Annotated in this window: 44 protein-coding genes; 20 read left to right on the top strand and 24 right to left on the bottom strand. The window is 73.9% G+C overall.

The annotated features are described in order from the left end of the window. The 10 genes from A2U95_RS33680 to A2U95_RS01850 form a co-directional block, all read right to left on the bottom strand. The coding region (locus tag A2U95_RS33680; protein WP_166020489.1) for a UbiA family prenyltransferase at positions 1 to 313 on the bottom strand (313 nt) is incomplete at its 3' end. Beyond that, entirely contained in the window at positions 310 to 1,416 is a 1,107-nt protein-coding gene (locus tag A2U95_RS01810; protein WP_166020490.1) for an inositol-3-phosphate synthase, read from the bottom strand. The genes A2U95_RS33680 and A2U95_RS01810, both read right to left, overlap by 4 nt. 231 nt (positions 1,417 to 1,647) lie before the next feature. Then, positions 1,648 to 1,860, bottom strand: coding sequence for a hypothetical protein (locus tag A2U95_RS01815; RefSeq protein WP_166020137.1), 213 nt, complete (start codon positions 1,858 to 1,860; stop codon positions 1,648 to 1,650). 5 nt (positions 1,861 to 1,865) lie between these two features. Beyond that, positions 1,866 to 4,331, bottom strand: a complete 2,466-nt coding sequence (locus A2U95_RS01820) for a PQQ-dependent sugar dehydrogenase (RefSeq protein ID WP_240957160.1) — start codon at positions 4,329 to 4,331, stop codon at positions 1,866 to 1,868. Positions 4,332 to 4,407: 76 nt separating this feature from the next. Further along, positions 4,408 to 5,409, bottom strand: coding sequence for a sugar phosphate isomerase/epimerase family protein (locus tag A2U95_RS01825; protein WP_166020491.1), 1,002 nt, complete (start codon positions 5,407 to 5,409; stop codon positions 4,408 to 4,410). A 76-nt stretch (positions 5,410 to 5,485) separates the two neighbouring features. After that, entirely contained in the window at positions 5,486 to 6,679 is a 1,194-nt protein-coding gene (locus tag A2U95_RS01830; protein WP_206282794.1) for a Gfo/Idh/MocA family protein, read from the bottom strand. A gap of 178 nt (positions 6,680 to 6,857) precedes the next feature. Continuing rightward, the gene (locus tag A2U95_RS01835; RefSeq protein WP_166020493.1) at positions 6,858 to 7,898 is read right to left on the bottom strand and encodes a substrate-binding domain-containing protein; all 1,041 of its coding nucleotides are present in this window, start codon (positions 7,896 to 7,898) and stop codon (positions 6,858 to 6,860) included. A 30-nt stretch (positions 7,899 to 7,928) separates the two neighbouring features. Next, a complete protein-coding gene (locus A2U95_RS01840; protein WP_338104406.1) occupies positions 7,929 to 8,978 on the bottom strand; it encodes an ABC transporter permease in 1,050 nt (349 codons plus the stop codon). Continuing rightward, a complete protein-coding gene (locus A2U95_RS01845; RefSeq protein ID WP_166024686.1) occupies positions 8,975 to 10,483 on the bottom strand; it encodes a sugar ABC transporter ATP-binding protein in 1,509 nt (502 codons plus the stop codon). Before A2U95_RS01845 ends, A2U95_RS01840 begins: the two co-directional genes overlap by 4 nt. Positions 10,484 to 10,618: 135 nt before the next feature. After that, positions 10,619 to 11,800, bottom strand: coding sequence for an ROK family transcriptional regulator (locus A2U95_RS01850; RefSeq protein ID WP_166020494.1), 1,182 nt, complete (start codon positions 11,798 to 11,800; stop codon positions 10,619 to 10,621). Between the two features lie 338 nt (positions 11,801 to 12,138). Between A2U95_RS01850 and A2U95_RS01855 the strand changes: the two genes are divergently transcribed. Next, positions 12,139 to 12,564: an OsmC family protein gene (locus tag A2U95_RS01855; RefSeq protein WP_166020495.1), complete on the top strand. Its 426-nt coding sequence runs from the start codon at positions 12,139 to 12,141 to the stop codon at positions 12,562 to 12,564. A gap of 53 nt (positions 12,565 to 12,617) precedes the next feature. Here A2U95_RS01855 and A2U95_RS01860 read toward each other — a convergent pair whose 3' ends face one another. Beyond that, positions 12,618 to 13,484: a helix-turn-helix domain-containing protein gene (locus tag A2U95_RS01860; protein ID WP_166020496.1), complete on the bottom strand. Its 867-nt coding sequence runs from the start codon at positions 13,482 to 13,484 to the stop codon at positions 12,618 to 12,620. Between the two features lie 194 nt (positions 13,485 to 13,678). Here A2U95_RS01860 and A2U95_RS01865 point away from each other — a divergent pair, with 194 nt between their 5' ends. Continuing rightward, positions 13,679 to 13,984 carry a 4a-hydroxytetrahydrobiopterin dehydratase gene (locus A2U95_RS01865; protein ID WP_166020497.1) on the top strand — a complete coding sequence of 102 codons (306 nt, stop codon included), beginning with the start codon at positions 13,679 to 13,681 and terminating at the stop codon, positions 13,982 to 13,984. Between the two features lie 3 nt (positions 13,985 to 13,987). Here the strand turns inward: A2U95_RS01865 and A2U95_RS01870 are convergent, their stop codons facing one another. The 4 genes from A2U95_RS01870 to A2U95_RS01885 all read right to left on the bottom strand — a co-directional run bounded on the left by A2U95_RS01870 (position 13,988) and on the right by A2U95_RS01885 (position 18,783). Further along, complete coding sequence (locus A2U95_RS01870) at positions 13,988 to 14,731, bottom strand: glycoside hydrolase family 75 protein (RefSeq protein ID WP_166020498.1); 744 nt, start codon at positions 14,729 to 14,731, stop codon at positions 13,988 to 13,990. Between the two features lie 103 nt (positions 14,732 to 14,834). Next, positions 14,835 to 15,671, bottom strand: a complete 837-nt coding sequence (locus A2U95_RS01875) for an aldo/keto reductase (RefSeq protein ID WP_166020499.1) — start codon at positions 15,669 to 15,671, stop codon at positions 14,835 to 14,837. Positions 15,672 to 15,799: 128 nt separating this feature from the next. Next, complete coding sequence (locus A2U95_RS01880) at positions 15,800 to 17,626, bottom strand: AMP-dependent synthetase/ligase (protein ID WP_166024688.1); 1,827 nt, start codon at positions 17,624 to 17,626, stop codon at positions 15,800 to 15,802. A 287-nt stretch (positions 17,627 to 17,913) separates the two neighbouring features. After that, on the bottom strand, positions 17,914 to 18,783 hold the full coding sequence (locus tag A2U95_RS01885) for a LysR substrate-binding domain-containing protein (protein WP_166020500.1): 870 nt from the start codon (positions 18,781 to 18,783) through the stop codon (positions 17,914 to 17,916). Between the two features lie 172 nt (positions 18,784 to 18,955). Here A2U95_RS01885 and A2U95_RS01890 point away from each other — a divergent pair, with 172 nt between their 5' ends. Further along, positions 18,956 to 19,978 carry a bile acid:sodium symporter family protein gene (locus A2U95_RS01890; RefSeq protein ID WP_166020501.1) on the top strand — a complete coding sequence of 341 codons (1,023 nt, stop codon included), beginning with the start codon at positions 18,956 to 18,958 and terminating at the stop codon, positions 19,976 to 19,978. Between the two features lie 119 nt (positions 19,979 to 20,097). On the opposite strand, the gene fdhD is transcribed toward A2U95_RS01890, so the two are convergent. Continuing rightward, entirely contained in the window at positions 20,098 to 20,952 is an 855-nt protein-coding gene (gene fdhD, locus A2U95_RS01895; RefSeq protein WP_166020502.1) for a formate dehydrogenase accessory sulfurtransferase FdhD, read from the bottom strand. Between the two features lie 424 nt (positions 20,953 to 21,376). On the opposite strand from fdhD, the gene A2U95_RS01900 reads away from it, so the two are divergent. Both A2U95_RS01900 and A2U95_RS33315 read left to right on the top strand, forming a co-directional pair. Further along, entirely contained in the window at positions 21,377 to 22,696 is a 1,320-nt protein-coding gene (locus A2U95_RS01900) for an OFA family MFS transporter (protein ID WP_166020503.1), read from the top strand. Beyond that, positions 22,677 to 22,808 carry an MFS transporter small subunit gene (locus A2U95_RS33315; RefSeq protein WP_277350859.1) on the top strand — a complete coding sequence of 44 codons (132 nt, stop codon included), beginning with the start codon at positions 22,677 to 22,679 and terminating at the stop codon, positions 22,806 to 22,808. Before A2U95_RS01900 ends, A2U95_RS33315 begins: the two co-directional genes overlap by 20 nt. A 77-nt stretch (positions 22,809 to 22,885) precedes the next feature. Here A2U95_RS33315 and A2U95_RS01905 read toward each other — a convergent pair whose 3' ends face one another. Continuing rightward, positions 22,886 to 24,880 (bottom strand): phage holin family protein, encoded by a 1,995-nt coding sequence (locus A2U95_RS01905; protein WP_277350929.1) that lies wholly within the window; start codon positions 24,878 to 24,880, stop codon positions 22,886 to 22,888. A gap of 215 nt (positions 24,881 to 25,095) precedes the next feature. Here A2U95_RS01905 and A2U95_RS01910 point away from each other — a divergent pair, with 215 nt between their 5' ends. Both A2U95_RS01910 and A2U95_RS01915 read left to right on the top strand, forming a co-directional pair. After that, positions 25,096 to 25,878 (top strand): MBL fold metallo-hydrolase, encoded by a 783-nt coding sequence (locus A2U95_RS01910; RefSeq protein ID WP_166020505.1) that lies wholly within the window; start codon positions 25,096 to 25,098, stop codon positions 25,876 to 25,878. A gap of 26 nt (positions 25,879 to 25,904) precedes the next feature. After that, entirely contained in the window at positions 25,905 to 26,456 is a 552-nt protein-coding gene (locus A2U95_RS01915; RefSeq protein ID WP_166024690.1) for a DedA family protein, read from the top strand. Positions 26,457 to 26,543: 87 nt separating this feature from the next. Here the strand turns inward: A2U95_RS01915 and A2U95_RS01920 are convergent, their stop codons facing one another. The 3 genes from A2U95_RS01920 to A2U95_RS01930 form a co-directional block, all read right to left on the bottom strand. After that, complete coding sequence (locus tag A2U95_RS01920) at positions 26,544 to 27,665, bottom strand: MBL fold metallo-hydrolase (protein WP_166020506.1); 1,122 nt, start codon at positions 27,663 to 27,665, stop codon at positions 26,544 to 26,546. Beyond that, positions 27,662 to 28,948: an aminotransferase class I/II-fold pyridoxal phosphate-dependent enzyme gene (locus A2U95_RS01925; protein ID WP_166020507.1), complete on the bottom strand. Its 1,287-nt coding sequence runs from the start codon at positions 28,946 to 28,948 to the stop codon at positions 27,662 to 27,664. The genes A2U95_RS01920 and A2U95_RS01925 overlap by 4 nt, the downstream gene beginning before the upstream one ends. A 115-nt stretch (positions 28,949 to 29,063) precedes the next feature. Then, the gene (locus A2U95_RS01930) at positions 29,064 to 29,219 is read right to left on the bottom strand and encodes a hypothetical protein (RefSeq protein ID WP_166020139.1); all 156 of its coding nucleotides are present in this window, start codon (positions 29,217 to 29,219) and stop codon (positions 29,064 to 29,066) included. Positions 29,220 to 29,553: 334 nt separating this feature from the next. Between A2U95_RS01930 and A2U95_RS01935 the strand changes: the two genes are divergently transcribed. Together A2U95_RS01935 and A2U95_RS01940 are read left to right on the top strand one after the other, a co-directional pair. Then, on the top strand, positions 29,554 to 30,768 hold the full coding sequence (locus A2U95_RS01935) for a glycosyltransferase (protein ID WP_166020508.1): 1,215 nt from the start codon (positions 29,554 to 29,556) through the stop codon (positions 30,766 to 30,768). Positions 30,769 to 30,929: 161 nt separating this feature from the next. Next, the gene (locus tag A2U95_RS01940; RefSeq protein WP_166020509.1) at positions 30,930 to 31,754 is read left to right on the top strand and encodes an alpha/beta fold hydrolase; all 825 of its coding nucleotides are present in this window, start codon (positions 30,930 to 30,932) and stop codon (positions 31,752 to 31,754) included. 126 nt (positions 31,755 to 31,880) lie between these two features. Here A2U95_RS01940 and A2U95_RS01945 read toward each other — a convergent pair whose 3' ends face one another. After that, entirely contained in the window at positions 31,881 to 32,348 is a 468-nt protein-coding gene (locus A2U95_RS01945) for a MarR family winged helix-turn-helix transcriptional regulator (RefSeq protein WP_166020510.1), read from the bottom strand. A gap of 30 nt (positions 32,349 to 32,378) precedes the next feature. Between A2U95_RS01945 and A2U95_RS01950 the strand changes: the two genes are divergently transcribed. From A2U95_RS01950 to A2U95_RS01960, 3 genes are all read left to right on the top strand, one after another. After that, a complete protein-coding gene (locus tag A2U95_RS01950) occupies positions 32,379 to 33,455 on the top strand; it encodes a bifunctional NAD(P)H-dependent oxidoreductase/GNAT family N-acetyltransferase (RefSeq protein ID WP_166020511.1) in 1,077 nt (358 codons plus the stop codon). Between the two features lie 118 nt (positions 33,456 to 33,573). Further along, positions 33,574 to 34,107, top strand: coding sequence for a hypothetical protein (locus tag A2U95_RS01955; protein WP_166020512.1), 534 nt, complete (start codon positions 33,574 to 33,576; stop codon positions 34,105 to 34,107). A gap of 144 nt (positions 34,108 to 34,251) precedes the next feature. Then, entirely contained in the window at positions 34,252 to 35,550 is a 1,299-nt protein-coding gene (locus A2U95_RS01960) for a vanadium-dependent haloperoxidase (protein ID WP_240957161.1), read from the top strand. Between the two features lie 389 nt (positions 35,551 to 35,939). Here A2U95_RS01960 and A2U95_RS01965 read toward each other — a convergent pair whose 3' ends face one another. Next, the gene (locus A2U95_RS01965) at positions 35,940 to 36,359 is read right to left on the bottom strand and encodes a nuclear transport factor 2 family protein (RefSeq protein WP_166020513.1); all 420 of its coding nucleotides are present in this window, start codon (positions 36,357 to 36,359) and stop codon (positions 35,940 to 35,942) included. Between the two features lie 103 nt (positions 36,360 to 36,462). Between A2U95_RS01965 and A2U95_RS01970 the strand changes: the two genes are divergently transcribed. From A2U95_RS01970 to A2U95_RS01995, 6 genes are all read left to right on the top strand, one after another. Continuing rightward, positions 36,463 to 37,032: a PadR family transcriptional regulator gene (locus A2U95_RS01970; RefSeq protein WP_166020514.1), complete on the top strand. Its 570-nt coding sequence runs from the start codon at positions 36,463 to 36,465 to the stop codon at positions 37,030 to 37,032. A gap of 130 nt (positions 37,033 to 37,162) precedes the next feature. Continuing rightward, positions 37,163 to 38,101, top strand: a complete 939-nt coding sequence (locus A2U95_RS01975) for an aldo/keto reductase (protein WP_166020515.1) — start codon at positions 37,163 to 37,165, stop codon at positions 38,099 to 38,101. Positions 38,102 to 38,133: 32 nt separating this feature from the next. Beyond that, positions 38,134 to 38,481, top strand: coding sequence for a MerR family transcriptional regulator (locus tag A2U95_RS01980; RefSeq protein ID WP_166020516.1), 348 nt, complete (start codon positions 38,134 to 38,136; stop codon positions 38,479 to 38,481). 102 nt (positions 38,482 to 38,583) lie between these two features. Beyond that, the gene (locus tag A2U95_RS01985) at positions 38,584 to 39,501 is read left to right on the top strand and encodes an aminoglycoside phosphotransferase family protein (protein ID WP_240957162.1); all 918 of its coding nucleotides are present in this window, start codon (positions 38,584 to 38,586) and stop codon (positions 39,499 to 39,501) included. Positions 39,502 to 39,798: 297 nt separating this feature from the next. After that, positions 39,799 to 40,002: a hypothetical protein gene (locus A2U95_RS01990; protein WP_166020141.1), complete on the top strand. Its 204-nt coding sequence runs from the start codon at positions 39,799 to 39,801 to the stop codon at positions 40,000 to 40,002. Beyond that, positions 39,999 to 40,916 (top strand): aminoglycoside phosphotransferase family protein, encoded by a 918-nt coding sequence (locus tag A2U95_RS01995; RefSeq protein WP_240957163.1) that lies wholly within the window; start codon positions 39,999 to 40,001, stop codon positions 40,914 to 40,916. The genes A2U95_RS01990 and A2U95_RS01995 overlap by 4 nt, the downstream gene beginning before the upstream one ends. A 62-nt stretch (positions 40,917 to 40,978) precedes the next feature. Here A2U95_RS01995 and A2U95_RS02000 read toward each other — a convergent pair whose 3' ends face one another. Next, positions 40,979 to 41,176 carry a hypothetical protein gene (locus A2U95_RS02000; RefSeq protein WP_166020518.1) on the bottom strand — a complete coding sequence of 66 codons (198 nt, stop codon included), beginning with the start codon at positions 41,174 to 41,176 and terminating at the stop codon, positions 40,979 to 40,981. A 248-nt stretch (positions 41,177 to 41,424) separates the two neighbouring features. Between A2U95_RS02000 and A2U95_RS02005 the strand changes: the two genes are divergently transcribed. Continuing rightward, on the top strand, positions 41,425 to 42,336 hold the full coding sequence (locus A2U95_RS02005; protein ID WP_166020519.1) for an NAD-dependent protein deacetylase: 912 nt from the start codon (positions 41,425 to 41,427) through the stop codon (positions 42,334 to 42,336). A 132-nt stretch (positions 42,337 to 42,468) separates the two neighbouring features. Here the strand turns inward: A2U95_RS02005 and A2U95_RS02010 are convergent, their stop codons facing one another. After that, positions 42,469 to 44,217, bottom strand: coding sequence for a glycoside hydrolase family 6 protein (locus A2U95_RS02010; protein ID WP_166020520.1), 1,749 nt, complete (start codon positions 44,215 to 44,217; stop codon positions 42,469 to 42,471). A 444-nt stretch (positions 44,218 to 44,661) separates the two neighbouring features. On the opposite strand from A2U95_RS02010, the gene A2U95_RS02015 reads away from it, so the two are divergent. Next, positions 44,662 to 45,755: GH12 family glycosyl hydrolase domain-containing protein (locus A2U95_RS02015; RefSeq protein WP_166024697.1), on the top strand; the 1,094-nt coding region annotated here is incomplete at its 3' end.

The raw sequence follows: 45,755 nt of genomic DNA on the forward strand, positions 1-45,755 counted from the left end.
CGCGGCGTCCGGCCAGCGCGGCGCAGCCGAGCCCGGCCGCGGTGAGGGTTCCGGCGGCGGCCAGCGCGGCGCCGGGCCCCACCCGCCCGGACGGCAGCGGCCGCCCGGGGCGTTCGCGGGCGTCCTCCTCCCGGTCGGCCCAGTCGTTGAGCGCCATCCCCGCCGAGTACAGGCACAGGGAGGCGGCGACCGCGCCGAGGGTGCGCACTCCGGGGCGTCCGCCGCCCGCCGCCGCTCCGGCCAGCGCGTCGCCCGGCACCGTGAACAGGGCTGACACCCGCAGCAGTTCGGCCCAGTCGCCGGCCGCGCTCATCGGGTCCGTCCCAGCCGGCGGGCGAACTCCAGCAGTCGCGCGTACTGTTCGCCGAGCGCGACCGGCCCCTCCCCCACCGGGTCCTTGAAGTAGAAACCGAGCTCCGCCACCGGGCCGGACAGGCCCAGTTCCCCCGCCCGGGCCATGAGCCGGGCCAGGTCCAGCACCAGGGGCGCGGCCAGCGCGGAGTCGCAGCCCTGCCAGGTGGTCTGCAGGACCATCCGGGCGCCGAGGAAGCCCTCGAAGGCGATGTGGTCCCAGGCCGTCTTCCAGTCCCCGAGCGCGGGCACGTCGTCGATGTGCGTCTCGCCCTCCGGCACGGTGCCGAGCGCGTCGGCGAGCACCCGTGCCTTGCCGGCGTTCTTGGCCGCGGCGGCGGCCGGGTCGGCCAGCGAGGCCCCGTCCCCGCCGCCCAGCAGGTTGGTGCCGGACCAGGCCCGCACCTCCAAGGCCCGCTGGGCGAACATCGGCGCCAGCACGGCCCGTAGCAGGGTCTGTCCGGTCTTGCCGTCGCGCCCGGCGTGGGGCAGCCCGCTCTCCTCGGCCTGCGGCACGAGTTCCGGGTGCTGCATCCCGGCGGAGGGGGTGAAGTTGACGTATGGGCAGCCGGCCCGCAGCGCGGCCGCCGCGTACAGCGAACTCGCCGGCAGACCGGGCCCGCCGGCCACCGGCTCGGTGGAGGCGACGTTGACCACCACCACCCGGGCGAGCCCGCGCCGCTGCGCGAAGTCCCGTATGTCGTCGGCCAGCCGGTCGGCCTCGGGCCATCCGCCCTCGCGCGCTCCCGGCCTGATCTCCCGGTCCACCGCGGCCAGTTCGGCCCGCACCGCGTCCGGCAGCCCGTGCGGCAGCACTCCCGCTCCGGCGAGCGCCTCGGCCCGCTTGGGCAGCGGGCACTCGGCGATGTCGTGACCGCCGAACTCCAGCAAGGAGAGCGCGGGCAGACCGCTGTGCGCGAACGGGGGCGTCTCGGTGAGCATGCCGGTGGCCGGACGCAGTCCCGCGGTCAGGGCCGCGCAGCCGGCGACGGCGGTGGTGGCGACGGACCCCCGGGCCCCGATCATCCAGACGCCCACCCGGGGCGGTGAGTCGAACGCGGACATGATTGCTGCCTCCTCGGTACGCACGGTGAGCGGGAGCGGGAGCGGGAACGGGAACGGGAACCGGAACCGGGTCAGGGGCGAGCCGGCCGGGTCGTGGACCGTGCGGAGAATCAAGGTGGTCCAACCGTGCCGGAGACACAAGACGGCACCGTCGGGACGGACGGGGCGCCAAAGGCGTGGGGGAGACGGCGGGCGGAGGTCCGGCGTCCTCCGCCCGCCGCCGTCGTGCGCCTACGCGGCGGGCCGCGCGGGCAGTTCCTCGATCCGGACGTCCCGGAAGGACGTCCGGTCACCGGCCCCGTGGTTCCGGGGGCCGGTGTGGCCGTCCCGCAGGCTGCGGGACGGGTCGGTGGTGCGGTCCGGGCCGCCGGCCGGGAGGGCGGCCGCGGCGACCGCCGTCCGGGCCCGCGCCGGGGCGCCTGACGAGGTGCGCGTGCCGCTCACCCCGGTCAGCCGGTGGTGAAGGTGAAGTCGTCCAGGTCGTAGAGCGCGCCGTCCCCCTCGCCCTGGAAGACCAGGTAGAGCGTGGTGGCGCCGTCCGGCGCCCCGGAGATGTCCGCGCTCACGTCCTCGAACGTCTCCCAGCCGCCGGTGACCGGCACGGTGGCGCTGCCCAGCAGGGTCCCGGTGGGCGAGCCGGCGCGGAACTCCAGCGTGCCGCCGGTGCCGCCGGAGGAGACCCGGGCGGTCACCGAGGTGACGTCGGAGAGGTCGTACGGGGTGAAGGAGATCCAGTCGCCGGCGTTGACGTCGCCGACGGTCCGGCCGCCGTGCGCCGTCTCCTTGGAGATCTTCGTGACGCCGGAGGAGGTCCCGTAGTGCTCGGCCTGGCGGTTCTCCGGCTGGAGCACGACCTGGTCGTGGGCGGTCAGCGGGTCCTGGCCGCCGCCTCCGCCGTCGGTGTACTGCGCGTCGACCACGCCGAACACGTTGGCGCTGGCGTCGTGGCCGCCGTCGGCGGTGGTCTGCAGGGTGCCGGTGCAGCCGTTGGCCGAGGTGAGCGGGTGACCGTGGCTGTCGTGGCCGAGGACGAAGGTGACGGTGACCTTGGAGCAGTCGATCCGCCTGCCGTCCTCACGGTCGGTGACCTTCACCTTGAACGGGATGGCGTCGCCGAAGGAGAACAGCCCGCCGTCGCCCGGCGTCACCAGTTCCACCTTGGGGGCGGTGTTGCCCACGACCACCCGGACGGTGGCCTTGGCGGTGCGGCCGGTGGGGTCGGTGACGGTCAGCTTGGCGGTGTAGGTGCCGTTCTTCCGGTAGGTGTGCCGCGGGTTCTGCGCGGTGGAGGAGGTGCCGTCGCCGAACTCCCACCGGTAGGCGAGTTCGTCGCCGTCGGGGTCGCCGGTGCCCGCGGAGGAGAAGGAGACCCTCAGCGGCGCCTTGCCGGAGGTGACCGACGCCGTGGCCTCGGCGATCGGGGAGCGGCCGTCGGTGGCGTTCTCGATGCGGTACAGGGCGGAGTTCTCGTCACCGGCGAACCACTGGACGCCGTAGTCCAGGACGTAGAGCGCGCCGTCCGGGCCGAACTCCATGTCGGTGATCTGGGTGCCGCTCCACGGGAAGTCGTTGATCGCCTGCACCGTGCCGTCGGCGTCGGCGGTCACCCGCTTGATCCACCTGCGGCCGAACTCGGACAGGAAGACGTCGCCGTCGTACGCCTCGGGGAACTTGACCGGGGAGTCCAGTTCGGGGTCGTAGTGGTAGACCGGTGCGCCCATCGGGGACTCCGAGCCGGTGCCGAACTCCGGGACGCTGCCGCCGTCGTAGGGGATCCAGGCGGGCTGCGAAGGGGGCAGCTCGCGCAGGCCTGTGTTGTGCCGGGAGTCGTTGACCGGGGCCGCGCAGTCGAAGGACTCGCCGGAGGTCCTGGTGGCGAAATCGTAGTCGACGTAGGCGTCGTTGTCGCCGGTGCAGAAGGGCCAGCCGAAGTTGCCGGGCCCGGTGACCCGGGCGAACTCGACCTGGCCGGCCGGTCCGCGCGCCGGGTCGGCGGCTCCGGCGTCGGGGCCGTAGTCGCCGACGTACAGGATCCCGGTCTCCCTGTCGACGTTGAACCGGTACGGGTTGCGGAGGCCCATGGCGTAGATCTCGGGCCGGGTGCCCTCGGTGCCGGGGGCGAACAGGTTGCCCTCCGGGACCGAGTAGGAGCCGTCCGCGTTCACCTTGATCCGCAGGATCTTGCCCCGCAGGTCGTTGGTGTTGCCGGAGGTGCGGCGGGCGTCGAAGGCCGGGTTGCGGTTCTCCCGGTCGTCCAGCGGCGAGTAGCCGTCCGACTGGAACGGGTTGGAGTCGTCGCCGGTCGACAGGTACAGGTTGCCCTGCGCGTCGAAGTCGATGTCACCGCCGACGTGGCAGCAGATCCCCCGGGTGGTCTCCACCTCGAGGATCTCCGCCTCGCTGGCCAGGTCGAGCGTGCCGTCCTCCTCCAGGACGAAGCGGGAGAGCCGGTTGACGCCCTCGAACGGCTCGAAGTCCGCCGCCGTGCCGGTCTCCGGCGCGTCACCCTCGGGGGTGTCCAGACGGGGCGCGTAGTACAGGTAGACGAATCGATTCTGCGCGAAGTCCGGGTCGACGGCGACGCCCTGCAGCCCTTCCTCGTCGTGCGTGTACACGTCGAGGCGGGCGGAGAGCCGGGTGTCCCCGGCGTCGTCGGTCAGGTAGAGCGCGCCGTCGCGGGAGGTGGTGAGCACCGAGCGGTCGGGCAGCACCGCCAGCGACATCGGTTCGCCGATCATCTCCACGCCCTTGGCGAGGGTGACCTGCTGGAACTGGGCCTCCTCGGCGGCGGCCCCGGGGGCGGCGCCGGCCGGGCCGGTGGCCAGGGTGAGCGAGGTGCAGGCCAGCAGGGCACCAGTGAGGAGTGCCAGGGCCTTTCGGAAGGTGTTCTGCCGGTTCCTTCTGTTCGAGCGCACGGAAATAGCCTCCGTCGGCTGGTGAACGTGTGGGGGTGACACCGGGATGCGCCGGCAGCCCGGAGAGTCTGTGCGGTCAGTTGCCGCCGAAGGCGGCGTCGAAGGACGCGGCCGGCGGATCGAAGTCGAACGCCTTGAGCCGCCGCAGCGCCTCGGGGGCTCCCTGCAGCCGGTCCATCCCGGCGTCCTCCCATTCGACCGAGACCGGGCCGGCGTAGTCGATGGAGCGCAGCATCCGGAAGACGTCCTCCCAGGGAACGTCGCCGTGGCCCGCCGAGACGAAGTCCCAGCCGCGCCGCGGGTCCCCCCAGGGCAGGTGCGAGCCGAGCCGGCCGTTGCGTCCGTCGAGGCGCTTGCGGGCCTCCTTGCAGTCCACGTGGTAGATCCGGTCGCGGAAGTCCCACAGGAATCCGACCGGGTCGAGGTCCTGCCACACGAAGTGCGACGGGTCGAAGTTGAGGCCGAACGCGGGCCGGTGGCCGACGGCCTCCAGTGCCTTCCGCGTGGTCCAGTAGTCGTAGGCGATCTCGCCGGGGTGGACCTCGTGGGCGAACCGCACGCCCTCGGCGTCGAAGACGTCGAGGACGGGGTTCCAGCGCTCGGCGAAGTCCTGGTAGCCGCGTTCGATCATCGGCTCGGGGGCGGGCGGGAACATGGCCACCAGGTGCCAGATCGCCGAGCCGGTGAACCCGATGACGGTGTCCACGCCGAAGGCGGCGGCGGCCCGGGCGGTGTCCGCGATCTCCGCGGCGGCCCGGCGGCGGACGCCCTCGGCCTCGCCGTCGCCCCAGATCCGGGCGGGCAGGATCGCCCGGTGGCGCTCGTCGATGATCGCGTCGCAGACCGCCTGTCCCACCAGGTGGTTGGAGACGGCCCAGCACTTCAGGTCGTACTTGTCCAGGAGCCGGCGCCGGCCGTCCAGGTAGGACGGGTCGGCGAGGGCCTTGTCGACCTCGAAGTGGTCTCCCCAGCAGGCGAGTTCGAGTCCGTCGTAGCCGAAGTCGCGGGCCAGGCGGCAGACCTCCTCGAGCGGCAGGTCGGCCCACTGGCCGGTGAAGAGGGTGAAGTTGCGGGGCACGGTGCGTCTCCTCGGTCGGTTCGCGGGTGGGGGGCTGGTTCCGATGGCGGGAGCGGCGGCGGCAGCGGTGAGGGGCTCACTCCACGGCGGTGTAGGCGGAGCCCTTGGCGGCGCTCTCCTCGACCGCCGCGAGGACCCGCTGCACCCGCAGGCCGTCGGCGAAGGTGGGGGCGACCGGTTCACCGGTGTGCACGGCGCGCACCAGGTCGCGGGCCTGGTGGACGAAGCTGTGCTCGTAGCCCAGGCCGTGCCCGGGCGGCCACCAGGCCTCCAGGTAGGGGTGTTCGGGCTCGGTGACCAGGATCCGGCGGAACCCGGCACGCGGGGCGGGTTCACGGTGGTCGTGGTACTCCAGCTCGTTCAGTCTCTCCAGGTCGAAGGCCAACGACCCCTCGGACCCGTTGAGTTCGATGCGCAGGGCGTTCTTCCGGCCGGTCGCGAAGCGGGTCGCCTCGAAGGTGGCGAGGGCGCCGCCGGCGAAGCGGCCGGTGAAGACCGCCGCGTCGTCGACGGTGACGGCTCCCTTGCCGGCCGACGCGTCCGTGGTGCCCAGGCCGCTCGACGCGGCCGCGGGGAGCGGGCGTTCGCGGACGAAGGTCTCGGTGAGCGCGGACACCCCGGCGAGGTCGTCACCGGTCAGGTACTGGGCGAGGTCGACGATGTGGGCGCCCAGGTCGCCGAGCGCCCCGGAGCCCGCGGCCTCCTTGCGCAGCCGCCAGGTCAGCGGGAAGCCGGGGTCCACCAGCCAGTCCTGGAGGTAGACGACGCGCACGTGGCGCAGCGTGCCGAGGCGGCCGGCGGCGACCATCTCGCGGGCCAGGGAGGCCGCGGGGACGCGGCGGTAGTTGAAGCCGACCATGGCGATCCGGCCGCGCTCGGCGGCGGTCCGGGCCGCCTCCACCATGGCCTCGGCCTCGGCGACGCTGTTCGCCAGCGGCTTCTCGCACAGGACGTGCTTGCCGGCCTCCAGGGCGGCGATCGCGATCTCGGCGTGGCTGTCGCCGGGGGTGCAGATGTCGACCAGGTCGACGTCGTCCCGGGCGATCAGGGCACGCCAGTCGGTCTCGGCGGCCGCCCAGCCGTGGCGTTCGGCGGCGGCGCGGACCGCCTGCGGGTCGCGGCCGGCGATCGCGGCGAGCCTGGGCCGCAGGGGCAGGTCGAAGACGCGGCCGACGGTGCGCCAGGCCTGTGAGTGGGCGGCGCCCATGAAGGCGTAGCCGACCATGCCGACCCCGAGTGCGGGTCGCGACGACGGATCGGGCTGGGGCATGCGGTTTCTCCTCCTCATCGACACGCGCGGTCGGGCGGGCCCCGCTCCCGGGGCCGCGCCTCTCCGGCGCACCTCTCGCTTCCTCACCGGTCGCGGTCACCGGTCACGGCCGAAGCCCTGGGGCGGTCCGGCCGACCGCAGGGGGCCCACGGGCAGCCGCACGGGCCGCGTCGCGGGGTCAGTCGAAGCCGATCGGCATGTACTGGTCGACGTTGGACTTGTCGACGACGGCCGAATACGCGGTGACCTGGGAGGGGATCTCGAACTCCGCCAGGCCGGACACCCCCTTGCCCTGCCCGAGCGCGCGGGCGAGGTCGATCGCGGAGGCGGCCATGGTCGGCGGGTACAGCACCGTCGCCTTCAGCACCCCGTCGTCCGCCTTGATCGCCTCGAACGCCGAGAGCGCGCCCGCCCCGCCGACCATCAGGAAGTCGTCCCGGCCCGCCTGGTCGATGGCCCGCAGCGCGCCCACGCCCTGGTCGTCGTCGTGGTTCCACAGCGCGTCGAACGCCGACTGGGCCTGCAGGAGCTGGGCCATCTTGGCCTGTCCGCTCTCGACCGTGAAGTCGGCCGCCTGCCGGGCCACCTTCTTGATGTTGGGGTAGTTCTTCAGTGCGTCGTCGAAGCCCTTGGTGCGCTGCCGGGTGAGCTCCAGGTTGTCCAGGCCGGCGAGTTCGACCACCTTCGCGTCCGGCGTGTCCTTGAGCTTCTCTCCGATGTAGTGCCCGGCGTTGAGGCCCATGCCGTAGTTGTCGCCGCCGACCCAGCAGCGGAAGGCCTGCGGTGAGCTGAAGACGCGGTCCAGGTTGACCACCGGGATGCCCGCCCGCATGGCCTTGAGGCCGGTCTGGGTGAGCGCCGCTCCGTCGGCCGGCAGGATGACCAGGACGTCGACCTTCTTGTTGATCAGCGTCTCGATCTGGCCGATCTGGGTGGCGGTGTCGTTGGAGCCCTCGGTGATGTCGAGGGTGACGTCCGCGTACTTCCCGGCGCGGGCGCGGGCCTGCTCGTTGATGGCGTTGAGCCACCCGTGGTCGGCCTGTGGTCCGGCGAAACCGATGGTGACGGCCTTGCCGGGCTTGTCGTCCGCGGCGGGCTGCTGGGAGGAGCCGGTGTTCCCCTCGTCCTTCTCGTTGCTGGTGCAGCCCGCGAGGAGGGCGCCGGCCGATACGGCGGCGGTCCCGAAGAGCAGTCCCCGGCGGCTCGTGAGGTCTGGCATGGCGGTGGACCCTTCTGTCGGCTCGGACGATCAGGCCAGCTCGTTCCTGACGGTGCGGCGCTGGACCAGGACGGCGGCGACGATGATCGCCCCCTTGGCGATCTGCTGGACGTCGCTCTGCAGGTTGTTCAGCGCGAAGATGTTGGTGATGGTGGTGAAGATCAGGACGCCGAGGACGGAGCCGACGATGGTGCCGCGGCCTCCGGTGAGCAGGGTGCCGCCGATGATCGCGGCGGCGATGGCGTCGAGCTCGTAGAGGTTGCCGTTGGTGTTCTGGCCCGAGCCGGAGAGCACGACCAGCATGAACGCGGCGATGCCGCAGCACAGTCCGGACAGCAGGTAGAGGTAGAGGCGCTGGCGGCGGACGTCGATGCCGGCCAGCCGGGCCGCTTCCGCGTTGCCGCCGACGGCCACCGTGCGGCGGCCGAAGGTGGTGCGGTTGAGCAGCAGCCAGCCGACGGCCGTGACGGCGGCGAAGACCAGCACGAGGGGCGGGACGCCCAGCACGTAGGCGTCGCGGCTGCCCAGGTCGAGCACCCCGTCCACGGTCACCCGCTGGGTGCGGCCCTCGGTGATCAGGAGGGCGAGGCCGCGGGCCGAGGCGAACATGGCGAGGGTGGCGATGAACGGCACCATCGCCCCGTAGGCGATCAGGGCCCCGTTCACCAGGCCGCAGCCGAGTCCCACCACCACCGAGGTGAACAGGATGCCGGCGAAGCCGAACTCCTGGGTGGCCACGGTGGTCGCCCACACCGAGGCCAGGGCGACGATCGCGCCGACCGAGAGGTCGATCCCCCCGGCGGTGATCACGAACGTCATGCCCACGGTGACCACGCCGATCACCGATGCCTGGGTGAGCACCAGCCGCAGGTTGTCGACGTCGAGGAACGCCTCCGGCCGGGTGACTCCGCCGGCCACGACCAGCGCGGCGAGCACGCCCAGCAGGGACAGCGTGCGGACGTCCAGCCGTGCGAAGGCGGTCCGTGGGGCGGTGCGGCGGCCCTCCGGGGGCGGCGCCGGCTTCTCCGCCCCGGGGGCGGGCGGGACCCCGCCGGCCGGTGGAGACATGGGGTGCGTCATGTCTGGCTCCCTTCGGCAGCCGCGTCGGTGGCGTGCAGTACGAGATCGAGGACCCGGTGCTCGTCGAGTTCGCCGGCCGGCGCGGTGTGCACCACCCGGCCCTCCCGGAGCACCAGCACGCGGTCCGCCAGGCCCAGCACCTCGGGCAGTTCGCTGGAGACCATCAGCACCGCGAGCCCTTCGTCCGCCAGGCGCCGGATCACCGCGTAGAGCTCGGCCCGGGCGCCGATGTCGACGCCCCGGGTGGGCTCGTCCAGCAGCAGGACGCGGCAGCCGCGCAGCAGCCAGCGGGCCAGCACGGCCTTCTGCTGGTTGCCTCCGGAGAGGGTGCGCACGGCGGCGTCGGGGTTGTCGGGACGCAGCGACAGCTCGCGGGTCGCCCTGCGGGCGGCGGCCCGTTCGGCCCCGCGGTCCAGCCAGCCGCCCCTGGCGAACCGGCCGAGCGAGGAGACGGAGACGTTGCGGGTGACGCTCTCCAGCATCAGCAGGGCCTGCGCCTTGCGTTCCTCGGGAGCCAGTCCGATGCCGGCGCGGACCGCGGCGGGCACGCTGCCGGGCCGCAGCGGCCGTCCGTCCACCAGGACCTGTCCGGCGGTGGGCCGGCGGGCGCCGTAGACGGTCTCCAGGATCTCGGAGCGCCCGGAGCCGACCAGTCCGGCCAGTCCGACGATCTCACCGGGCCGCAGTTCGAGGTCGAGCGGCTGGAAGCCGCCCTCCAGTGCGAGGCCCCGGACGGTGAGCACGGGGGCGGCGCGGGGCGGTTCGGAGGGCCTGGGCGGGAAGGCGTGCTCGACGCCGCGGCCGGTCATCAGGGAGACGATCTCCCGGGTGGGTGTGGTCCGGGCGGGCAGTCCGCCGGCCACCGCGCGGCCGTCCTTGAGCACGGTGACCCGGTCGCCGATGCGGCGGATCTCCTCCAGGCGGTGGGAGATGTACACGACCGCGACGCCCGCGTCGGTGAGTCCGTCGACGATGCGGAAGAGGTTGTCGACCTCGTCGGGGTCGAGGGCGGCGGACGGCTCGTCCATGACGATCAGCCGGACGTCGTGGGAGAGCGCGCGGGCCATGGAGACGATCTGCCGCTGGGCGGCGGAGAGCGCGCCGACCGGACGGTCGGGGTCGATCTCCGGGTGCCCCAGGCGGCGCAGCAGTGCGGCGGAGGCCTGGCGGGCCACGCGGGGACGGATCACGAAACCGGCCGAGGTGGGTTCGTGGCCGAGGTGGATGTTCTCGGCGGCGGAGAGGTGTTCGACCAGGTCGAGTTCCTGGTGGATGGTGGCGATGCCCAGACGGACCGCGTCGCTCGGAGAGCGGAGGGAAACCGTTTCTCCGCGCCAGGCGACGGTGCCGCCGTCGGGCTGGTGGGCGCCGGCCAGCACCTTGATCAGGGTGGACTTGCCCGCGCCGTTCTGCCCGAGCAGGCAGTGGACCTCGCCGGCCCGGACCTCCAGGTCCACCCCGTCCAGGGCGCGGACGCCCGGGAAGGACTTGGTGATCGCGGTCATGGTGAGCAGGGGTGCGGGGGCTTCGGACGGCATGACGCATCTCCCGGCGGTAGGCAGGGCGGAACGGATCGCGCGCGGTCACGGTGGTGCGGCTCGGGCGGTGCGGCGGCACCGCCCCGGTGGCTCCGGTTGCTGTCAGGCGGGCGAGAACACGTGGTCGCTGATCAGACGGGCCGCGCCGACGACTCCGGCGGTGGCCCCCAGTTCGTCAAGGACGATCGGCAGGTTGCCGGTCGCCAGGGGCAGCGACTGGCGGTAGACCTGGGTGCGGATGGCGGCGAGGAGGTTGTGGCCGAGGCCGGTCACCCCGCCGCCGATCACCACCAGGCCGGGGTTGAAGAAGCTGACGAGCCCCGCGATGACCTGTCCCGCGCGGGTCCCGCCGTCGCGGATCAGGTCGAGGCAGGTGGCGTCGCCCGCCGCGGCGGCGGCGCCGACGTCGGCCGCGGTGAGCCGGCCGTACTCGGCCAGCCGCGCGGCGAGCTGCGGGGAACGGCCCTGCTGGGCGGCCTCCACCGCGTCCTGGGCGAGTGCGGCCCCGCTGAAGTGGGCCTCCAGGCAGCCGCGGTTGCCGCAGGCGCAGGGGCGGCCGTCGGGCACGGCCTGGATGTGGCCGATGTCGCCGGCGCTGCCGGTGACACCACGGTGCACCTTGCCGCCGACGACGATGCCGCATCCGATGCCGGTGCCGATCTTGACGCACAGGTAGTCGTCCACGGACCGGGCGGCGCCGGCGTGCATCTGCCCGAGGGCCATCAGGTTCACGTCGTTGTCGACCATGACCGGGCAGCCGAGTTCCTGGCTGAGCGCCTCGCGCACCGGGAACCCGTCCCAGCCGGGCATGATCGGCGGCGCGACCGGGACGCCCTCGGGGAAGCGGACCGGTCCCGGGACACCGATGCCGGCGCCGTCGAAGCCCTCCGCGAGACCGGACGCCTTCAGCTTGGCGGCCATGCCGAGGACCTGTTCGAAGACCGGTACGGGGCCCTCGCGCACGTCCATCGGCTGGGTGAGGTGGCCGAGGACCTCCAGTTCGGCGTTGGTGACGGCGACGTCGACCGAGGTCGCGCCGATGTCCACGCCGAGGAAGCGGAGGTTCGGGGCCAGGCGGATGTTGTGGGAGCGGCGGCCGCCGCGGGAGGCGGCGAGGCCGTCGGCCACGGCCAGCCCCGTCTCCAGGAGCCGGTCCACCTCGACGGCGAGCCGTGACCGTGACAGGTCGACCCGGTCGCCGAGCTGCGCACGGGAGTTGGGCCCCTCGTCGCGCAACAGCCGCAGCAGGCGGGCCTGATGAGCGTTGGCGGGGCGCGCGGTCATCCGTCTCACGGTCCCCTCCCCTGCTCGGCTTCCCCTGCGTGGCCCTGCTTTCGCGGAGAACGTAGCAGCGGCCGGACGGAGTGGGAAGAAGTCGTGCACGAATCCGTGCGGACTTCTTCCCGGCGCAGGACAAAGTCGTCCTCTCCGGCGGGCGACCGCTCGCCGCCGGGGCGGCCGGGCCCGCACTCCGGGGTCCCCCGCCCCGCGGGGAGGGCGGGTCCGGCCGGGCGCGGGGGCGGCGGGGCGCGTGCCCAGGGGACCGCGGGGTGGGGGACCTCGGTAGCATCGGAGCGATCCGTACTGGACGTACTGGACGTTCCGTCAGGAAGGAATCACTCGTGGCCACCACGCGATCCGCCCACACCGTCTGGGAGGGCAACCTGCTCGAGGGCAGCGGCGTCGTCACCTTCGACTCGTCCGGCACCGGCTCCCAGCCGGTCTCCTGGCCCTCGCGCGCCGAGCAGGCGAACGGGAAGACCAGCCCGGAGGAGCTCATCGCCGCGGCCCACTCCTCGTGCTTCTCGATGGCGCTGTCGCACGCGCTGGCCGGTGCCGGCACCCCGCCGGAGCGGCTCACCACCTCCGCGGACGTCACCTTCCAGCCCGGCGAGGGCATCACGGGCATCCACCTGACGGTGGAGGGCGCCGTGCCGGGCATCGACAACGACGCGTTCGTCGCCGCCGCCGAGGACGCCAAGAAGAACTGCCCGGTGAGCCAGGCGCTCACCGGCACCACCATCACCCTCTCGGCCAAGCTGGCCTGACACCCCGCGGGCGCGGGGAGCCGGGCTCCCCGCGCCCGTCGGCGTGGCGGCCGTTACCGGTACCGCTCCCGGTACTCGCGGAGCACGGCGCGGGTGCGCTCCGTGGAGGCGGCGCGGGCCGTCATGTGGTCCAGTGCCTCGAGGTGGGCGGCGACCTCGTCGCGGGAGTCGAGGTAGAGCGCCCCGGTGAGGTACTCGGTGAACACCATGTCGGGCAGCTCCGGTTCCGCGAAGCGGAAGAGGGAGAACGGGGCGTAGGCCCCGGGATGCGGGCCGGACGCGAACTCGGCGACCTGCAGCGTGATGTGGTCCTGCTCCACCGCCTCCAGCAGCCGTTCGATCTGCTCCCTCATCACCCGGGGGTCGGGGCCCACGGGGCGGCGCAGCACCGTCTCCTCCATGATCACCCACAGCTTGGGCGGCGTCTCCCGCTCCAGCAGCCGCTGACGGGTCATCCGCAGCGCCACGTGCCGTTCGACGGTGCCCTCGGCGCTCGGCCCGGGGATGCCGGCCCGCAGGACCGCGCGCGCGTAGTCCTCGTTCTGCAGCAGCCCCGGCACGAAGTGCGGCTCGTAGGACCGCAGCATCTTCGCCGCGCCCTCCAGGCTGACGTACAGGGAGAACCAGTCGGGCAGCACGTCGTGGAACCGCTGCCACCAGCCCGGCCGGTTGGCCTCCTCGGCGAGCGCGACGAACTCCGCCGCCTCGTGTCCCGGGACCCCGTAGGCGGAGAGCAGCATCTGGACGTACGGGATCTTCAGCGAGACCTCCGCCGTCTCCATCCGCCGCACGGTGGCCGGCGCGACGTGCAGGATCCGGGCGGCCTCCTCCCGCTTGAGTCCGGCGGTCTCGCGGAGTTCCTGGAGCCGCTTGCCGAGCACCACCTGACCGACGGTGGGCGCGGTGCGTCGCTCGCTCACGCCGTCCTCCCAGAGCTTCACGCTTTCTTTGCGGGGGGCAGTCTGCCACGGGGGGCACCGATCTCCCATCGGCGAGGCGATTTCCCGGCCGAGGCTTTCGGAATGTCCCGACGTGCGGCCGGGCGCACCCCCGCCGGCCGGCGGACCTGTGGCACGCTGGCCGAAACGGAGCACCGGCCGAGGAGGAGCGGAGCATGGCTGTCGAGCCGCTGACGGAACGGGAGATCGAGGACCGGCTGTCCGGGCTGCCGGGCTGGCGGGTCGCGGAGGACCGGCTCACCCGTTCCTACCGCCTCGCCTCGCACACGGTCGCCGCCGCCCTGGTCGCGGACGTCGCCCGGGTCCAGGACGAGCTGGACCACCACTCGGACCTCACCCTCGGGTACAGGACTGTCGCCCTGTCGGTGAACACGCACAGCGTGGGCGGCCGGATCACCGAGCTGGACTTCGCGCTGGCGCGGCGGGTCGAGGAGCTGGCCGCCGGGCACGCGGCGTCCTGACGCCTACGGGTTGACGAAGGAGCGGAGCAGCCGCCTGCCCAGCTCCACCGCCGCCCTGCGGTCCTCCAGGGGCCGGGCCCGGGCGTCCTTGAAGACCAGGTAGGTGACGCCGGACCGTGCCCCGCCCCTGACCGGGTGGGGGTCGAGCCCGAGCGCCTCGGCCGCGGCGTAGGAGGCCTCGCCGATGACGCCGTCGGGGCCGATGTCGCCGATCACGGCGTAGGCGATCCGGTCCCCGTGGAGCAGGACCACCGGGTCCCCGGCGCTCACCCCCGAGGCGGTGTGGTCCCACTTCTCGCCCGGCCCCGGCACCACGACGTACGGCAGCCGGTCGGCGCGCAGCGGTGTGCCGTCGGCCTGGTGGAAGGCGGTGTCGGGGCGGAACCAGGGGTCGGTCCTCTCGTTGCACCGCCGCGTGCGCAGGCCGTCGCAGTCGACGTCGAGGTCCGCCGTCCAGTGGACGACGTCGCCCTGCCCGCACACCGGCACGGTGGGCCTGCGTCCCTCGTCGGTGGGGTACGCGCCGCGGGAGACCGGCCGGCAGGTCCTCAGTTTCTCCCGCACGGTCCACGCCGTGACCGGGAGGTCGACGACTCTGACGTCCCCGGCGGGAGGGCCCGGCCGGGGCGGGGACGCCTCGAAGGACGCCGGGTCGAAGGCGGCTCCCGCGGTGCCCGCGGGGAACAGCGCGGCACACAGGAGGGCCACGCCGATCCCCGCCGAGCGGGTCTGTCTGCCGATACGCACTGCTGCGGAGCCCTCCTTCTGCGGACCCGGGAGCCGCGCGGGTCAGTGGGGGAAGCAGTCGGTGGCGGGCCCGGGGCCGCGGACGGCCCCGGGCGGCGTGCCGTCAGCCGAAGTCGGCGGTGGCCGGGTCGGCGCCGAGGCGCCGGCCCTCGTCGAGGGCGCGGATCGCGGCCAGGTCCTCGTCGTCCAGGGAGAAGTCGAAGACCTCGATGTTCTCCTTGATCCGGGACGGGGTGACCGACTTGGGGATCACGATGTTGCCGGTCTGGAGGTGCCAGCGCAGCACCACCTGGGCGGGCGTCCGGCCGTGCTTCTGCGCGATGGCGACGATCGCCGGGACCTCCAGGAGGCCCTTGCCGGAGCCGAGCGGGGACCACGCCTCGGTGGCGATGCCCTGTTCGGCGTGGAACTCGCGGGCCTCGCCCTGCTGGAGGTACGGGTGGAGTTCGATCTGGTTGACCGCGGGGATCACCGAGGTGGCGTCCAGCAGCGTCCGCAGGTGCTCGGGGAGGAAGTTGGAGACGCCGATGGCCCGGATCAGGCCGTCGGAGTGCAGCTTCTCGAACGCCTTGTAGGTCTCGACGAAGGCGCCCCGCCGGGGCCTCGGCCAGTGGATGAGGTACAGGTCCACGTAGTCCAGGCCGAGCTTCTTCAGCGAGGTGTCGAAGGCGCGCAGGGTGGAGTCGTAGCCCTGGTCGCTGTTCCAGAGCTTGGTGGTGACGAAGATTTCCTCGCGCGGGATGCCGGAGGCGGCGACGGCCCTTCCGGTTCCCTGCTCGTTGCCGTAGACGGCCGCCGTGTCGATGCTGCGGTAACCGGCTTCGAGGGCGGTCGCCACGGCGCGCTCGGCTTCGTCGTCCGGGATCTGCCAGACACCGAAGCCCAGCTGGGGCATCTCCACGCCGTTGTTGAGGACGATCGGGGGGACCTTGCTGCTCACGCGCTCTCGATCCTTCGTTGGACGGACATTGCCTCCCATCCTCAACCATCGGCGGGCGCGGCGCATTCCGGGGAGGGCGCGCGGGCCGGCGGATCCCTCCGCGCGGCCGGCGTCCGTCCATCGGGCCGTCAGCTCCGGTAGAGCGCTTCGACCTCCACCTGGTACGCCTTCTCGATCGCCTTGCGCTTGAGTTTCAGAGAGGGCGTCAGCAGCCCCTGCTCCTCGGTGAACGGCTGCGCCAGTATCCGGAAGGTGCGGATGGACTCGGCCTGGGAGACCAGGCTGTTGGCGGCCTGCACGGCGCGCCTCACCTCCATCTCCAGGGTCGGGTCGCGTACCAGTTCGGAGGCGGCCGGGGTCGGCTTGCCGCGCATCTGGAGCCAGTGCTCGACGGCTTCCTGGTCGAGGGTCACCAGCGCCGCGATGTACGGGCGGTCGTCGCCCACCACCAGGCACTGGGCGACCAGCGGGTGGTCGCGGACCCGGTCCTCCAGCATCATCGGGGAGACGCTCTTGCCGGCGGAGGTCACGAGGATCTCCTTCTTGCGGCCGGTGATGTACAGGTAGCCGTCCTCGTCCAGCCGCCCGATGTCCCCGGTGGCCAGCCAGCCGCCGCGCAGCACCTCCTCGGTGGCCCGGGGGTCGTTGAGGTAGCCGTGGAAGACGCCGTCCCCGGCCAGCCAGATCTCGCCGTCCTCGGCGATGTGCACGGTGACGCCGGGGACCGGCGGCCCGACGCTGCCGTACCGGACGCGGTCGGGCGGGTTGGCGGTGGCCGCGGCGGTGGTCTCGGTCAGGCCGTACCCCTGGAAGACGCGCACGCCCGCCCCGGCGTAGAAGAGGCCCAGCCTGCGGTCCATCGCGGAGCCGCCCGACATGGCGTGCCTGACCCGTCCGCCGAGCGCCTGGCGCACCTTGGTGTAGACCGTCCTGTCGAAGAGCTGGTGCTGCATCCGCAGGGCGGCCGAGGGGCCGGGGCCGGTGCCCCAGTCCCGTTCCTCGACGGCCTCCGCGTACCGCACGGCGACGTCGACGGCCCGGTCGAAGGCGGCGGCCTTCCCGAACCTCTCCGCCTTGCGGCGGGCGGCGTGGAAGACCTTCTCGAAGACGTACGGCACCGCCAGCACGAAGGAGGGCTGGAAGGAGGCGAAGTCGGCCATCAGGACGGCGGCGTTGAGCTCGGGCTGATGTCCCATCCGCACCCCGTGGCGGATGCCGGCGACCTCCACCATCCGGCCGAAGACGTGGGCCAGCGGGAGGAAGAGGAGCGTGGACGCCTCGTCGCCCGGCTTGGAGTGGAAGACCGGTTCCCAGCGGCCGACCATGGTGTCGGACTCGAACATGAAGTTGCCGTGGGTGAGGACGCAGCCCTTGGGCCGGCCGGTGGTGCCCGAGGTGTAGATGACCGTGGCCACGGTCTCCGGGGTGACCGCGTTGCGGTGCCGGTGGGCCACCTCGTCGTCCAGGTGGGCCCCGGCCGCCGAGAGCTCCTCCACGGCGCCGGCGTCCATCTGCCACAGGCGGCGCAGCCGGGGCGCCCGGTCGATGACGGTGGCCACCGTCATCGCGTGGTCCTCGTGCTCCACGACGGCCGCGGTGACCTCGGCGTCCGTGAACATCCAGGCCACCTGCTCGGCCGAGGACGTCGGGTAGACGGGCACCACCTGGGCGCCCACGGTCCACAGCGCGAAGTCGAACAGCGTCCACTCGTAGCGGGTCCGCGCCATGACGGCCACCCGGTCCCCGAACCGGACGCCCTCCGCGAGCAGCCCTTTGGCGAGGGCGAGCACCTGGTCCCGGAACTCGGCGGCCGTGACGTCCCGCCACCGCCCCGCCGGGTCCTTGCGGGCGAGCACCACCCGGTCGGGTTCGGCACGGGCGCGCTGGAAGACGCTGTCGGCCAGGCCGCCGACCGGCGGTGGCACCGCCAGCGGCGGGTTGTAGTACTCACGCAAGGCCGATCCCCGCTTCCGTGCCTTGGTCACGCGCCGGTGACACGCTGTGATCCGTTCCCCCCAGCGCGTGAAACTACCTCACCGGGCGGTGCGCCGGGAGGGGTCCGGGGAGCCGGGGCCGGCCGGAACCCGCAGGAGGGACGGGCACGAAAGGGGTGAAGGGTGGTATCGCGCCCCCCTTCACCCACGGTGACGCGACTTCTGTGAGCGGCCCTCCACGGAACCCTCTCCGGCCGGTCACCGCGTCGCGCGTGTCGTGTGCGCGTGACGTGCGTCCGCGGCGCGGGTCACGGGTGCCCCCGGCGCAGGCGTTCGCCCCCGGCGAGGACGGCGGCCGCCAGCGCCCGCGCCGCGCCGGCGGCCCGGCCCGGCCGGTGTCCGTGCAGCAGGACGAAGTCCACCCGTCCCAGCTCCGGCAGCCCCGCCCGCTCCGGCGCCCGCACCAGTCCCGGCGGGATCAGGCCGCGCGAGTGCGGCATCACGCCCAGTCCGGCGCGGGCGGCGGCGATCAGGCCGTTGAGGCTGCCGCTGGTGCAGGCGATCCGCCAGGCCCTCCCCTGCCCCTCCAGAGCCTCCAGGGCCAAGGCCCGGGTGATCCCCGGCGGAGGGTAGACGATCAGGGGCACGGGCCGGTCCGGGTCCAGCCGCAGCCGCTCCGCGCCGATCCACACCAGCCGGTCCTGGCGGACCAGCTGCCCGCGCGGGTCGTGCGGCCGCCGCTTGGCCAGCACCAGGTCCAGCTTCCCGGCCGCCAGCCGCTCGTGGAGCGTGCCGGAGAGTTCGACGGTCAGCTCGAGGTCCACCTCGGGGTGTTCGTAGCGGAAGCCCTCCAGGATCTCCGGCAGCCGGGTCAGCACGAAGTCCTCCGACGCCCCGAAGCGGAGGCGGCCGCGGGGGCGCTCGCCGGAGAAGAACGACGTCGCCTGCTCGTGGACCTCCAGGATGCGGCGGGCGAACCCCAGCATCGCCTCGCCGTCCCCGGTGAGCTCCACCGAATGGGTGTCCCGGGCGAACAGCGGCCGGCCGGTGGCGTCCTCCAGCCTGCGCACGTGCTGACTGACCGTCGACTGCCGCACCCCGAGGCGGTGCGCGGCCCGGGTGAAGCTCAGCGTCTGGGCCACGGCGAGGAAGGTCCGCAGATGGGAGGGGTCGTACATGCGGGGAACCCTAGCCGGGCGCGGGCCGCCGGTCATCACGGCCGGCGATCGCAGTCAAAGCGGTGTGCGGGATTCCCGATCACGGGGGAAGGATGGACGATGGAGGGGGCACGTCCCCGTGCCGCGCTCGCGCCGCGACGCGCCTGCCCGCCCCCCTGAGCACTGGAGCACCGTGAAACGCCTGCAGTGGCCGCGCTGGATGCCGGTCGACCCGTACATCGTGCTGTTGCTGGCGACGATGGGCGTCGCGGCGCTGCTCCCGGCGCGGGGGGTGGCGGCCGACGGGGTCTCCGCCCTGGCGACGGCCGCGGTCGCGTTCCTCTTCTTCCTCTACGGCGCGCGGCTCTCCACCCGCGAGGCGCTGGACGGCCTGCGCCACTGGCGGCTCCACCTGACCATCCTGGGCTGCACGTTCGTGCTCTTCCCGCTGCTCGGGCTGGCGGCGCAGGTGCTGGTGCCGGTCCTCCTCGACGACGCCCTCCACCGGGGCCTGCTCTTCCTCACCCTGGTGCCCTCGACCATCCAGTCGTCGATCGCCTTCACCTCCATCGCCCGGGGGAACGTGCCGGCCGCCATCTGCGCCGGCTCGTTCTCCTCGCTGGCGGGGATCGTCGTCACGCCGCTGCTGGCGGCCGTGCTGCTCGGCGGGCAGTTCGGCGGCGGGCAGGGGTTCTCCGGGGACGCCGTGCTGAAGATCGTGCTCCAGCTGCTGGTGCCGTTCCTCGCCGGGCAGCTGCTGCGGCGCTGGATCGGCGGCTTCGTCGTGAGGCACCGCGCCCTGTTGTCGCTGGTGGACCGGGGGGCGATCCTGCTGGTCGTCTACTCCGCCTTCAGCCAGGGCATGGTGCGGGGCGTCTGGGGCCAGGTGAGCGCGGTCCGGCTGGTGGAGCTGATCGCGGTGGAGGCGGTGCTGCTCGCGGTGGTGCTGGCGGCCACCTGGTACGGCGCGAAGGCGCTCCGCTTCGGGCGGGAGGACCGGGTGGCGATCCAGTTCGCCGGTTCGACGAAGTCGCTGGCGGCGGGGCTGCCGATGGCGAGCGTGCTGTTCGGGGCGGAGGCGGCGCTGGCGGTGCTGCCGTTGATGCTCTTCCACCAGATGCAGCTGATGGTGGCGGCGGTGATCGCCCGTCGGCGGGAACGCGACCCCCTCCCGGCGGAGGAGACCCACCCCCACGCCGCCTCCGGCCACCGCTAGGGGGCTGCCGCCGGAGCCGGAGGACCGGGTGCGGGGCGGTGCCGCGCGGCTCGCTCCCGCCGGTCCTGGTCCGGGCCGGGGCCCGTCGCCGGCCACGGCCCTGCCGCCCACGGCCGCGGTCAGCCCGTGGCGGCCGTGGCCGTCAGGGCGATCCGTTCCTCCCCCGCGTACACGTTCATGGAGGTTCCCCGCAGGAACCCGACCAGCGTGAGCCCCGTCTCCGCCGCGAGGTCCACCGCCAGCGACGACGGCGCCGAGACGGCGGCCAGCACCGGTACGCCGGCCATCACCGCCTTCTGGGCCAGCTCGAAGGAGGCCCGCCCCGACACCATCAGCACGGTCCGCGACAGCGGCAGTGCGCCGTTCTGCAGGGCCCGCCCGACCAGCTTGTCCACCGCGTTGTGCCGCCCGACGTCCTCCCGGACGTCCAGCAGCTCACCGGTCTCGGAGAACAGGGCCGCCGCGTGCAGCCCGCCCGTGCGGTCGAACACCTGCTGGGAGGCGCGCAGCCGGTCCGGCAGCTCGGACAGCAGCGCCGGCTCCAGCGTCATCGCCGGCCCGTCGCCGTCGTCGATCGCCCACCGCGCCGTCGTGCGCACCGCGTCCAGGCTGGCCTTGCCGCACAGGCCGCACGAGGAGGTGGTGTAGACGTTCCGCTCCAGCGTGATGTCGGGCATGACGACGTCCGGCGCGGTCCGGACGTCGACCACGTTGTAGGTGTTGGACCCGTCGGCCGTGGCCCCCGCGCAGTACACGATGTTGCGCAGCTCCTCGGCCGAGCCCAGCACGCCCTCGCTGACCAGGAACCCGGCGGCGAGGGCGAAGTCGTCGCCGGGCGTGCGCATGGTGACGGCCAGCGGCTTGCCGTTGAGCCTGATCTCCAGCGGTTCCTCGGCGACGAGCGTGTCCGGGCGGGCGGAGACCGCCCCGTCGCGGATGCGGATCACCTTGCGTCGTTCCGTGACTCGTCCCATAGCCCTGTCGGTCCCGGTTCTGTACGTGCCTGCGGCCTGAGCGGCCCTTGACGGGGAGATCGCCGTGGGTCACCGGGCCGTCGTGCGGCGAGGTGACCTCGGCTGTCTCATTGTCCTGGACGTGCGGGACGACGTCGCGCCCCGCTCCGCGGCAGGCGCGGGCCGTGGGGGTCCGCCTCCGCCGGGACCCGTCCCGCGTACCCGCTGCGCGCGTGTCGAACTCGCCCTTCGGGGAGGGCGCCCCGGTGGAGCACGCCGCGACGCTTCCGCCGCGGCGGAAGCGGGCCGCGCCCCGGCGACCGGGAACCGGATTCCTCCCGGGTGCCGCGCCGTTCCCGGGGCATGGCGTCCGAGGACGGGGGAAGTGGGTGAGGAGCGTCCGGAGTCTTCCCAAGCCGCCAAGCGGTTCCTAGGGTTCCGGATCATGAGTCCACCGGTAGCACCGCCGGGATGGAGCCGCTGGCTCGTGCCCCCGGCCGCCCTCTCCGTCCACCTGTCCATAGGCCAGGCCTACGCCTGGAGCGTCTTCAAGGCGCCGCTGGAGTCCGCGCTCGACATCAGCGGCACGCTGAGCGCGCTCCCCTTCCAGCTGGGCATCGTGATGCTCGGCCTGTCCGCGGCCTTCGGCGGCACCCTCGTCGAACGCAACGGGCCGCGGTGGGCGATGACGGTGGCCCTGGTCTGCTTCTCCTGCGGGTTCCTGCTCTCCGCCCTGGGCGCGTGGACCGGGCAGTACTGGCTGATCGTCCTCGGCTACGGCTTCGTCGGCGGCATCGGCCTCGGCATCGGCTACATCTCGCCGGTGTCCACGCTGATCAAGTGGTTCCCGGACCGGCCGGGCATGGCCACCGGCATCGCCATCATGGGCTTCGGCGGCGGCGCGCTGATCGCCTCCCCCTGGTCCACCCGGATGCTGGAGTCCTTCGGTTCCGGCTCCTCCGGGATCGCCGCCGCGTTCCTGGTGCACGGCCTCGTCTACGCGGTGTTCATGGCGCTGGGCGTGCTGCTGATCCGCGTGCCGCGGCCGGCCCCGCAGGACGCGGCCGGGACGGACGCCACGGCCGGGGCGGGCGGCGTCCAGGTCTCCGCCCGGAACGCCGTGCGCACGCCGCAGTTCTGGCTCCTGTGGCTGGTGCTGGTCATGAACGTCACCGCGGGCATCGGCATCCTGGAGAAGGCCGCTCCGATGATCACCGACTTCTTCGGCGACACCTCCACGCCGGTGTCGGTGACGGCGGCGGCCGGGTTCGTGGCCCTGCTGTCGGCGGCCAACATGGCGGGGCGGATCGGCTGGTCGTCGACCTCCGACCTGATCGGGCGGAAGAACATCTACCGCGTCTACCTGGGCGTCGGCGCGCTGATGTACCTGCTGATCGCGCTCTTCGGTGACGTCTCCAAGCCGCTGTTCGTGCTCTGCGCGCTGGTCGTCCTCTCCTTCTACGGGGGCGGCTTCGCGACGATCCCGGCCTACCTGAAGGACCTCTTCGGCACGTACGAGGTGGGCGCCATCCACGGACGGCTGCTGACCGCGTGGTCCACCGCGGGCGTCCTCGGGCCGCTGATCGTCAACTGGATCGCGGACCGGCAGGAGGAGGCCGGCAAGCAGGGACCGGAGCTGTACGGGACCTCGCTGTTCATCATGATCGGGCTGCTGGTCGTCGGTTTCGCCGCCAACGAACTGGTGCGGCCCGTGCACGCCAAGCACCACGTCGAGGAGGCCGCCCGTGTCCCGGAATCCGTCTGAGGGCGGCGCACGCCGGGGGCTGATCGCCTTCGCCTGGCTGTGGGTCGGACTCCCGCTCGCCTACGGCCTGTTCGAGCTGGTCCGCAAGGCGAGCCAGCTCTTCACGGGCTGAACCCGCCCGGCGCGCGGGGGCCCGCACCGGGACCGGTGCGGGCCCCCGCGGCGCTCGTGGCCGCGGTCACGCCCCGCTCACGGCCCCGTGCCGGCGGGCGGCTCCCCCAGCCACCGCAGCAGCACCCGGTGGACGGCCTCGGCGCCCACCAGCGGGTCCTGCGGCTCGGGCAGCGCCACCGGCGCCAGCAGGAAGGCCCGGCCCTGCTCGCCGCCGAGCCCGCCGTGCGAGCCGATCTGTTCCTCGAAGGCGTGGACCTCGCCGGTGGCCGGGTCGTGCCATGAATTGATCATGATGTCGGCGGCCTGGGGGAAGCCGTGCGTGCGCTTCACCGCGGCCACCGCCCCCGGCCCGTACGGCTCGAGCGGGCCGGGGTTCTCCTCGCTGAGCTCCTCCAGGGGCACCGCCGCCCCGTGCGCCGCCATCACCAGCCCGCCGTGCTCCTCGCTGCGCACCAGCAGGAACCCGATGCCGGGATGGTTGGCCAGGGTGGCGAGGAGCGCCGGATGCCGCGCGTCGATCTCCTCACGGCTCATCCGGTGCCCCACGTCGGGGAAGGAGACCAGTCCCAGGTTGCCCGAGGCCAGCACGACGGGTTCGGCGCGGCGCACCGGCGGCAGGTGCTCCCCGGCGCCCTCCTCGACGGGGCGGTGCAGCGCGGCCCGGACCGCGGACCGGGCCTCCGCGCCGCTGCGGGTGCGGCGGGCCCGGCGCGGCACCGGCAGCCCGCAGCCGGCCCGCACCAGGTCGCCCAGGTCCAGCCCGTACCGGGAGCGGAAGGTCTCGCCGGGGCTCTGCCCGTGGTCGGAGAGGACCACGAACCGGTAGGGCCTGGGCGTGTGTTCGGCGACCTTCTCGAGCAGGGCCAGCACCCGGTCCAGGCGGCGCAGCACCTGTGCGGCGTCCCTGCCGCGGGGACCTGAGTGGTGGGCCACCTCGTCGTAGGCGACCAGGTCGGCGTAGACGGCGGTGCGTCCGGCGAGCATGTCCCCGGCGACCGCGTAGACCACCACGTCGCGCTGGACGACGGTGGCGAAGGCGCGCAGGAACGGGTACAGCCCGCCGCGGCCCACCCGCGGCCGGCGGCGCTCCAGCCGGGAGCGCAGCGACTGGCCCAGTTCGCGCAGGACCTCGGCGCCGAAGGACAGGGCGGTGCGGACCGCGTTGGCGGGGTCGGCGAAGTAGGCGAAGTAGCCGGAGCGGGACCGGAACCCCTTGCGGCGGCGACGGGCGGCGATGGACAGGACCAGGGCCTGTTCCCCCGCGCCTCCGCTGAACAGGTTGCCGCGGCTGGCGCCGTCGACGGCGAGCAGACCGGGGTGGCCGGCGTTCTTGGCGGCCCGTCGCTGCAGGACGACGGCGCTGGAGGGCCGGTTGCAGACCATCACCTCGCGGCGCTGCTTGTCGTACCAGCGGAAGGCGGGGACGTCGAAGTTGGAGCCGTGCAGGATGCCCAGCTGACTGGCGCCGGTCTGACTGGACCAGTCCGTCCGCCAGAGGGCCAGCCGGTGGGTGGGCGGACGGCCGCCGCCGTCCTCGCCGAGCCACCGGGCGACGGTGGGCATCAGGCCCTGTCCGACGGCGTCGCGGAGCACGTCGTGTCCGACGCCGTCCAGTTGGAGGAGGACGACGCCGGGGGTGACCGGTCCGCCCGCCACGGCCCGGACGCGGCGGCGGTCGGAGAGCCGGTGGAGGCGGCGGCGGTAGGCGTCGTCGTCACGGACGGCGAGGGCTCCGCCGGTCGCCGAGGCCACCGCGGACATCACCGCGGCGACCACCACGGCCGTCTCCGGGCTCGCGTCGCCCTGCTGGACGGGGTTGGCCCAGAGCGCGACGAGGAGCAGGCCGCCGTTGAGGAAGAAGACCAGCAGGCCCAGCACCAGGGCGGGGACCAGGAGCAGCAGCCGGACCAGCAGCGGCCAGACCAGGGCGGAGAGCAGACCGAAGACGCCCGCGCCGATCGCGGCGGTGACGCCCAGTCGGGTGGCGCTGTCGTCGTCCGGCGACTCCAGCCGGAAGTCGGGGAGCAGACCGGCCAGGACGAGCATCGTGAGGGTGGTCACCACCCACACGGCGACGCTCCGCCCCAGCTGTCCGGCGCCCCGCCGCCAGCGGTCCTTCACACGCACCTCCCGCTCTCCCGCCGTGCTCCGTCGTCCGGCGGGCGGACGGTTCAACCCTGTCATACCGGACAGACGGTGGGCGGGGATCATGACTTCCGCCTGCCCCACCGAACCTGCCCCTACCCGTAGGCTCGGAAGCAGGCCGCACGAAGGAGGAGGGCGAGGTGCCGGCGGAGATCACCTGGTGGGGACACGCCACCTGTACGCTGCGGGACTCCGGCGTGCGCCTGCTGACGGACCCCCTGTTCACGCGCCGGCTCGCGCATCTGCGCCGCCGCCGGGGCGCGCCGCCGCCCCCGGACGCCTGGCGCGCGGAGGTGGCGCTCGTCTCGCACCTGCACGCCGACCACCTGCATCTGCCGTCGCTGGCCCGGCTGGAGCCGGGCACCGTCCTGCTGGCGCCGCGCGGGGCGGGGCGGGCGGTGCCGGCACTGACCCGGCTGGCGCGGGCCCGCTCCCTGGACGTGCGGGAGATGGAGCCGGGCGACCGGACGCGGGTGGCGGACCTGACGGTCCGGGCGGTGACGGCCCGGCACGACGGGCGGCGGCTGCCGGTCGGCCCGCACCGCTCCCCCGCCCTGGGCTTCGTGGTGGAGGGCGAGCAGCGCACGTACTTCGCCGGGGACACCGGGCTGTTCGACACCATGGCCGAGGAGGTGGGGGCGGTCGACCTGGCGCTGCTGCCGGTGGGCGGCTGGGGCCCGTTCCTCGGTGAGGGCCACCTCAACGCCGCCCGGGCGGCGGAGGTGTTGACGACGCTGGCCCCGGGCTGCGCCGTGCCGGTGCACTACGGGACGTTCTGGCCGGTGGGGATGGACGCCGTACGGCCGCACGAATTCCACTCCCCCGGCGACGAGTTCGCGCGGCTCGCGGCCCGCAGCGCGCCGGGCGTGGAGGTACGGCTGCTCGAGCACGGCGAGTCGGCGCGGCTCGGAGGGACCCGGTGACGCCGGACGGCGCGGTGGGCTACCCGATGCTGTTCCTCCTGGTGCTGCTGGGCTCGCTGGTCCCGGTGGTGCCGACGGGCCCGCTGGTCGGTTCGGCTGCGGTGGTGGCCTTTCACCACGCGGCGCCGGCGGTCTCGCTCCTGGTGGTGCTGGCGGTGGCCGCCACGGCGGCGTGCGCCGGGGACCTGGCGCTGTACTGGCTGGGCCGGCGCGGGATGGAGTCGCGCGGCGGGACCCGCTGGCTGGAGCGGATCAGGGACCGTGCCCCGCAGGAGCGGCTGGAGCAGGCCCAGGAGCGGCTGGGCCGGCACGCGGTGCCGGTGCTGGTGCTGTCCCGGATGATCCCGGCGGGGCGGCTGCCGGTGATACTGGCCTGCCTGGTGGCCCGCTGGCCGCTGCGCCGTTTCGCGCGGGGCAACAGCCTGGCCTGCGTGGCCTGGGCGGCCACCTACCAGGTCATCGGGGTGCTGGGCGGCTCCTTGTTCGACGAGCCGTGGAAGGGCGTGGTCGTGGTGGTGGTGCTGACCCTGGCGATCAGCGCCGCGCCCGCCGTGTGGAACCGTCTCCGGGACCGCTGAGGGCGGGGACCGCCGAGGGGGCGGGCCGATGCCCCCTCGGCGCTCCGTGTTCCGGCGGCCGTGTTCCGGCGGTCCGGGTCGCGGCGGTCAGTCCCCGAGGACCCGGGAGCCCCCCACCGGGAGGTCCCACAGGTCCTCGCGGGCCCGTCCGGCCGCGGCCCAGGCGTCGCGGACCCGGTGCAGGGGTTCCATGACCGGCTCCGACGACAGCAGGAAGGTGCCCCAGTGCATCGGGGCCATCCGCCGGGCTCCGACGTCCAGGGTGGCCCGCACCGCCTCCTCCGGGTCGCAGTGCACGTCGCGCAGCCACCAGCGCGGGTCGTAGGCGCCGATCGGCATCAGGGCCAGGTCGATGCCCGGGTAGCGCTCGCCGATCCGCCGGAACCAGTGTCCGTACCCCGTGTCCCCGGCGAAGTACACGCGGCGCCCGTCCCCCGCGCCGCCGCCGTCGTCCGCGGTGAGCATCCAGCCGCCCCACAGGCTGCGGCAGGTGTCGGTCAGGGTGCGCTTCGACCAGTGGTGGGCCGGCACGAAGTCCAGCCGCACGCCCTTCAGCCGCGCCGACTCCCACCAGTCGAGCTCCGTCACCCGCCGGAAACCCCGGCGGGAGAACCACCGGCCCAGTCCGCCGGGCACGAACATCGGGGTGTCGGCCGGCAGCCGGCGCAGGGTGGGCAGGTCCAGGTGGTCGTAGTGGTTGTGGCTGATCACCACGGCGTCCACCGGGGGCAGCGCGTCCCACGGGACGCCGACCGGGGTGACCCGGGCGGGAGTGCCGAGGATGCGGCGGGACCACACCGGGTCGGCGAGCACCGTGAGGCCGCCGATCCTGATCACCCAACTGGCGTGCCCGGCCCAGCTGACGGCCACCTGGCGGGCGTCCACCGCGGGCAACGGCTCGGGGCGGTAGGGGATGCGGGGGACGTCCGCCAGGCCCTCGCGCCCGGGCCGCACCGCGCCCTCGCGGGCGAACCGGGCGAAGGAGCGCAGCCCGGGGAGCGGGGCGGTCAGCCGGTCCTCGAAGGACCTGGGCCAGCGGCGGCCGCGCCCGGACGCCAACGGCTCGGCGGGCGGGGCCGGTTCGGCCCGGGGCGGCGCGGTGCGCAGCCGTCCCGGGCTCCCCTCCTGTGCGCGGCCGGGCCCGGGGGCGGACGTGGTCTCCGCGTCGGGGCCGGGCAACCGGCGTGAACGGAACTGCGGTTGCGTCATCGCGGGCTCTCCCCTCGCTCGGGCCCGATGGTCGCGTCGGACGGTGTGCCGAGCCGGGCGAAGGCCGTGCGCCATCGGGTCAACGCCCCCCTCACCCGGTGCAGTTCCAGCGGGTCGGGGGCGGTCAGGCAGGCGGCGCGCTCCACGGCGTCGCCGCCGAGCAGGTCGCCGGTGGACAGGCGGACCCGCGGGGCGGCCAGGTCGTCGCCGAAACGATGGCCTCCGCTCGCGGGGACGCCGTGGTGGACGTCGAGGCACTCCTCCAGCTCCTGGCCGTCGCCGACGCCGTGGGTGGCGAGGGCGTCGGAGAGCGGCGACAGGTCGGCGTAGACGCACCGTCCGGCCTGCGGGGGGAGCGTCAAGCCGCCTGCCGCGACCACGAGTTCGTGCACCGCGGCGGCCAGCCGCGCGTGCAGGCGGACGGACGCGGCGCGCCGGGCGGTGACCTCCTCGGGCTCGTCCAGCGCGTAGGCGGCGGTGACGGCGAGCGGCCCGGGGATCTGGGCGCCGAGCGCGGTGAGCACGTCGAGCACCCGGGCGCGCAGCGCGCCGCCGTCGCCGGGGCCGGTGGGGAAGCGGGCGATCGCGGCCGGCCAGCCGGCCGGGAGCAGTCCGCCGCGCAGGTCGCAGACGACGGCCACCCGGCCCGGGAGCATCTCGGCGGGGCTGAGCAGGACGGTGCCGTGCGGGTCGTGGACCGTGTCCCGCCAGGTCTCGTCGCTGATCACGAAGAGTCCCTCGGCCTCGGCGACCTCGACGGTCTCGTGCAGGGAGTCCGGTGCGGCGACCGCGCCGGTCGTCTCGTCCGCGGGCGAGAGCACCAGCTGGCGCGGGTCCCCTCCCTCCGCCCGCACCCGGCGGATCGTCTCCTGCAGCGCGTACGCGTCGGGGACGCCGGCCGACTCGGGCGGCGTGGGCACGTGGAAGACGGGGCGGCCCAGCAGCCGTGCGTAGGGGGCCCACCACGCGGCGCACGGGCGCGGCACCAGGACGTCGCCGCCCAGCGTGGCGGTCAGCGCGACCAGCAGCGCGGGCGCGCCGGGGGCCGCCGCCACCCGGTCGGGCACGGCGGCCAGGCCGCGCCGGGTCCAGTAACCGGCGGCGGCCTCGAGCAGGCCGGGACCTCCGCCCGGGGGTTCGTCCTCGGCGCGCTGGGCTGCCGCCGACAGCACCGCGGTCAGCTCGGGGAGCACCGGCAGGCCGTCGTCGGGCATGCGGGGACCGAACCGCACCGGGCCGTGTCCGCCGGCCCGTGCCGCCCCGTCCCTCTCCGTCCGCCCCATCCGCACCTCCGCGCGGTCACCGGCATGCGCCGTGGCGGTCCTTCCGCACCCGATGCCGTGTCCGATGGCCCCGAGTACCCCGTGGCGGGCGGGACATGACCCGACCGCCAGGTGATCAGCGCGTCCGGCCCGTGCGGGAGGGGGCGAACCGCTGCCGGATCCGGTGCCCGGCGGCCACCGCGGCGCCGGCGATCAGCAGCCCGCCGGCCACCTGCAGCGGCACGGAGTCGCTGAACGCGCCGCCCGCTCCCGCCTCCACTCCGCGGTGCACGGGCGGGGCGGTCCGGCCGTGGTGACCGTGGCCCTCCTTGCCGCCGTGGCCCTCCTTGCCGCCGTGGCCCTCCTTGCCGCCGTGGCCGCCCTGGCCGGGCCGGTGCCCGGGTTCGCGGCCGGGACCGCCCCCCGGGCGGTCCTTGCCGCCCGGGGCCGCGGGCCGCGGGGCCGCGGGCCGCCCGCGCCTCCCGCACGCCGGACCGGGCCGGCCGCACCCCGGCAGTGGTCCTCGTGCCTGTCGGGGATCCGGATCGTGGAGTTCCTCCCGGCCCGCGCGGCGCCCTTCGGCTAAAGCCGGTGCCCGGGTGGCGGGCGTCGAGGAGGACCGTCGTATGCGCATAGTGATCATCACCGCCGGTTCGCGGGGGGACGTCGCGCCCTTCACCGGCCTGGGGCGGCGTCTGCTGGAGGCGGGCCACGAGGTCGAGGTGGCCGCTCACCCGTCCTTCGCCCCGCTCGTCGAGGGCTGCGGCCTCGGCCACCTCCCGATGCCGGGGGACCCGCGGGAGCTGATCGGCAAGTGGTCCCGGGCGACCTCGCGGGACGAGGTCCGGGCGCTGAACCGGGCCTACGCCGACGGCCTCGCCGACGGGGTGGCGGAAGCCGTGACCCGCGGAACCGACCTGGTGCTGACCGCCTTCGGCCCGGCGCCCCTCAGCCGTGCGGCGGGCGAGGCGTCGGGCGTCCCCGTCATCGGCACCTACCTCGCACCGCAGTTCGCCACCGGCGAGTTCCCGCTTCCCGGCGCACCGGACGGCGACGGCCCGGGGCCGGAGGGCAATCTCGCCGCGGGGCGGGCGGTGCTGAGGAGCGCGGAGCGGCTCTTCGCCGGAGCGGTGACCCGGCTGCGCGACCGCCTCGGGCTGCCCGCCTCCCCTCCGTCGGCACCGGCGGACGACGGACCGGTCCTGCACGGCTTCAGCCCGTCGGTGGTGCCGCGCCCCGCGGACTGGCCGTCCCGCGCCGAAGTGGCGGGCTACTGGTGGCCCGCGCGCCCGTACGGCTGGCGGCCCCCGGCCGAGCTCGTCGACTTCCTCCAGGCCGGTCCGCCTCCGGTGTTCATCGGCTTCGGCAGCATGGCGGTGGGGCAGGGGGAACGGCTCGGCGAGCTGGTGACCGGGGCGGTGGAGCGGGCGGGAGTGCGCGCGGTGGTGCAGGCGGGGTGGGCCGGTCTGAGCGGCGGCGGTGACGACGTCCTGGCCGTCGGCGACGTCCCGCACGACTGGCTGTTCCCCCGTACCGCCGCCGTCGTCCACCACGCCGGGGCGGGCACCACCGCGGCCGGGCTGCGGGCCGGAGTGCCCGCGCTGCCCGTGCCCGTCATGACCGACCAGCCGTTCTGGGCGTCCCGGCTGCGGAGGCTGGGAGTGGCTCCCCGTCCCCTGCCGTTCGAGGACCTCACCGCCGAGGCCCTCGCCGCGGCCGTCACGGCCTGCCTGTCCGAACCGTCCCACCGCCGCCGCGCCGCCGCGCTCGCCCGCCGCATCGCCGCGGAGGACGGCGCCGGGAGGGTGCTCGCCCGCATCGGCACGATGCGGGCCGGGTGAGTCGCGGCCGGGACCGGAAACGCCCGCCGTCACCGGCCGTGTCACCCGATCGGTGGCCGCGCGGTGGACACCGCGGCCGCCACCGGCGCGCCTGACGGAGGACCCGGCGCTTCGGTGAACGATCGTGATTCCGGACAGATCACCGCAACCGGGAGTGACCCATGCCGTTCGTCACCGCAGCCGACGGAGCGCGGATCCACTACAAGGACTGGGGCCGGGGCCGCCCGGTGGTGCTCAGTCACGGCTGGCCGTTGAACGCCGACAGCTGGGAGGCGCAGCAGCTGTTCCTGGCCGCCCACGGATACCGCGCCATCGCGCACGACCGTCGTGGACACGGCCGTTCCGAGCAGACCTGGGACGGCAACGAGATGAACACCTACGCCGACGACCTGGCCGCCCTCATCGACACGCTCGACCTGCGGGACGTCACCCTGGTCGGATTCTCGACGGGCGGCGGGGAGGTCGTCCGCTACGTCGGCCGGCACGGCACGGACCGCCTCTCCCGGATCGCCCTGGTCTCCTCCGTGCCGCCGTTCATGCTCAGGACCGACGACAACCCGGGGGGCGTGCCGGCCGAGGTGTTCGACGGGCTCCGCGCCGGCTCGCTGTCCGACCGGTCGCAGTTGTACCGCGACCTGGCCGACGGACCGTTCTTCGGCAACAACCGGCCCGGCGCGGACGTCTCCCGGGGCGTCCGCGACGCGTTCTGGCGCCAGGGCCTGCAGGCCGGCCACAGGAACGCCTACGAGTCCATCGCCGCCTTCTCCGCCACCGATTTCCGCCCGGACCTGGACGCCGTCGACGTGCCCGCGCTCGTCGTCCACGGCGACGACGACCAGATCGTGCCGTTCGAGGTGGGCGGCAAGGCATCGGCGGCACGCATCAGGAACGCGACCCTCAAGGTCTACCAGGGCGCCCCGCACGGCATCACGGACACGCACAAGGAGCGGCTCGCGGCCGACCTGCTCGACTTCCTCGGCTCCTGACCCGCGCGAGGCGGGCCACCGGTCGTCGCCCGCCACGCCCTCGACCCGGCCCTCTCACGCGCACGGCGGGCCGCCCGGGCCGCCCGCCACGCCGCCGACGCGCCCCCGCCGTTCAGCCCCCGCCGTTCAGCCCTCGACGTCGCGCAGCTTCTCGGCGATGCGTTCGACCGCGCGAAGGTCCTCGGCCGAGAGGAGGTCGATGAAGTGGCGCCGCACCGAGGCGATGTGCGCCGGCGCGGCGTCCTCCAGCGTCTTGAGGCCGTGATCGGTGAGGACGAGGAGACAGCCCCTGCCGTCCGCGGGGTCCGGCTCGCGCCGCAGGAGGCCGCGCGCCTCCATCCGGGTGGCGTGGCGGGAGAGCCGGCTGCGTGACCAGCGCATCTTGGCGGCCTGTTCCCGCAGCGTGCTGGTGCGGTCGGGCCGTTCGGACAAGGTGCTGAGCACCTCGTAGTCGGGGTCCGACAGCCCGACCGCGGCCAGGTCGCGCGCCGTCGCGGCCTGCACGGCGACCACCGTCCGCCGGTAGGCCCGCCAGGCCCGTTCCTCGTCCGGATCCAGCCACTTCACCCTGTCGGCCGACGATTTCGTTGACATGGAACCAATCTACTCCCTAAGTTCATTTCCATGTCAATGAAAACGATCCGCGTCCTCGTCCTGGTGTGCAGCACCCGTCCCGGCGCCCTCGGTCCGGCGGTCGGCAAGTGGCTCACCGGGGCGCTCGAGGCCCGCGCCGGTGAACTCGACGTCGAACTCGTGCCCTTGTCCCTCGGTGACCTCGGCCTCTCCTTCCTCGACGAGGAGGAGGAACCGTCCTCGGGCATCTACGCGCACGAGCACACCCGGCGGTGGAGCGCGCTGGTGGACGCCGCGGACGGGTTCCTCGTGGTCACGCCGGAGTACAACTACGGGATGCCCGCCACCTTGAAGAACGCGCTCGACCACCTGGGCCGCGAGTGGGCGTGGAAGCCGATGGGCTTCGTCAGCTACGGGCACACCTCGGCGGGCACGCGTTCGGTCCAGCACGCCAAGCAGGTGGTGACCACCCTGCGCCTGGTGCCGCTGGGCGCCACGCTCGCGATGCGCATCGGCGACACCGTCCAGGACGGGCAGGTCCGTCCGGGCGCCGCCGCCGCCGAGACCGCCGTGGGGGTCCTGGAGGAACTGGTCAGGGTCTCCCACGCCCTGCGTCCGCTGCGCGAGCGGTCGCGCCCGGGTGTGCAGGCCGGCCCGCTCCCCGGTTCCTACCTGCGCGCGCTGACGCCCGACGACGCCCCCGAGGTGACGGTGCTGCAGCGCTGCTGCTGGGTGGAGGAGGCCCTGGCCAACGAGAGTCTGGACATCCCGGCGCTGCACGAGTCCCCGGAGCGGGTCCGCGAGTGGATGGCGTCCTGGACCACCACGGGCCTGTGGCGGGACGGCCGGCTGCTCGGCATGGTGCGGACCCGGCGGGTCGACTCCGACTGGCACGTGGGCCGGCTCGCCGTCGTACCCGACCTGCGGGGCCGGGGGCTGGGCCGTTGGCTGCTGCGTACCGCCGAGACCGGCGTCGACCCGGACTGCCTCCGCGTCGTGGTGCACACGGGCGTCCGCAGCGAGCGGAACATCCGCCTCTACCGGAGCGAGGGTTACCTGGCGGCTCCCCCGGCCGACGACGGGACCGTGTGCCTGACCAAGGAGATGGTGGCCTCCCTGGCCGGATAGCGGTGCGGGCCGCCGGGCGCCGTGGCGGGATGTCATGCTTCCGCGGTGCGGCCGACCGCCGGCGCTCCGGCCCGCCGCTCCCCGGGAGTGCGCGGGCGCCGTCCAGGATGAGGGAGACATGCGACCGATCGAGAGGGAGATCGCCCGGTACGACTGGGGCGGCATGCTCTGCGGGTGCGGCGACTCCGCGGAGCACGTCGCGCGGGATCTGCTGCGGACGGCGGACGGCCACGGGCCGGAGCCGGCCGAGGACGGCCTCGAGCGGCACGTGTGGTGTTCCACCCACCTCTGGGAGCCGGCTCCCGCCGTGGCGGCCGTCGCCCTGGCGGCCCTCACGGAGGAACTCCCGGCTCCGGCCCGCGCGTGGTACCTGGACCTGCTCCACGCCCTGGTGGCGGGCGAGGGCTCGGACTTCGGGTCGGCCCGGCGAGGACTGGACCTTCCGGAACTGTGCCGGGACGCCGCCCGGCGGGAACTCCGGCTGCTCCACGGGCAGGTGATGTCCCACCGCTCCCCCCGGACCGCCGGCAGCGCCTTCGAGATCCTCACCGTGGTGGAGCCCGACAGGGAACGTCTGCGGAGGCTGCGCGGGAGGGCGGCCGGCTGGTTGCCGGTGTGCTGCCGGACCGGCTCGTGCGACGACGGGTGGTGACGGGTTCCGCGCCGGCGGCTGCCGCGACCGCCCCTTCCGGAGCACGCCGTAGCCCCTTCGGCTCATCCGCGGATCCCCCCGTGCTGCCGTGCGCCGCCACCGGGAGCAGAGTGCTGCGGGGGAACTCGTCCAAGGAGCTTCAGCATGCGAAGAATGGTCGGACGGGGGCCGAGCGCCCCGGTGACGCGGCTGGCCGTGGGCCTGGCGGCGCTCGTGTCCACGCTGCCGGCGGCGGCCTCCGCGGCCGCGGAGGGCACGGCGCCGCCGGCCACCCGTGACCCGGCGGTGGTGACCGAGTGGATGCGTGTCGCCGCCGACACCATCGATGCCGAGGTGGACGGCACCCCTCCCGACCGGATGTTCTGGGAGGCGTACGCCGCGACGGCCATGTACAACGCCGTGACGGGCATCGAGGGCCGGTACGTCCCGTACAGGTGGCGGGAGCACGGGCCGAGGAAGGCGTCCTCGGCGGCCGCCGCCGCGGCCGCCGCCCACCGTCTGCTCAGCCACTACTTCCCCGCGGCGGACGCCGAACTCGACGCCGCCTACACGGCCACGCTGGCGAGGATCCCCGACGGCCGGGCCGAGCAGGAGGGCGCCGCGTTCGGCAGGCGCGCCGCGGACCACTTCGTGGCGCTCCGCGCGCACGACGGGCGGGGCGACAGCGTGTCCTTCGACAAGCCTCCCGTGCCGGGGATCTGGCGGCCCACCCCGCCCACGTTCGGCCCCTTCTCCAACGCCTGGCTGGGCCGGATGCGGCCCCTGCTGCTCCACTCCCCCGACATGTTCCGTCCCGGCCCGCCGCCCCCGACGACCTCCGCCCCCTACGCGCGGGACCTCAACGAGGTCAAGGCGTACGGGGCGAGGGACAGCACGGTGCGCACGCCGGAACAGACCGACACCGCACGGTTCTTCACCGAACTCGACATCCCCGCCGCCCTGGGCGACCAGGCGGTCCGGCGGCAACTGGACATCGCCGGCACGGCCCGACTCTACGCGGCGGTGCACGCCGCGCAGGCCGACGGCATCATCGCCGCCTGGGACGCCAAACTGCACTACGGGACGTGGCGTCCGGTCACCGCCATCCATCTGGCGGACCAGGACGGCAATCCGGCCACCGAACCGGATCCCGGCTGGGAGCCGCTGCTGCCGACCCCGGCCCACCCCGACTACCTGAGCGGGCACGCCGCCACCGCGGGCGCCCTGACGGGCACCCTGACCAAGCTGCTGGGCGACGACCGGATCGACTTCACCGTCCGCTCCGTCCGGGGCGGATCGACCCGGCACTACGAGCACGCCGCCGACTACGACCGCGACGTGATCGACGCCCGCGTGTTCGCGGGCATCCACACCCGCACGGCGGACACCGTCGGCAACCGTGTCGGGCACCGGATCGCCGACTGGGCGCTCACCCGGTACTTCGTCCCCGTCGAGCGGCGCTGACCCCGTTCCGCGCGGAACCCGGCGGATCCCGGTCCACGGTGCGGCCCCGCCCGGCCGGCCGCTCATCGGTCAGGCAGCGGCCGTGTCCCCCGGCCACGCGGCGGCCGGACTTCTCCACCGCGGCCCTCGCCGCCGTCGCGGACGACCGCCCACCGGTGACGACCGGTCAGCCGGCGTCCTCGGCCGGGGCGCCTGCCGCCGGAGGCCGGCCGAGGTCCACCGCGTGGGGCGTCGCGACGGAAGGCCACTGCGGATCCCGCGGAGCCGTCGTGCGGTCGCGGACCCGCTCCACGTCCGTGGGGCCGAGGAGGGGACCGCCGCCGGGGGCGGCCCGCGCACGGCCCGGCCACCAGGCGCGGGGCGTCGGCCGCCCGCCGCCCGGCGCCGGGTCAGGCAGGCGCCAGGCCGTCCGCCCTCAGACCGGCGAGGACCGCCTCGCCGAGGGCCTGGACCGCGGACTGCGGGCGGACCATGACGGTGAACTCCTTGATCCGGCCGTCCTCGTCGAAGTGCAGCAGGTCGATGCCGTGGATCTCCCTGCCGCCGACCTCGGCGCGGAAGACCAGCACCGCGGCGTCGGCGGGCGAACCGTCGGCGCCGGTCCGCACGGTGCCGGCGCAGTCGCCGACGTAACGGAACTCGTCGAAGGTGCGCAGCAGCACCCCGAAGAGGCCCATGACCATCGGCTTGCCCATGAAGGGCGTGAACTTCACCGGGCTGTAGAGGCGGACGTCGTCGGTGAACAGGCCGTCCAGCGCCGCGAGGTCACGGCGGTCCACGGCGGCGCGGAAACGGTCGGTGGTGTTCATGCCTTGCTCGGCCTCCACAGTCATGAATGTGACCAGTCAGATTCATGACTACCATGGGCCGGGCGCCGGCGACAGGGGCGGGCGCGCACGAGGAGGCGAGGGGATGGCGCTACGGCACGCCGTGCTGGCGGCACTGCTCGACGAGGAGCTCAGCGGCTACCAGTTGGCCAAGGCGTTCGACCTGGGGGTCGCGAACTTCTGGCACGCGCGGCCCCAGCAGCTCTACGCCGAACTGGGCCGCCTGGAGAAGGACGGGCTCGTCCGGGGCCGGGAGGTGGTCCAGGAGTCACGGCCCACCAAGCGCCTGTTCCGCGTGACCGAGGCCGGTCTGGCGGAGCTGGAGGAGTTCGCGGCCGCCTCGGCGAAACCGTCCTTCGTCCGTGACGACCTGCTCGTCAAGGTCCAGGCGGCGGACCACGTCGACGTCACGGCGCTCATCGCGCAGCTCACCGAGCGCGCCGCCTTCGCCCGCGCCAGGATCGAGCTCTTCGGCAAGCTGCTGCGCGGCATGCGCGGTGACCGCACGGAGGAGGAGTTCCTGCGCGACGGCGACCGGATCGGCCCGTACCTGACCTGCCTGCGCGGGCTGGCCTTCGAGGAGGGCAACCGCGACTGGTGCGAACACGCCGTCACCGTCCTGCGCGGGAGGGCGAGGGCGTCCTCGGCCCGGTGAGCGCCGCGTCCGTCCGGTGAGCGCCGCGTCCGTCCGGTGAGCGCCGCGTCCGTCCGGCGGACGGCTCCCGGACGGTCCGTCCGCGAAAGGTCTTGACCTGGAGCGCGCTCCAGATCCGAGCATGGAGCGCATGGACAACACCAACGCCCACGTCGTGCTGGGCACCATGGACTTCGGTACGCGCGTCGCTCCCGAGCAGGCCTTCGCGATCCTCGACGCCTTCGTCGCCGGCGGCGGGGTCTGGCTCGACACCGCGAACTGCTACACGTTCTGGCTCGATCCCAGCGGTGTCGGCGGCGCCAGCGAGCGCGTCATCGGCTCGTGGCTCGAGGCCCGGCCCGGCGCCCGTGACGCGGTCCGGATCGCGACCAAGGTCCGGCAGAATCCGCTGGTGCCGCACTCCTGGCCAAAGAGCGCGGAAGGTCTCTCCGCCCGCGCGATCCACGCAGGCGTGGAGGAGAGCCTGCGACGGCTGCGGGTCGATCACGTCGACCTCCTCTGGGCCCATGCCGAGGACCGGACCGTGCCCCTGGAGGAGACCGTCGGCGCCTTCGGGGAGCTCGTCGCGAAGGGGGTGGCCGTACGGCTGGGGGCGGCGAACCACGCGTCCTGGCGCGTCGAACGCGCCCGGGCCGCCGCGCGGGAGCAGGGCGTGGAACCGTGGACGGCCCTGCAGCTGCGCCATTCGCTGGTGCAGCCGCGCCCGCTCACCCCGGTGGCGGAGGGCGGCCACCGCATGCTCGCCGCCGAGGACCTCGACCTCGCGCGGTCGGAGGGGCTCGCCGTGTGGGCGTACAGCACGCTGCTGTGGGGTTCCTACGTGCGGGCGGACAAGCCGCTCCCACCGACCTATGATCACCCCGGTACCACCCGGGTGCTCGCCGTCCTGGACGACGTGGCCCGCGAACTCTCGGCGACGCCCAACCAGGTGGTCCTCGCCTGGCTGATGCGGCAGGGCATCGATCCCATCGTGGGCGTGAGCCGGGTGGAGCAGATCGAGGAAGCGCTCGCCGCACGCCGCGTGCGACTCGGCGACGAGCACCTGGCGCGCTTCGCCGAGGCGCGATAGCCCCGCGGCAGCGCGGTGATCCAAGGAGTGCCATGACCGTCCTCTCCCCCGCCACGGCCGCCGACCGGACCGGGGTCTCCATCGACACGCTGCGCTACTACGAGCGGGAAGGGCTCATCGGCCCGATCCGGCGCTCGGCGGGCGGGCGCAGGGAGTACACCGAGGACGACATCTTCTGGATCGGCCTGGTCACGTGCTTCCGCGATGCCGGACTGGGCATCGCGGACCTGCGGGAGTTCGTCGCGATCCTCCGCTCCGAACGCTCCCCGCAGGACCGGGTCGCCTTCCTCCGCGAGCGTCGTGCAGCGCTGGAGGAGCGGGTGGCCGCGCTGCACCGGGCCATGGGGGTCCTGGACGAGAAGATCGCCCACTACAGCTGAGCGCCGTGCGTCCCCGGCACCGGGAGGCACACGAACGGCGCGGGCCGCGTACCGTGTCGGGCCGGGGAGCCGGCGCGCGGTCGAGCGGCTCGGTGACGGCGTGTGCCTCTGGGGGCTGTGGTGGTGGACGGACCGGTTCTCGTGACGCGGGCGGCGCGGGAGCGACTCGTCCTGCGGTTCGGGCCCGAGGCGGACCGCTGGTGCGAAGCGTTGCCGTCCCTCGTCGGCGAGCTCGCCGCCCGCTGGGATCTGCGCGTCGTGGAGTCCCTGGGGGGCGGCACCTCACGGGTCTTCCGCTGCTTCCAGGAGGGCGCCGGCAGGACGGTGTGGCTGAAGGTGACCCCCGACCCCGCGATCGCCGCGCAGGAGGCGGAAGCACTGGCCCTGTGGTCGGGGACACCGTCCGTGGTCGGTCTGCTGGCGCGGGATCTCACGGCCGGAGCGCTGCTCCTGGCCGACGTGGCCCCGGGACGGCCGGCCGGGGAGCACGGCCGGCGGCTGCCGGAGGTGGCGGTCCTGCTCCGCGAGCTGCGGCTGCGGACCCCGCGCCCGGCGGAGCCCTCGGTGCTGCGCCCGCTGGCGGAGCGGATCGACCTCCTCTTCGGCCTGGCGGAGCGCAGGCCGGTCACGGCCGGGGGCCGGCGCGTGGCTCCCGCGGTCCTCGAGCGCGCCCGGGCCCGGTGTCTGGAACTGTGCGGGAGCGGACCGGTGGGTCTCGTGCACGGCGACCTCCACGCCGCCAACGTGCTGGTCGGTCCGGGCGGCCGCCTGGTGGCGATCGACCCCCGGCCCGCGTGGGGCGACCCGGACTTCGACGCCGTCGACTGGGTGCTCGGCGGCGTCCTAGACCTCACCGCGCTGCGGCGGAGGATCGCTTCGCTGGCGTCCCTGGTCCCGGGCCAGTCGCCCGAGCGTGTGCTGGCCTGGTGCCGGGCGCTGGCCGCCCTCGAGGCCGCGCCGAGGCTGCGCGCCGGACGGGACGACGCGGAGACCCGTTTCCTGCTGTCACTGGCGCGGTGATCACGCGCCGGCCCGGTCCCGGCACGGGCGTCGGAGTCGAGGCCGCCGGGCCGGGCCCCCCGGGAGGACAGCGGTACGGCCCGCTCGATCCCGTCGTCCCGTCGGTCCCGGCGATCTCGATCACGGGCCGGAGGTTCTCCGGGGCGTCGCCGTGACCCGCTCCCCCGCGGCACCGTGGTCGTGCGCGCCGGAGCAGGCGTGCGCGCCCCGGAGGACTTCCTCCGAAGCGGCCCGGGGAGGCCGGCGCCGCCGATACGGTGGGCGCCTACAGGAAAGCGACCACCCGTCAGGAACCCCATGACCGGTGACACGGCCCGGACGGCCTCCCGCGCCCGCGACCCGGAACCCGCCTGCCCGACCGCTCCGGTCGTGGACGTCGTCCTCGGTCCGCTCCTCGCGGGCCTCGCCCCATGGGCGGCCGACGGCCTCGAGGAGGTGGAGCGTGCTCGCCACGCCCTCGCCGGCACGCCGCCCCGGTGGCGGGCGGAGGTACCGGCGTGACCCACGACGGGATCGAGATCACCGCGGAGCTGGTCCGGGACCTGCTGCGTGAGCAGCACCCCGACCTGGCCGGCCGTCCCGTGCGTTTCGGCGCACGGGGCTGGGACAACCAACTGTGGCGGCTCGGCGACGACCTGGCCGTCCGCCTGCCCTGGGCGACGCGGTCGGCCGATGCGCTGCTGCGCACGGAACACGCCTGGCTGCCGGGGCTCGCCCCCGGTCTGCCGCTGCGGGTGCCCGTTCCGCAGCGCCTCGGTGAACCCTCCGCGCGGTTCCCGCGGCCCTGGATCGTCACCACCTGGGTGCCGGGCACTCCGGCCGACGTGGCCCCGGTGACGCGCGCCGCGGAGGCCGCCGCCGGTCTGGCCGCCTTCCTGTCCGCCCTGCACCGGCCCGCTCCTGCCGGAGCGCCCGCCGGCCGTGGCCGCGGAGGGCCGCTGGCCGACCACGCCGAGTCGTTCGACGGGGGTTTCGCCTCCGCCACCGCGCTGGGGCTGGTCCCCGCACCGGACGCCGTCCGCGCGCTGTGGGAGGACGCCCTCTCCGCGCCCGTGTGGCCGGGACCGGCCCTGTGGCTCCACGGCGACCTGCACCCGGCCAACGTCCTCACCTCCGAGGGCGCCCTCTGCGGCGTGATCGACTTCGGTGACCTCTGTGCCGGCGACCCCGCGTGCGACCTCGCCGCCGTGTGGATCCTGCTGCCGGACGACGCCCTCGCACGTTTCCACGAGGCGTACGAACCGGCCGTGGACGCCGCCACCCTGCGCCGCGCCCGCGGGTGGGCGGTGCTGAAGGCCCTCGCCTGCGCCCTCATCGGGGACGCCGGCGTCCACGGCCGCCCCGGCGGCAAGCCCACCTGGGGTCCGCCCGCGCAGGCCTCCCTGCGGCGCCTCGTCGCGGCGGCGTGCCGCTGACCGGTTCCTCCCGGCCGGTGGCCGGCCGCCGCGCTCCTCCGCGCGCCGCGGCCGGCGGCCGTTCACGCCGGCAGCAGCCCCGCCGCGCAGAGGACGCCCATGACGAGCAGGCACCCGCCGACGAGCCTGTAGGCCGGCGCGGTGGGCCTGGCGGGACGCCGCTCACCCGCGCGGCTGCCGAACACGGCGGCCCACCTCTCCCCGCCCACGAGGGAGAACAGTCCCATCAGGGCGATGACCACTCCCACGACGACCTGCACAGCAGCGCCCTCCCTGCCGAACCTCCGAAGGATCACGACGGACGAGAGTCACCTCCTGCGGTTCCGCAGGCCCCCGGAACCGGATCGGTCATGGTCCTTCCGGTGACGACGTCAAGGTGCGTATGAACTCGACGGCCGTGCGGAAACGAGCGATATCCCGCCATCGAAGGCCGCGCGGAGATCCCCGCGGCGACGGCGGAGGGCGGGGCGCGGGCCGGGAGCGCCGGCGCCTTCCGTACCCTGGCGGCATGCGCATGCGCCCCACCCTGAGCTGGACACCGCCCGAGGACCTGCCCCCGGGCACCACGGATCCGGGACCGGTCGTCGACGCGCTGGAGACCGGCGGTGTCCTCGTGCTCAGCGGGGCGGGCATCTCCACGGAGTCCGGCATCCCCGACTACCGGGGAGAGGGCGGGAGCCTCAGCCGCCACACCCCGATGACCTACCAGGACTTCGTCGGCGACGCCCGCGCCCGGCAGCGGTACTGGGCGCGCAGCCACCTCGGCTGGCGCACCTTCCGCCGGGCGCACCCCAATGCCGGGCACCGGGCCGTGGCCGCGTTCGAGGCGCGGGGCCGGCTGGCCGGTGTGATCACCCAGAACGTCGACGGACTGCACCAGGCCGCGGGCAGCGAGGACGTCGTGGAGCTCCACGGCAGCCTGGCCCGCGTCGTGTGCCTCACCTGCGGCGCCATGAGCGCGCGCCGCGAACTGGCCGAGCGGCTGGAGGCGGCCAACGAGGGGTTCGCGCCGGTGGCCGCCGGTCTGAACCCGGACGGCGACGCCGACCTCACCGACGAACAGGTCGGCGACTTCCGGGTGGTGCCGTGCACGGTCTGCGGCGGCGTCCTCAAGCCGGACGTGGTGTTCTTCGGCGAGAACGTTCCGCCGGGCCGGGTCGAGCACTGCCGCCGGCTGGTGCAGGGGGCGACGTCGTTGCTGGTGCTGGGGTCGTCGCTGACGGTGATGTCCGGTCTCCGGTTCGTCCGCCAGGCGGCGCAGGCCGGCAAGCCGGTGCTGATCGTCAACCGGGACCCCACCCGGGGCGACCGGTACGCCCTCACCCGTGTGGCGCTGCCGTTGGGAGCGACCCTGACGACCGTGGCCGAGCGGCTGTCGTCCCCGCCGGAGCACCGGGCGACGGCCCGGACACGACCGTAGGGCGCCGGCCGCGTGGTCGCCGTGCGTAGCCGTCGGGGCGCCGCGACGGCTCGGGCCTCGGGGCGAACGCACGGGCCGTCCGCCCCGCCGTGGCGGCGGGACGGACGGCCTGTGTGCGTTGCCGCGCCGGCGTCAGGACAGCGGCGGGTAGGCGTTGGCCATCAGCTGCTGGAACTGCGCCGAGAACCACTTGCCCGACAGGGGCGCGTTCGCGAGCGCGCCCGACGGGCTGTTGCCGTTGCGCACGTTGCCACCGTAGGTGGGGTCGCACATGCGGTCGAAGCCCTTGCCCTCGTCGTTCTCGATCACGGAGCTGGCGCCGTCGGACTCACCCGGGGGCTTCATCCAGACGTACGCGTCGATCCCGGGCTCCGGGCTGGCCTTCGGACGCTCGCCGAGACCGGCACCGGACTGGTTGCACCAGTTGCCCAGGTGGATGCGCCGGTCGACACGACCGCCGTTCACGTAGGCGTCGACGCTGGTCGTCGGGCCCGCGGCGGTGGGACGCGCGGAGCCGCCCCAGCCGTTGCGGGAGGTGTCGATCAGGAAGCCGATGTTGCTGGGGAAGCCGGTCTGGATCAGCTTCTCACGGAACGCCTGGGCGTAGGAGAGCTCGTCCACGTAGTAGTTCCAGTCGACCCACTTCGACTGCCGCACGGTGGTGCCGTTCACCGTGTCGGTGACCTTGAAGTGGGGCTCCTTCAGGGCGCTGTAGTTCGCCGTGTTCACGATGAAGCCGGTCACGTCGGACAGCTGGGCGCCGTTGCTGGTGGCGGTGGTCTTGAACAGTTCCGCGGTCGGGCCCATGTTGGTGTCCCAGCCCAGCCAGCCGTGGTGTCCCGCGTCGATGTAGTTGTAGACGTTGGGGATGCCGCCGAAGACGTCCAGCGCGTAGCCGACGCCCTTGACGTAGTTCCCGTTGCTCTTCATCGTGTCGCACATGGGCACCGCGGTGTCACGGCCCGAGACGTTGGTGACGAGGTTGGGCAGCGAGTCCACCTCGATCGTCGTGGCGATCCGCAGGCTCGCGTACTTCGGGTCGCGGAAGATCTCGGCGATCTTGTCGATGTACTCCGTCTTGTACCGGTCGATCTCCGTCGGGCCGAGTTCGCCGTTGGAGGCCAGCGCGGAGCAGTCACGGCCGGGGAGGTTGTAGATCACAAACTGGATGACGAGCTCCCCGGAGCCCTTCTGCTCCAGGGCCTTGTCCAGGTGCGCCCTGACACCCATTCCACCGTTCACACCGTTGATGGCGGCGGTCCGGTCCAGCCAGACGCCGGTCGGCTGGTTGGAGACCCTGGTGCCGCCGGGCTCGGCCGCCGCCTTGGCGGACCACTCCGGGTTCACGTACATCTTGGCGCCGGCGTACGGGTTGTCGACCTTGCTGCCCGGCGGGTCGGTGGGCGGCGGGGACGTGGGCGGCGGGGACGTGGGCGGCGGCGTCGTGGGCGTGCCGCCTCCGTCGGTGTCGCAGGCCACGCCGTCGAGGGTGAAGGCGGTGGGCGCGGTGTTGGTGCCGCTGTAGGTGGCGTTGAAGCCGAAGCTGACCGACGCCCCACTGCCCAGGCCGCCGTTGTACGACTCGTTGGCCGCGGTGACGGCGGTGCCGCTCTGGGTGATCTTGGAGTTCCAGCCCTGGCTGACCTTCTGGTTGCCGGCCCAGGTCCAGCCGACCTTCCAGGAGGACTTGGCGCTCGAGTTGTTGACGAGGGTCACGTTGGCGGTGAAGCCACCGCTCCACGAGCTCTGCACCTGGTACTTGACGGTACAGGCAGCGGCTGCGGCGCCCACGTCGTTCGCGGGTGACATGGCGGAAGCCACTCCCGCGCCACCCGCGACCATCGCGAAGGCGGAGAGTAAGGCTGTTCTGGTACGGCGCATCGTGTGCGGGTCTCCTTGTCCGTGCGGTTCGACTCCGCCCGGCATCCGGGAGCACACCGCGTCACGCCGGGGGGCGGGAACACGGGACTTTCGCATGGAGCGACTCCTGGGGGGCCGGACACGTACAGGCGGACGTGTCGACTGAAAACGGAATCGCTCCCACTGGTACGAAGGACGCTAGCGGTCAACTCATGTACACGTAAAGATGGCCGACATGCCTTTTCTCCGTCAGCTGCGGCGCGGCGCCTTCGAAAGTTTTTCGAACCTCCCAACACCTTGACCCCTACCGGCCCCGCCCACACCATGGGAGCGCTCCCACTGGTGCACCACCCCCCACAGGCCCCGCCGCGGGCCATCGCACCCCCGCTCAAGGAGTGATGCGCGACCTGTTCCGAAACGCTTGTGCACCATCCCCCACCAGCACGTTTCGATGAAGGGACCCGCATGTCCGCCCTGTTGTCCAGGCTTCGCGCCCTGCACCCCGCACTGGCCGCGTTGGTCCTGACAATCGCCTCGCTGACCTCGGTCGGCCTGGCATCCACGTCGGCCCAGGCCGACACCCTGATATGCGACCAGTACGGCTCGACGACCATTCAGGGCCGCTACGTGGTGCAGAACAACCGCTGGGGCACCAGCGAGCAGCAGTGCATCAATGTGACCAGCACCGGCTTCCAGCTGACCACGGCCAACGGCTCCGTCCCCACGAACGGCGCTCCGAAGTCCTACCCGTCGGTCTACAACGGCTGTCACTACACGAACTGTTCACCAGGCACCAACCTGCCCAAGCAGATCAGCACGATCTCCACCGCGCCGAGCAGCATCTCGTACACCTACGTCAGCAACGCGGTGTACAACGCGTCGTTCGACATCTGGCTAGACCCGTCCCCGAAGAAGGACGGCGTCAGCGCGACCGAGATCATGATCTGGCTCAACCGGGTCGGCCCGATCCAGCCGATCGGTTCGCAGACCGGCACGGCCTCGGTCGCCGGCCGCACGTGGGAGGTCTGGACGGGCAACAACGGCGGCAACGACGTGATCTCCTTCGTCGCCCCGTCCGCGCTCAACAGCATGAGCTTCGACGTCATGGACTTCGTGGACCAGGCGATCGCCAAGGGTCTCGCCCAGCAGTCGTGGTACATCACCAGCATCCAGGCCGGTTTCGAGCCCTGGCAGAACGGCGCGGGCCTGGCCGTGAACTCCTTCTCCTCCACGGTCAACTCCGGTGACGGCGGTACCCCCACCAACCCGCCCACCAACCCGGCCGGCTCCTGCCGCGTGACCAACACGTCCACCTCCTGGCCCGGCGGTTTCACCTCCAACATCACCGTGACCAACACCGGTTCCACGGCGATCAACGGCTGGAAGGCGGGCTTCACCCTGCCGTCGGGGCAGACCGTGACCAACGCCTGGAACGCCACCGTCTCGCCGAACTCGGGCGCGGTCACGGCGACCAACACCTCGTCCAACGCGCAGATCGCGCCGGGCGCCAGCCAGTCGTTCGGCTTCCAGGGGACCTACTCCGGGTCCTTCGGCAAGCC

The organism is Streptomyces chilikensis (assembly GCF_001642695.1).
In the GTDB taxonomy this organism is placed as follows: domain Bacteria; phylum Actinomycetota; class Actinomycetes; order Streptomycetales; family Streptomycetaceae; genus Streptomyces; species Streptomyces chilikensis.

Bases quoted from the DNA above. Each gene is read 5' to 3' on its own strand.
- fdhD (WP_166020502.1), bottom strand. From the start codon at position 20,952: ATGGGACGAGTCACGGAACGACGCAAGGTGATCCGCATCCGCGACGGG.
- A2U95_RS01990 (WP_166020141.1), top strand. From the start codon at position 39,799: ATGACCGGTGACACGGCCCGGACGGCCTCCCGCGCCCGCGACCCGGAA.
- A2U95_RS01980 (WP_166020516.1), top strand. From the start codon at position 38,134: ATGACCGTCCTCTCCCCCGCCACGGCCGCCGACCGGACCGGGGTCTCC.
- A2U95_RS01865 (WP_166020497.1), top strand. From the start codon at position 13,679: ATGGCTGTCGAGCCGCTGACGGAACGGGAGATCGAGGACCGGCTGTCC.
- A2U95_RS01950 (WP_166020511.1), top strand. From the start codon at position 32,379: ATGTCAATGAAAACGATCCGCGTCCTCGTCCTGGTGTGCAGCACCCGT.
- A2U95_RS01885 (WP_166020500.1), bottom strand. From the start codon at position 18,783: ATGTACGACCCCTCCCATCTGCGGACCTTCCTCGCCGTGGCCCAGACG.
- A2U95_RS01850 (WP_166020494.1), bottom strand. From the start codon at position 11,800: ATGACCGCGCGCCCCGCCAACGCTCATCAGGCCCGCCTGCTGCGGCTG.
- A2U95_RS01975 (WP_166020515.1), top strand. From the start codon at position 37,163: ATGGACAACACCAACGCCCACGTCGTGCTGGGCACCATGGACTTCGGT.
- A2U95_RS01955 (WP_166020512.1), top strand. From the start codon at position 33,574: ATGCGACCGATCGAGAGGGAGATCGCCCGGTACGACTGGGGCGGCATG.
- A2U95_RS01835 (WP_166020493.1), bottom strand. From the start codon at position 7,898: ATGCCAGACCTCACGAGCCGCCGGGGACTGCTCTTCGGGACCGCCGCC.
- A2U95_RS01840 (WP_338104406.1), bottom strand. From the start codon at position 8,978: ATGACGCACCCCATGTCTCCACCGGCCGGCGGGGTCCCGCCCGCCCCC.
- A2U95_RS01925 (WP_166020507.1), bottom strand. From the start codon at position 28,948: ATGGGGCGGACGGAGAGGGACGGGGCGGCACGGGCCGGCGGACACGGC.
- A2U95_RS01900 (WP_166020503.1), top strand. From the start codon at position 21,377: ATGAGTCCACCGGTAGCACCGCCGGGATGGAGCCGCTGGCTCGTGCCC.
- A2U95_RS01915 (WP_166024690.1), top strand. From the start codon at position 25,905: ATGCTGTTCCTCCTGGTGCTGCTGGGCTCGCTGGTCCCGGTGGTGCCG.
- A2U95_RS01965 (WP_166020513.1), bottom strand. From the start codon at position 36,359: ATGAACACCACCGACCGTTTCCGCGCCGCCGTGGACCGCCGTGACCTC.
- A2U95_RS01935 (WP_166020508.1), top strand. From the start codon at position 29,554: ATGCGCATAGTGATCATCACCGCCGGTTCGCGGGGGGACGTCGCGCCC.
- A2U95_RS01920 (WP_166020506.1), bottom strand. From the start codon at position 27,665: ATGACGCAACCGCAGTTCCGTTCACGCCGGTTGCCCGGCCCCGACGCG.
- A2U95_RS01960 (WP_240957161.1), top strand. From the start codon at position 34,252: ATGCGAAGAATGGTCGGACGGGGGCCGAGCGCCCCGGTGACGCGGCTG.
- A2U95_RS01945 (WP_166020510.1), bottom strand. From the start codon at position 32,348: ATGTCAACGAAATCGTCGGCCGACAGGGTGAAGTGGCTGGATCCGGAC.
- A2U95_RS01845 (WP_166024686.1), bottom strand. From the start codon at position 10,483: ATGACCGCGATCACCAAGTCCTTCCCGGGCGTCCGCGCCCTGGACGGG.
- A2U95_RS01810 (WP_166020490.1), bottom strand. From the start codon at position 1,416: ATGTCCGCGTTCGACTCACCGCCCCGGGTGGGCGTCTGGATGATCGGG.
- A2U95_RS01970 (WP_166020514.1), top strand. From the start codon at position 36,463: ATGGCGCTACGGCACGCCGTGCTGGCGGCACTGCTCGACGAGGAGCTC.
- A2U95_RS01830 (WP_206282794.1), bottom strand. From the start codon at position 6,679: ATGCCCCAGCCCGATCCGTCGTCGCGACCCGCACTCGGGGTCGGCATG.
- A2U95_RS02005 (WP_166020519.1), top strand. From the start codon at position 41,425: ATGCGCATGCGCCCCACCCTGAGCTGGACACCGCCCGAGGACCTGCCC.
- A2U95_RS01940 (WP_166020509.1), top strand. From the start codon at position 30,930: ATGCCGTTCGTCACCGCAGCCGACGGAGCGCGGATCCACTACAAGGAC.
- A2U95_RS02010 (WP_166020520.1), bottom strand. From the start codon at position 44,217: ATGCGCCGTACCAGAACAGCCTTACTCTCCGCCTTCGCGATGGTCGCG.